The organism is Flaviaesturariibacter aridisoli, from assembly GCF_004343705.1.
GTDB classification, from domain to species: domain Bacteria; phylum Bacteroidota; class Bacteroidia; order Chitinophagales; family Chitinophagaceae; genus Flavisolibacter; species Flavisolibacter aridisoli.
Map to the genome: position 1 here is coordinate 1 of NZ_SKFH01000033.1, position 44,407 is coordinate 44,407.

A 44,407-nucleotide genomic window follows, 5' to 3' on the forward strand; every position below is an offset into this window, starting at 1 on the left:
TTTGCTTAGGGTCTAATCCCTTACGGGAAACAGTGCATGGTGGGTAGTTTGACTGGGGTGGTCGCCTCCTAAAAAGTAACGGAGGCTTGCAAAGGTTCCCTCAGTACGGTTGGTAATCGTACGTAGAGCGCATCAGTATAAGGGAGCTTGACTGTGAGACAGACGCGTCGAGCAGGGGCGAAAGCCGGCTGAAGTGATCCGGTGGTTTCCGTATGGAAGGGCCATCGCTCAAAGGATAAAAGGTACTCCGGGGATAACAGGCTGATCTCCCCCAAGAGCTCATATCGACGGGGAGGTTTGGCACCTCGATGTCGGTTCGTCACATCCTGGGGCTGGAGAAGGTCCCAAGGGTTCGGCTGTTCGCCGATTAAAGTGGCACGTGAACTGGGTTCAGAACGTCGCAAGACAGTTCGGTCCCTATCTGTGGTGGGCGCAAGTAAATTGAGAGGACATGACCTTAGTACGAGAGGACCGGGTCGTACGTACCGCTGGTGTATCAGTTGTGCCGCCAGGTGCAGCGCTGAGTAGCTATGTACGGACAGGATAAACGCTGAAAGCATCTAAGCGTGAAACCTTCCTCAAGATGAGTTTACTTTTAAGGGTCGTCAGAGACGATGACGTTGATAGGCTACAGATGTAAAGCTGGTGACAGCAAAGTCGAGTAGTACTAATTGCCCGTACGCTTTAATTTTTTTCTTATCTATTCTCGCTTGTTTAGCAACGATTCCAATATGTCACTTTATTGATGACTCGATCATCACCAATATTATGGTGGTTTTGCCGAGGGTGTTCACCTCTTCCCATCCCGAACAGAGAAGTTAAGCCCCTCATGGCCGATGGTACTGCACCAACATGCGGGAGAGTAGGTAGCCGCCATATCTCTTTAAAAGCCTCAGTGAAAACTGAGGCTTTTTCTTTTACCCCACCTCCCCCACAAAACTACACGGGGAAAAAGAGCCTATTAAAGAAGACAACGCCTCATAAAAAAGAGACCCCCCCGGGTCTCTTTTCCTTTTATCATCGTGCGACCCGGTACACCGGGTATTGCATATGGCCCGGCTTGAGGCCGGCCTGTTCGGTGGGCTCATCGGGCCCCGGGTGCTTACTATCCGCTCCGATGTATTTTTCTGCGAACACCGCGACCGCGACCTGTGCGCCGTGATGTCCGACTTTTCCATCGCGTCCACGGGGTGCCAGCGCCGCGTCGCTGCTCGCTGAAGCCATCTTGCCGAAAGGAGAAAAAGCAGAGATCCTGCGCCTATAGCTGGCTCGGTCACGCTAGCCTCGGCGTCTTGCTGCTCTGCGCCTTCTCGGGACAATACAACTTTCGCGGCACGCTGCAGCACGCGGTCGGGGCCGTTGTACCAGCGGCGGCGGCGGTGGCCGGCGATTGAGTTCCGGCAACCTCCACTCCTTTCGCTTACATTTGCGGCTCACCAACCTTCCTTATGGACCGCGAACGCTTGCTTTACGCTTACCGGCAGATGTACCGGGTGAAACAGATGGCCGAAACTTATGAAGCCAACCGGAGCATCACCAAGTACGTGCATTCCACTTCCCGCGGACACGAGTCGATCCAGCTGGCGACGGCACTGCAGTTGCTGCCCTGCGACTGGGTGAGCCCCTACTACCGCGACGAAAGCCTCCTCCTCGGATGCGGATGGGAGCCCTACGAGCTCATGCTGCAATTGCTGACAAAGGCAGACGACCCCTTTACCGGCGGCCGCTCCTATTATAGTCACCCCAACAGCCGGAACCCCGGGCGCCCGCAGATGATCCACCAGAGCAGCGCTACCGGCATGCAGACCATCCCCACCACCGGCGTGGCGCAGGGCCTGCACTACCTGGAGCAGATCGCTTCACCGCTGCTGCAGAAAGGCCCCGAAGGGGAAATGCCCGTGGTGATCTGCTCGCTCGGCGACGCATCGGTAACCGAAGGCGAAGTAAGCGAAGCGTTTCAGTTTGCCGTGTTGAAAGGACTGCCGATCATTTACCTGGTGCAGGACAACGAATGGGGGATATCCGTAACCGCCGCAGAAGGGCGGGCAATGGATGCCTATGAATATGCCGGCGGTTTTAAGGGCCTCAACCGCGTGCGCGTGGACGGCACTGACTTCGAAGCCTCGTTTGAACTGATGCGCAAAGTGGTGAACCATGTGCGTGCCGAGCGAAAGCCCTGGCTGGTGCACGCGAAAACCTGCCTGCTCAACCACCATACCAGCGGCGTGCGCAAAGAATTTTACCGCACCGAGGAAGACCTTGCAAAGCACGCCTGCACCGACCCCATCCTCCTCCTTCGCTCTAAGCTGGCCGGACAGATTGACCCCGCCGAACTGACCCGCATCGAAGAAGAAGTGACCCGCGAGGTAGCCGACGCTTTCGAACGGGCCGTGGCCGCACCCGAGCCGGCCGTCGCCGGAGTAAGCGAACATGTGTTCGCTCCCACACCGGTAACGGAGGAGCGCGGCGAGCGCAGTCCGGCCGGTAAGGATAAAGTGATCATGGTGGATGCGGCGCTGTTTGCCATCCGCGAGCTGATGGATCAGAACCCGGAATGTTTGCTCTACGGACAGGATGTGGGGAAGCGACTCGGTGGCGTATTCCGCGAGGCCGCTACGCTCGGCGAGCAGTTCGGCGACCACCGGGTGTTCAACACCGCCATCCAGGAAGCCTATATCATCGGATCCACCGTGGGCATGAGTGCTGTAGGCCTGAAGCCGATCGTGGAAGTGCAGTTTGCCGACTATATCTACCCCGGCTTCAACCAGTTGGTAACCGAGATTTCCAAAAGCTGCTACCTCTCCTGCGGCAAGTTTCCCGTATCGGCCATCATCCGCGTACCCATCGGCGCCTATGGCGGCGGCGGTCCCTACCACAGCGGCTCGGTGGAGTCGACGCTGCTCACCATCAAAGGGATCAAGATCGCATACCCGTCCAACGCCGCCGATATGAAGGGCCTGATGAAGGCAGCTTACCTCGATCCCAACCCGGTGGTGATGCTCGAGCACAAGGGGCTCTACTGGAGCAAGGTGCCCGGCACCGAGGAAGCCAAGACCGTGGAGCCGTCGGCCGACTACGTGCTGCCCTTCGGTAAGGGCGCTGTAGCGCTTGCCGCCGCCGACGAAGCGGTAGAAAACGGCGAGAGCTGCTGTGTGATCACCTACGGCATGGGGGTATATTGGGCCAAAGCGGCTGCGAAGAATTTTGCCGGCCGCGTGGAAGTGATCGATCTCCGCACGCTCTTTCCCCTCGATGAAGAACTGGTCTTTGCGACAGTGCAAAAGCATGGCAAGTGCCTGGTGCTCACCGAGGAACAACAGAATAATTCCTTTGCCGAAGCCCTGGCTGGCCGCATTTCCAAAGCCTGCTTCCGCTACCTCGATGCACCCGTAGAAGTACAGGGCGCGCTCAACCTGCCGGCGGTTCCACTCAACATGGGCCTGGAGGCGGCGATGCTGCCTTCGGCCGCGAAAGTGGCCGCAGCACTGGATGCATTGCTTCACTCATAGGTATGGGTCCCTTCATTCCTTAGGCTCAGGAATCTGGCGGCGAAACCGCTGGCTGATCTTTTTTATGGTGCCCGTCTGTGCATCGATTTGGTAATACACTTCATAGTAATGGCCGTGCCAGCGCACCAGTTTTGGAAGGGTTACGAACCAGACCGGCATTTCATTGCCTTTGCGTTTTGCCATTTCGAAACTCACCAGTGGCTCTTTCAGGTGCCTGGCACGGATGATGCGGCGGAGATCGTAATAGCCGACGGTAACTTCTCCTTTTAAAAGTAGAAGCAATGCCTTGCGCGAATGGCCGTCGAAGATGTCATCATCGCGCAGTAGGCGGCCGGAACTGTCCGCGCTTACCCAAAATGAACCAACGAGATGCGGGCCATAGTTCACATCGAACCGGAGGATGTAGGCAAGCGGATCCTCGTCCGGATCCAGGTCGTCCATGAGGGATTTATGATCTTTCAAAACGGCAATACTCCCCGCTTTGTTGAACCGGCAATGCGCCATAACCGTGTCGGGGTTTGCCGTTGCAAAGAGATTTGCAAGCGCGGCAAGAACTGCTTTTTGCAAACCGGGGCTGCGGAACCGATCCAGGGCGTTGGGCTGTGCCGCCAGAGAAAAGGGAAGCAGAAAGGCAAATAAAAGGACCAGGAAGACGCGCATGGACCTGCTTTTCAGTAAGGTGCGCCGGGGCCGGGAATCCATAAGAAGCCTGATTAATCCACCAGGTTGTTCTTCACCGCGAAGAACACGAGGCCCGCGGTATTCTTGGAGCCGAAGCGCTCCATGAGGCGGTCTTTGATCGCTTCCACGGTACGGTTGGAGATATCCATTTTCTCGGCGATTTCGGTGGCCGTGTATTCCATGCAGATGTACTTGAGCACGTCTTTCTCGCGGTCGTTGAGCACGATCTCGCTGTTGAGGGAGGGGATGGCCTTCTGGCGGCTGTGGGCTTTTTTGAGGAGGATGCGGTTGACGAAATTGTTGAGGTAGTAGCCTTTCTCGTGCACGTCAATGATGGCTTTGCGGATCTCCTGCGGCTCGGCGTTCTTGAGCAGGTAGCCCTGGGCGCCGTTTTCCATCATATGGCTCACGAAGCGCTCGTCTTCGTACATGCTCAGCACGATCACGTGGATGTGGGGATAGTCTTTCGATACCTGCTTGGTGGTTTCGATGCCGTCTTTAATGGGCATGCGCAGGTCCATCAGCACAACGTCGGGCTCGGAAAAGGGGAGGCCGGTGAGCAGCTCCTCGCCGTTTTCGGCTTCCTGCACAAATTTGATATTGGCGTATTGGCGGAGCGAGAGGATCACCCCTTTTCGGAAAATTTTGTGGTCGTCGGCAATCGCCACTTTAATAACATCAGACATACGTTAGCTACCTCACGGGGGTAAAGTTACGGGATTTGGATCAGGCCTCTTCGCGGGGCACCTCCAGCGTGACCTTGTAATAGGTCTGGGAGGCGTCTTTTTCGAAGTGGATCTTGCCGTGGGCCACGCGCAGGCGGCTGCTGATGTTTTTGAGACCGAGACCGGTCTTGCTTTTATTCAGCCGCTCGAAGTCGGCCTGCACGATGCCGCGGCCGTCGTGGTGGAGGCGGAGCACGAAGTGGTCGCCTTGCATATGCTGGGTGATGTGGATGAACGAGGAGTTGGAATGCTTCAGGATGTTGTTGACCAGCTCCTGGATCACACGGAATACGAGGAGCTCGGTGTCGGGGCGGAGGCGCTCCTTGTAGTCGTGGAAGCGGCTGGACACGTTGTACTGGCCCGAGCCGCCGATCTTCTGCACGAGGTCGTTCACGGCGCTCTCGAGGCCGAAGTTGCGCAGGGTGGGGGGCATCAGCTGGTGCGAGATGTTGCGGATCAACTGGATGGTGTCGTCGAGGATCTGGCGGGCCTGGAAGATGCTCTGGAGCTGCGCGGCCTTATCCAGGTTCACCAGGTTTTCGTTGAGGTACAGGCGGGCCGTGGCCAGCAGCGGGCCGGCGTCGTCGTGCAGGTCGGCGGCAATGCGGGAACGCTCTTCCTCCTGCAACTTCACCGAAGCATTGAGCAACACCTTCTGCTGCTCCTGCTCCATCGATTGCAGGGTGTTCTGGTACCGGATGACTTTGCGCTGGTGGAGGATGATGAAGAGGATGAGGCCGGCTACAAGCAGCAACATGCCAAGAGTCCCTAATAAAAGGGCAGTAGTGACATTTGATGTCGTGGTGGCCTGTAAAAGAAACATAGAGTTAAAAACTTAGCCTTGGCGCACGGGTCTGTCGGGCGCCAAGCTGATTTTGAAAGATTAAAATGCTTACCACGAAAAATATGCATTTCAGGGTCGCAAAAACATTTTGAAACATCCAGAATACGCTTCGGGTTCTAAAATCTACCTGGTTGGCAAAGAGATAGCAGAAGAAAGACCCGGATAAATACAGCATCAAGCCAGCAACGATCCAAAATGAGAACCTGTTATAGATAAATCCGTCATCTACTTTATCCATCTGTTCATATAAAAATCTAAACGAAAAGAGTAGGATCAAGATAGTTTCAACTCCAATTGGAATTGAGTCAAGAACACTATACCGGCCAAAAATCTTATAAACTATCCAGAATATATAGAAACCAATACTTGCGTATTTAAGGATCTTTTGCGAGAGCGTGTCTCGAATAAGCATAAAAAGGACATAGGCGAAAAAGCCGAATTCAACTGCCGTAAAAAACGAATACATGAGTTTGATTGACTTTGCCGACACCCAGAAGGTTGTAAAATTTACGGCGAACTCAGTAAGGCAGTAGGTAGTAATAACTAGTAGGATACGGTTTTTTGCTATGTGACCAGAAGAAAGGTAACAAGCCAAGAATATAGCAACCGGGAGGAGAGGGGAGTATGTTGCTATATAAATGAAAAGGCTTTCTATAGTTTCGGTCATCGACCAAATATAGAAAACCTTTTAATCTTTTAAGGATCGGAAGAGGTTGTTACCTTAAGCCATCTCCCACCAGTTCAGCAGATCGCCATCAGCAGGAGGCATGGAGCGGAGGTTTTTGTTAGTTTTCATACCAGTAGTTTTCGTTTTTAGGTGGTGTAAAACTGCGCCCCTTTACAATGGATGTAAATAAGTATAAACACCTACTAACTTCGCGTTTTCTGCGTGAAAGTCACTGCTAATGGGACTTACACGGTGAAGATGGTGGAAGTTTTACGAGTAAAAAAACGAAAAAATACTATTGAAAAATAGTAAAAATACTATTTGTATATGGGAACATTACGCGCGGAGGTGCGGCTTTTCAGATTCGAAAAGTGTTGAATTGGGTTTGAATTTCTTTCTTTTTAAGGATAGAATGGCACATTTTAATTGCGATAGCTAGTAAAAGCAAAACATGGTAGGACGTTACAAGTCTCCAATAGATATATTCATTGAGATAGATGTAACAGTATATAGAAAGAGGAAAAGTCAAAAATGAAATAACTGAGTAACTGAAAATAAGAAAGCACAATCCAGAATGTTTAGCCCAAATTATATTCTTCTTATACAAGGCAACGTAATAAAGTACACCTCCTACAGTTAACGTGAGAAAAGATAGAGCTGTTATTAGCTCTCCGTTATCAAGAATACTATTATAGGACGTGGCGTGAACTAGTTGTTTAATTGAAAAAAGCGAACTAATAAAAACTGTCAAAACTGATAGATTACGACCAAACCGAAGGGCTCTGCTATTGCAATCCAAATCAAAAATTGTGTAAAAGATATAAACTTCCAATATTTGAAAAACCTGAGTAATTATTTCATTTGAAATAAGATAGTCCGTATTATTAAAGTAATTCTTATACATTCCATTTACTGAAAAGCCAACATCGGTATATAAGAACAAAATCAAAACTGAAGAAAGGTAGATTACAGACAACTTTCTTATAGGCGACTTCCCCCTCTTTGAGAAAAAGATGCAGGCTAAGATGATGATGATGGTTAACTCAAGAAGGGGCGATGTGTAATACAAACTTGCCCAGATGTAGAATAAAGCTTCTAGAAAGTTTTCCATTGTCTTTTTTTTACCCGACCACCAACCCATGCTTCACCGCCAGCATCGCCAGCCCGACTCTGCTTTTCACGTCCAGCTTGAAAAACAAGGCGTCCCGCAGCACATCCACCGACCGGGGCGTGAGCTTCATCTCCATCGCGATCTCCTTATAGGTCCGGTCGGAGCAGACGAGCTCCAGGAAGCGCAGCTCCTGGGTCGTCAGGACCGTATGCTGGCCCGCCGGGCGGTCCTGGGCCTGTAGCCGGAACACATTGGCCAGCTTGCCCGCCGTTTGGGCCGAGTAGTAATACCCCGTGCCCATGACCGAGTCGATGGCGGAGCGCAGCTCGGAGGGCGGTGCATCCTTCTTGATAAAGCCTTTCACACCCAGCTGCAGCAGCCGGATCAGCGCCAGCTCGGAGTCGTACATGGTAAGCATCAGCGTGTTCACCTGCGGAAACTCAGCCTGCAGCGCGGCAGCCGTGTCGTAGCCGTTCATCTGCGGCATGTTGAGGTCGAGCAGCACCACGTCGGGCACTTTGCCGGCGCGGAGCTTTTCGAGCAACTCGGTACCGTCGCCCGACTCGTGGAGAACGCCACAGCCTTCGAAACCGCCGATAAGACGGGCCAGAGCATTACGGAGCAGGACGTGATCGTCGGCCAGCGCGATCTGGATGGTTTTGTTCTTTTTCATGCGTATCGCCAATTGGTAGTTCAAAAAGTAAACGGGTGCCTTCGCCCGGTGCCGACCAGACGGTGAAGGATCCGCACAGCAGCTCCACGCGGCTGCGCAGGGTATGCAGCCCGGTCGACTTACCGCGCTTGGCGGCCACTTCGTCGGGCGTGAAGCCCACGCCGTTGTCGGCCACTTCGATGCGGACGGCCTTGTCGGAGTATTCGAGGCACAGGCTGGCCTGCCTGGCCTGTGCATGCTTCAGGATGTTGTTGAAGCATTCCTGGACGGAGCGGAACACGAGCAGCTCCTGTTGCGCGGTGAGAAAGTCCGTGTCGCCCTGGATGCTGAACGCGATGCGGAGCTGCGACACCCGGTGGATGCGCTCGATCTCTGTTTTCAGTGCGTTGAACAGGCCCTGCTGGTGAATGATGTCGGCATTGAGGCCGCGGGAGATGGAGCTCAGGTCGTTGATCGCGCCGGTGATCAACTGCTGCGCGTATTCAGCCAGGTTGTGAACAGGGGCCAGCTCGGTCATCTGGTGAAGCGTCAGCTTGGCCAGGGTGAGCGATAGGTTGATGTTGTCGTGGATCTCCTGTGCAATATTCTTAAAGGTCAGCTCCTGAATCTCGATCTGCGATCGAAGCAGGTTCTGGGCATGCTCCGACTTCAGCGCAAGCAGCGAAGCCTGGAAGGCCAGGTGGCGTTTCTGGTTCATCAGCAGCAAGGTCATCAGCACGCCCAGCACCGCGGTGATCACGATGATGGTAGCAACCAGGAACACCGCAATATATCGGGGCGGCGTTATCGTGTGCATGAGTTTAAAGTTACAGGCCCCGGTTGGACTCCGTATGGGAAAAAAAACAGTTTTTGATGGGATTTTTCCCATGGCGGTTCAATTCCACCTCCCTATATGGTTTTCTGCCCGCCCCTGTTGTTTTTCTCCCCGCCGCGCCGGAAAAAAAGGGGCTGCCGTTGGGAAAACCAACAGGGAAGCGGCCCCCCGGCGCCGGTAGCTTTGTAACAGCCGTGTGATACCAGCCCGGCCCCGACACCATGCGCTCCCTGATGCTTGCCCTGCTCGCCCTGCTCCTGGCCCCCGCTTCGCCGGCGCAACTGGCGCGGCACGCCGTGTACGTCGATACGCTGCCGGCGGGAAGCGCCGCACTCCGGCCCGGGCTCCGCGCTTTTGCCGCCACCGCCGGCCTGCTCGATGCCGCCCTTACTTCGCTCAACTCGCTGCAGTCGCTGGTGAGTAAAGACAACTACCGAAATAGTGTCCAGGCGCTGAACAACCCCGCGTCGTCGGCGCTGGGCTTCAGCCTCGAAGGCGAGATCCAGTCGGCGCTGCAACCGGTGCTGGCCAAAACGAAGACCGTCAGTAAAACACGCTTCACGGATGTTGTTGGTGCACTCGTGCAGGCGCCCAGGCCGGGTAGCGCCATGTTGCTGTCTTCGCTGGCGGCCCTGGTGGGCAACCTGGCGGTGCAGGAAAAACGGGTGGAGCGCGCCGACGTGGATTCGTTCCTGCAGCGCGTGGGCCGCTACTTCGCGCCCTACGAGCAACTGAATAGCGTCAATGCGCGCTTCGAGCAACAGGTGGCGCGGATGAACGGCCGCCTCATCGAGTTGCAGTTCGACATCCGCGAGTACATGCTCGACATCGTGCTGCTGCTGCATCCCGGCGAATCGCGCGCGGCGCTGCGAACGCGGCCCATGGAAGAACTGCTGCTGCAGTACCTCGACGGACCGGTGCTCGAGAGCCTTGACACCGCGCGTCGCCTGCCGCCCTATCCCGGCGACGGCGTGAAGGGTGCAAAAGACATTTGCAGCAACGTGCAGAAAGTGTTTCGCGAATACCAGAAGCTGTACGGAGACAATTACAACGAGATCCGCGCCATCGTGCAGGCCGCCCGCGCGCTGGGGCGCAGCGGGAGCGGCGCCACGACCGACGCTACGCTCAAGTCGCTCGAAACACTCTACACCGAAAGCGCCCAGGCCGACGCCCTCAACCTGCGCCTGCGTACGCTCGAAGGAAGGCTGGCGGCGCTGGTGAGCAGCACGCAGGTGCTGGCCCGTTGAACGAGAAAGCCACGGCCGCATTCCATGGGCGCCTGAAGCTGGCGGGAAGAGGTTCTGTAAAAATGGGAAGTCGTCGTCGTTTGTCGAAGTGACTCCCAAACGTGAATCAATTCCAAATTTCGCCGGCCGGCGCAAAGCTCTGGCCGTTTGGCCAAATGCCCAATCGCAACCACTCTGAAATGCTGGTTCCCAATTCGGGAACATTTATTATTTTTGCTGAAATACCTTCAGTGCGGGTTATTGCTAAAAAGACATTACGCGACTTCTGGGCTAAATACCCTGATTGCGAGCAACAGCTTAAAGCCTGGTATCAGGAAGCAGATGTTGCGGCATGGAAGGGGCCTAAGGACATCAAGCGCGACTATCCCAGCGCCAGCATTCTTGCAGATAACCGGGTAGTGTTTAACATAAAGGGCAATCATTACCGTCTCATTGTGAAAATTAATTATCCTTACCAAATGGTTTGGATCCGGTTCGTGGGCACCCATAGCCAATACGACCGGATTGACGCCGCAACAATTTGACCTATGACGATCAAACCTATTAAGACCAAAAAAGACTACCAGGCAGCGATGGCGCGCCTCGGGGAAATTTTTGATGCGCGTCCGGGAACTGCGGAAGGAGACGAGCTGGAAGTGTTGAGCATCCTGGTGGAGAAGTACGAGGAAAAGCAATTTCCGATCGAGCTCCCTGATCCCATCGAAGCCATTCGTTTTCGTATGGAGCAGCTCGGATATAACCAGGCCGATCTTGCAAAGGTGGTTGGCTTGAAAAGTCGCGTCAGTGAAATATTGAACCGCAAACGAACGCTCACACTCGAGATGATCCGCCAGCTTCATGAAGCGCTGAACATCCCGACCGATGTCCTGATTCAGCGCTACTGACCAGGCCTATGTAAAGTGAAATGTTGCATGCGGAGCAGCACACCGGTGCGGCCGCGTTAGCACACAAAGAAGCCCCGGCGGGTACGCCGGGGCTTCTCTATAATATAGGTTACCGATACGATCGTGATAGCTTCGCGTTGTTCACAGGAGTCAGTCGAGGCTGGCGCCGTATTGGCGGAGGGCGCGGGCCTGTTCTTCTTCGGAGAGGTGGCAGTCGATCCAGCCGCTGTTGGCTTCGGGGTCGGCGTGCGCGGCCTGTACCTGGATGTCGTAAGCCAGTACGTACAGCTTGAATTGACGCAGCAGGGAAAGGTCGGTGAAGTGCATGCGCACCTGTTGTTTCGTAACGGTCATGGTGGATGTAAAGAAAAGGGTTTTGTGTAAAATAATAGCCTCATATTTGCGGAACCCTTACACAATCCTACCCCACTTGAAACTAGAACTGGTCCCTACCGAAGAATTACACCAGATGCTGGCGCGGCTCAAACAGGAGCTGGAAACCTCCGTTGCCGCCGGCGCTCCCTATGGTGCCCTGAATGTACTCTACAACGAATTCATCGAAGTGCGCAATGAGCGCAACCGCCGGCTGCGAACGGACGCCTCCGGCGACGCTAACAACTAATGGAGCTCCGGCTCGGCAGACGCCCGGTTCTCGTTTTCGGCGGGGCCCAGGCCGCCGCCCATCCGGATCTTCTTATGGAGCGCGATCTCCAGTTCGGTCACATCATACCGGTACTCCTGCAGGGTATTCCATTCCGTACCGTTCAGGAGGGCTTCCTTCAGTTTGGAAGCGGCACTGGCATACATATCTTTTAATGTATCCAGGTCCAGGTGCACAAGTTTTGTATGGTCCACGTTCGAGGCGATTAGGGTGTTTAGATTAGCGGCCTTCTGCACGCCGCAACGCACGTGCCGGCCGGCTAAGCCGGAGGGCAAAATAGAAGTTTTTGTGAATATTTAAACAGATGGGCTTAGCCGGATTAAGCATTCTAACGGGAATCTAAAAAAGCCCGCTAAGAAGAATTCCGTACCTGCAGGGGGCATAGAAAATCCCGGCGCGCGGGCCGGGACAATACTTTATTTTTTGGGCCCGTCGGGGCGCTGGCTGCTTATTGGTCCTGGGTCACGATGCCCGCCTTCACGGCGTACATCACGAGACCGGCCATCGACTTGGCGCCGGTCTTGACCTTGAGCTTGTCGCGGATGGCTTCCACGGTGCGCGGCGAAATGTCGACCATCTCGGCGATCTCCTTGGTGCTCTTCTCCTCGCACATCAGTTTCAGGATGGTTTTCTCCTTGTCGGTCAGGGGCGCTTCGAGGTCCATATCGCGGGGATCGTTGCGGGTGCGGAGCCGGTTGAGCAGGGCCTTGTTGGTGAGGTCGTTGAAGTAGAATTCGTCTTCGAAGCAGGTCTTTACAGCCTGGTAGATCGTTTCGGAATCGGACTCCTTCGTGAGGTAGGAGTTGGCGCCGAGCTCCATCATGCGGCTGATCATCGAGTGGTCGTTGTGCATGGAGAGCATGATCACCTTCACGTCGGGGTAGAGCTTCTTGATCTCGGGGAGCGTAGCCAGTCCGTCCATGATCGGCATCTGGATGTCGAGGAGCACCACGTCGGGGTGGATGTGGCGAAGCAGGTTGAGGAGCTGCATCCCGTTTTCTGCTTCCGCTACCATCTGGATGTCGCGGTAAGCGGAAAGGGAGGTGCGCACGCCGGTGCGGAACAGGTGATGGTCGTCGGCGATGGCGACTTTGATACGGTCTTCAGGATTTTTCATAAACAGCTATTGGTTGCGTAAAAAACCAAGGCAAAGGTACCGGCATCTTCCGATGCGATGCTGCGGGCAACTACGTTTTTTAACATCGTAAAATTACGACATGTGTCTGCGCCGTACAATAGGCGGTTCCCCTTAGCCGAATTTTTTTGCCACCACGTAGGCTACGGCGTCGCCGGGGCGGAAGGGGCGTCGGCGGGGCGTGCTCCACACGCCATCGAGCTGCAGGCCGGCGGCTTCGAAGAAGCCTTCGAGCTCGTTGAGGCTGTAGATGTAGTCTACCCCGCGGAGGGTATCCACGCCCTGCCCGCTTACGAGGGTATGCTCCGACTCGATGCGGCTGGGGCTGTGCAGCCAGCGGCTGGCCACGAGGTACTTGTAGCCTTCGAGCTCGTTCCACACGCGCTCCTGGTAATGGCGGAGGGCCACCTCGGCGATGGTCCAGCTGTTGAAGATAAAGCAGCCGCCGGGGCGCAGGGCGCGGCCGATGGCGGCACAGAGGCGGGCGGTGTCTGCGGGGGGGAAGAAGGCGAAGGAGTTGCCCATGCACAGCACGGCGTCGAAGGTGCCCGCGGCGGGCTGGTAGTCGAGGGCGGCCGCGCAGACCGCTTCCACGGGGAGGGCTTCTTCGGTGGCCTTGCCGCGGATCTCGTCGATGTAGGGCGCGGAGTTGTCTACGGCTGTTACGGGGTGTCCGCGGCGCGCGAGCTCGAGGGCATGGCGGCCATAGCCGCAGAGCAGGTCGAGCACGGGGGCGCCGGGCGCGAGCGGCGCGGATTGCTGAATGAAGTCGCACTCGGCCTCGGTGAGGCCGGCGGGAATGGTGCGGCGCCATACCTCGCGGTAGGGGCCGTCGAAAAAGCGGTCGTTGATATTGTCCAAGGAGCGGGGGGTTATTCGAGAAGGCGGTTGCGCATGGCGTACATCACCAGGCCGGCGATGGTCTTGGCGCCTACCTTGTCCTTCATCTTCTGGCGGATCGTTTCAATGGTGCGGGGGCTCAGGAATACTTCCTTGGAGATCTCCTCGGTGGTCTTGTCTTCGGCGATGCACTTGAGGATCTTCAGTTCCTTCTCCGTAAACTGCACCGTGTTGGGATAGTATTGCTTGACCTTTTTCTTGTACTGCAGCTTCAGCAGCACGGCTTTGTTCACGAGGTCGTTGAAGTAGAACTCGTCGTTCATCACCGTGAGGATGGCCTCGTAGATCTCGTCGGGGTCGGTGGTCTTGGTGAGGTAGGCATTGGCGCCCATCTCCATCATCTTGGTGATCATTTCCTGGTCGTCGTACATCGTGAGGACGATGATCTTGACCTCTTCGTACTCCTTGCGGAGCAGGGAGATGGCGTTGGCGCCGTCCATCTCGGGCATCCGGATGTCCATCAGCAGCACGTCGGGCTGCTTGATCTTCATCTTGTGCAGGAGGTCCTTGCCGTCTTCGGCTTCCCACAGGATCTTGAGGTAGTTGCGCCCGGAGAGGGCCATCTTGATCCCGTCGCGGAAAATCTTGTGGTCGTCGGCAATGGCCACCCGGATCTGCTGGTCGTTGACCGTCATGGTGGGGGTTTGGCTTTTTATAGTTTGAATCGTCCGAGGCTTGCGGGCAAATGTAGGGATTTCAGGTCCTTCCGGGCGCCCGCGCACAGCGGAGGATTGCGATTATACGAAATATATCCCGCTTTCGGGTCGGGAAACAGCCGGGCTGGTAGAAAGCATCGGCGGAGCGGCAACTGCTCCGGGCGCGGCAGGTGCCGCGGCGGCGGGCAGGAGCGGGGTGCTGAAGCTGCCGCCGCCTCCCGTATTTATACGGAGCGCAGTGGCGACTGTGCGTTGTCGAGCCGCCCGATGAGGGCTTCAATGGTTGCCTGCCAGGCGGCGAAGTCGCGTTCCTTCTCCGACCATTCGGCGCGCAGCTCCGACGCTTCGCCGAGCACGTTACGTAAGGCGGCCACGGCAGGGGCGCGGTAGGGGGCGAGGTCCACATCGGGGTTACGGTCGAAGAAGCTGTCGATCGGAAGGAGCTCCTCGTCGCCGGCTTCCGAGTAGCGGGTGCCGTTCAGCTGGCGGTCCACGTAGGCCGCTGCCACGATGGCGGCGCTGCCGGTGTCGGCGTCGAGGGATTCGCTGCCGGTCGCTTCGTCGAAGATGTCTTCGATCATATCCACCGGGTCATCGGTTTCCTCGATGTCGTCCATGTAGTCGAATGCCGCGTCGTTCTCGAAATAGTTATAGCCCCAGGTGCCCATACGTTTATTGTTGCGGGCTAAGATAGGAACGGGCCGCTCCGGTCAGCGACGGAGCGCCAAACGTCGCGACAGCTTGCGGCCGCACCCGCTGCGCCCTGGACGGGTGCCGGGGCACCTAGTGCGATCAATAAACGGAGGAGGAGTGAATTCCTGTTGCCCAGGCAAGGCACGAACGGTGGTCGCAGCGCTGCACGGCGGATGAACATCCGTTCTTATTTTGCAGCATGCCGCTTATTTGCCACAACGGTCGCTTTCTCGATGCCGCCACACCGGTGCTCGACGCCGCCAACCCCGCCTTCAGGTGGGGCGAAGGCCTTTTTGAAACGATGCGGATGCACAACGGGACCATCCCGCTCGCCGCCCGCCACTGGGCGCGCCTGCAGGACGGGCTGGAGCGACTGGGCCTCAACGCGGCCGCGCTGCAGCAGCCCGTGCTGGAAAACCTGCTGGAAGAGCTCGCCCGCCGCAACGACTGCAGCGCCGCCGCCCGCCTGCGGCTTGAGGTGTACCGCGATGGTAGCGGCCTTGGCTTCGTGGCCGAAGCGACCGCGCTCGATGCCGCCGACGCCGGCCTCAACGAACGCGGCTGGCAGGTGGAGGTCTTTCCCGATGCCCGCATCGCCGCCGATGCCTTTTCGTCGCTGAAGCGCAGCTGCTACCTGCCCTACCTGCTGGCGGCACGCCGCGCCGCCGATACGAGCATGGACGAATGCCTGCTGCTCAACGCCTGGGGGCGCGTGTGCGACGGCGCCCGTAGCAGCGTGTTCGTCGTACGGGGCAACGACATCGTAACGCCGCCGCTGTCCGAAGGCGCCATCGACGGTGTGCTGCGCCGCCACCTGATCGACACGCTGGCTGCCGAAGGCCGCCCCGTGCGCGAAGAAGCGCTGACGATGGAAGACCTCCTCGCCGCCGACGAGCTCTTTCTCACCAATGCGCTGAAGGGGATCCGCTGGGCCGCCCGGTTTCGCAGCCGCACCTACGGCAACACCCGCGCCCGCCCCCTTTATGAGCGCCTCGGTGAACCATTTGCGGCGCCGGCTGTTGCTTCGGAGTGACCACCCCGATAACCCTCTTCTGGTTTCGCCGCGACCTGCGCCTGCACGACAACCGCGGGCTTTACGAAGCGCTGCGCGCCGGCCGTCCCGTACTCCCCGTTTTTATTTTCGACCCACTCATCCTGCGGCAGCTGGAACCCGACGACCGGCGTATGCCCCTTATCCACGCAGCGCTCAGCGCCCTGCAGCAGCAGCTGACAGCGGCCGGCAGCACGCTCGACGTGCGGCATGCCGAGCCCATCGCCGCTTTTGCGGAGCTGACGGCCCGCTACCCGGTGGAAGCGGTGTATACCAACACCGACTATGAGCCCTACGCCCGCAGCCGTGATGCCGCCGTAGCCGGGTTCCTGGCTGAAAAAGGCATTGCCTTTCATGCATTCAAAGACGGCGTGCTGTACGAGCGCGACGAAGTGGTCAAGGACGACGGGAAGCCGTACCTCGTTTATACACCTTATTATAAGAAGTGGCGGGCGCGCCTGCGCGCCGACGACCTCCCGTATTTCCCTTCCGAAGAGGCGCTCCCGTATTTCTACCGGTCGCCCGAAATCCCGTTGCCGACGCTGGACACTCTCGGCTTTACCGGGGCACCGACCTTACTGCAGGTCGCCTGGCCCGGCGCCGGCTTGCTGGCTGCCTACCATGATACACGCGACCGCCCCGCCGTAGCCGGCACCTCGCGCCTCGGCCCGCACCTGCGCTTCGGTACGATCTCCGTCCGGCAGCTTGCCCGCGATGCGGTAACCCACAGCGAAACGTTTTTAAAGGAGTTGTGCTGGCGCGAGTTCTTTATGCAGCTGCTCTGGCACTACCCGAACCCGGGGCGGGCTTTCAAGCCCGAATACGACCGCATCCGCTGGCGCGACGACGAAGAAGGCTTCAGTCGCTGGTGCGCGGGGCGCACGGGCTACCCGCTGGTGGATGCCGGCATGCGCGAGCTGGCGGCCACCGGTTTTATGCACAACCGTGTACGCATGGTGGCGGCCTCCTTTCTCTGCAAGCACCTGCTCATCGACTGGCGGCTCGGCGAGGCCTGGTTCGCGCAACAGCTGCTCGACTTCGAGCTGGCTTCCAACAACGGCAACTGGCAATGGGTGGCGGGCTGCGGCTGCGACGCGGCGCCCTACTTCCGGGTATTCAACCCCGAGCTGCAGGCAAAGCGCTTCGACCCGCAGGAAGTTTATGTCAAACGCTGGGTGCCGGAATACGGAACGCCTGATTACCCCGCGCCGATCGTGGAGCACAAGCTGGCTACGGCCCGCTGTATCAAAGCGTACCAGCAGGCGCTGGGCCGGGCGCAACCCGAATTATTCCCATAGGCGCGGCGCCGGCTGGCCGAGTTGCTCCGTATAAATACGGGCGAAGGTGTCGATGGCCTGGCGGCCTTCTTCGCCGAACTCCATCGTGTAGTTGTTTACATACAGCTCGATGTGCTGGCGCATCACGGACTCTTCCATCGCCTGCGCGTGCTGCTTGACGTAGTCGCTGAGCGCAGGGTAGTGTTCGAAGGAATGAATAAGGCTTTCACGGATGGCCGTCTCAACCCGTTTTGCCACGTCCTCGCCGAGCGACCGCTTGATGGCGATACAGCCGAGCGGGATGGCGGCGTTGGTGTGGTGTTCCCACACTTCGCCGAGGTCGGCTACTTTCAATAATCCTTTCTGGTGATAGGTAAAACGGTTCTCGTGGATAATCACGCCCATGTCCACCTGCCCGTTGAGCACGGCGTCTTCGATCTCCGAAAACAACATCGGCACGCGTTGCTTTATGGTGGGAAAAGCATGGTGCAGCAGGAAGTTTGCCGTAGTGTTCTCGCCGGGGATGGCCACCGTGCAATGCTCGGGGCTGGGAAGGTCTACCAGGCGGCGGGCGATGAGCAGCGGGCCCACGCCCTTGCCGAGGGCCGCGCCCACGTTGAGGAGGCGGTAGCGGTCGCTGTTCTGGAACAGGGCCGGGAAGCTCAGTTTCGTCACGTCGAGCTTGTCCTGCGCCGCCCACTCGTTGAGCGTTTGCACGTCTTCAAGCACGGTCTCGAATTGCAGGTCGCTGCCCGCATTGCCGCCATTGACGAGGGCGTCGAAAATAAACGTATCGTTGGGGCAGGGCGAGAATCCGAGGGTCAGTGTCATAGTGAAAGGAGTTGAGGGATCAGTGTTTCGAGTTGGCGGTCGAGTGCGGCGATGCTTTCGCGGAGCTGCCAGCGGCTTTTGTCGCGCTCACCGATATAATTGGAAAAAGCCCGCACCTGCAGGAAGGGACGGCTCCATTTCCGTGCCGCAAAGTGAAAGGCGGCGCCTTCCATCGACTCGGCCACGGCGCCCCAGGCGCTGCGGTAGTGATCGATCGTGTCGGCATTGGTGGAGATCGTGCTGACGCTGACGGCATTCACCACCGGGAGTCCGCTCAGCGCGGGCAGCTCCGTGTCGTTCGGCAGCCGTCCGCCCTGCCAGGGTGCCGCATCGGGATCACCAAAGCCGAGATCGAAGGTGCTTTGGAAGCGGCCGCCCTCGCGCACGCCGAGGTCGCCGATGCCGTCGGAGCCGATGGCCACGACCGAAGCGAGGGGGCAGGCCTCATCGAGGCAGCCGGCAATCCCGGCCTGCAGCAGCAGTGGGGGGGCGCCTTCCGACAAGCGCGTTGCCAGGGCGAAGGCGGTCTCGAGCAGGCCCACGCCCGTGATCAGCACTTCCACGCGGCCGCCATACACACCGAGGCGGTCCCGCAAAGGCTGGATCTCGAAAGCGGTGGCGGAGCAGAGCAGGAGGTCGGGCATGGCGCAAAAGTAGGAGCCGGCCTGTTTCGCCTTTCCGGTTTTGGTTTCTGGCGGTCCCGGCGGCCGGGGTTCCTTAACCAGGTAACCGGAAACCGGAAACTGTCAACTCCCGGTTATCTTTGCGGAAATTTTCCGACCGATGGTATTTCTTACGCGTGTAGAGCATTTTAATGCGGCGCACAAGTTATATAACCCCAGCTGGACCGCCGAGCAGAACGACGCGGTATTCGGCAAATGCGCCAACACCAACTGGCACGGCCACAACTATGAGCTGTATGTGACGGTAAAGGGCAAGCCGAGTACCGACACCGGTTTCGTGATGGATGTGAAGAAGTTGAGCGAGCTGCTGAAGGTGCACGTGATCGAAAAGGTGGACCACCGCAACCTGAACCTCGACGTGGATTTTTTGGAAGGAAAGTTCTGCTCGACCGAGAACCTGGCCATCGGCATCTGGAACCAGATCCAGCCGCAGCTCCCCGACGGCGTGCAGCTGCATTGCGTGAAGCTGTACGAAACGCCGCGCATCTTCGTAGAGTATTTCGGCGACGTTTAACGAAGCCGGCGAACCATTCGCTACATTTATACGTTTAAGGTTTATTCATGGGAGAAAGAGTTTCCGTATACCGCCGCGAGCACTTCAACGCCGCCCACCGCCTGTTCAACCGGGAGTGGAGCGACGACCTCAACACGAAGGTCTTCGGCAAGTGCAGCCTGCCGCATTACCACGGCCACAACTACGAGCTCGAGATCAAGGTCACCGGCGACGTGGACCCGCGCACCGGCTTCGTGATGGACATGAAGGTGCTTTCCGAGCTCGTGCAGGAGCAGGTGGTGGAGCGCTTCGATCACAAGAACCTCAACCTCGACACGAAAGAATTCCGCGAGCTGAACCCGACGGCCGAGAACATCGCCATCGTCATCTACCGGCTGCTGCGCCCCTATATCGACAACCAGCTGGACCTGAAGCTGCGCCTGTATGAAACGCCGCGCAACTACGTGGAATACCCGGCGGAGTAATTTCAGATTCCGGATTTCAGATTCCGTTTACAGCAACCAAGCATTAGCGACCCCGAAACATGGCATATCACAAGAAAGAATATTACGACCAGGACGTAACCGAGGGCATGATGGACGCCTACCGACGCATCATTGAGCTGGCGGGCGAGGATACCGGGCGCGAAGGACTGGTGAAAACACCCGAGCGCGCCGCCAAGGCAATGCAGTTCAACACGCAGGGTTACACCCTCGACGCCGTGGCCATTCTCAACTCTGCGCGCTTCCGCGAAGACGTGAGCGAGATGGTGATCGTCAAGGACATCGAGCTCTACTCGATGTGCGAACACCACCTGCACCCCTTTTACGGAAAGGCACACATCGCCTACATTCCCAACGGCTACATCACCGGTCTCAGCAAGCTGGCACGCGTGGTGGACGTTTTCGCCCGACGCCTGCAGGTGCAGGAGCGCCTCACCACGCAGGTGCTCGACGCGCTGCGCGAAAGCCTCAACCCGCTCGGCGTAGCCGTCGTGATCGAAGCCAAGCACCTCTGCATGATGATGCGCGGCGTGCAAAAGCAAAACTCCGTCACCACCACCTCGGCCTTCTACGGCGAGTTCCTCGACAACCATGTTACCCGCAACGAATTCCTGAAGCTGATCGGCTCCAGCCTGTCGTAATTGGTCTAGTAGTCTATTGGTTTATTGGTAACTGAGCAGGCGATTTCCTGTTCGATACGTTCAGGGAAAAACACAGAATTCCATGAGGGTTTCCTCATGGAATTTTCGTTGGCAGGCGATACGTTCGCTCAAAAGATGTATTGTCTGGAAGAACTGGAAGTGTATGTGCTGGCACAGCAATTCGGAGAGAAAGTATGGGCGATCGTAGAACAATGGGAGTCGTTCCCCAAATGGCGCATCGGGAGTCAGCTGACCGAAGCGGCTGACTCCATCGGGTCAAACATTGCGGAAGGGTATGGCCGCTATTTTTTCAAACAACAGGTCGTGTTTTGCTTTTATGCCCGCGGTTCGTTGATGGAGTGCAGAAGCTGGCTGCTGAAAGCGAAGTGCCGGCAGTTGATCGATACCGAAAAATACGAGGAGCTGATTGCCGACCTTAAAATCATACACAGGAAGCTGAATGGCTACATTAAGAAGCTGAAGCGTTCCGCGGACAAGAAGACATAAGCCCAAACAGCCTACATTTGCCCTCTTGAAGCTGTCGCATTTTTAGACGCCCGATGTAAGCGCCAGTAGGTAACCAGTTACCAATAAACGAATCAACCAATAGACCAATAAACCTGTTTCATGAAACATGCTTTCGTTTTTCCCGGCCAAGGTGCGCAGTTTCCCGGTATGGGCAAGGCTCATTACGACAACAGCGCGTTTGCCAAGAAATTGTTCGAGCAGGCCAACGAGCAACTGGGCTTCCGCATTTCCGACGTGCTCTTCAACGGTAGCGAGGAAGACCTGAAGCAGACGAAGATCACGCAGCCTGCCATCTTCCTGCACTCGGTCATCGCCTACCGCGGCATCGAAGGGGCCCGCCCCGACATGGTGGCCGGTCACTCGCTCGGTGAGTTTTCGGCGCTAGTGGCCAACGGCACCCTCAGCTTTGAGGACGGCCTTCGCCTTGTAAGCCTGCGCGCACAGGCTATGCAGGCCGCCTGCGAGCAAACACCCTCCACCATGGCTGCCGTACTCGGCCTGGCCGACGAGCAGGTAGAGACCATCTGCGCCGAGGTGCAGCAGGAGAGCGGCGAAGTGGTGGTACCCGCCAACTACAACTGCCCCGGGCAGCTTGTGATCTCCGGTACCGTGAAAGGTGTGGAGATCGCGTGTGAGCGCCTCAAGGCCGCCGGCGCCAAGCGCGCCCTCGTGCTGCCCGTAGGCGGCGCTTTCCATTCGCCGCTGATGGCACCCGCCCGCGAGGAGCTGAAAAGCGCCATCGAATCGACCTATTTCAACACGCCTTCGTGTCCTGTGTACCAGAACGTGGCGGCGCGCGGCATCATCAATAAAGACGAGATCAAGCAAAACCTGATCGACCAGCTCACCGGCGCGGTGAAGTGGACGCAGTGCGTGCAGGCCATGATCCGCGACGGCGCATCCCGCTTTACGGAGTGCGGTCCGGGTAAAGTGCTGCAGGGACTGGTGGCTAAAATCGATAAGAGCATGCAGACCGACGGCTACCAATAAAATTTTAAGAATCTGTTTGCTTTTCGATTTTTTCTCTATTTTAGATGCCTAAACCTCTAACGCTTTATGAGAAAGATTATGTTCCTTTTCGTCGCCCTGCTGGCGATGGTTTCGTCCTTCGCTTCGGTTACGCCCACGGATGTTCCGAAGAACGCCAACAACATTATGATCCCCGTTGGTTCTACCGGTAAGGCGATCTCCCTGAAAGCCCTGTCCACGATCAGCATCAAGGAGTACGAGCAGATGTCCGGCCGTCACCTCGGCATGTTCGATCGCATGGGCTTCAAGAAAGCACAGAAGCAACTGCGTAAGAACATCGCTACCGACGGTACGCTGAAAGGTAAGCTGGCCAAGCGCACGGAAGGCGAAGGCTTCAGCATCGGCGGTTTCGCACTCGGTTTCTTCCTCGGCCTGATCGGCGTGCTGATCGCTTACGTTGCTTTCAGCGACGAAGGCAAGAGCAACCGTATCAAGTGGTCCTGGATCGGTCTCGGCGCCGCTGTGCTGCTGTCGATCATCCTGGTTGTTGCTGTATTCAGCAGCGTGAAGAACTCGGTTGACTAATCGAATCTGTTTTCACCTTTCGAAAAAGCCGGATGCCTCGCATCCGGCTTTTTCTTTGCCCTCGCCCGAGGGCTTTTGTGTATCCCGTACGCATTGTCGGGCGCCGAAAGCCGCGCCCCGGGCTGCTTTGAGGACTTTTACCTATTTTTTGACGTAGATCTACGATTTGTTCGTTTTGTTAACAAAAACAAAATATATTGGACATCCAACCCTTTTTCGAACACACACTTACACACACACAATGAAGAAACGTTTACTCGTTCTCGGCGCGCTGGCCCTCGGCCTCGCCGCCGGAGCGCAACAGCAGCGCCGTTGCGGCTCCTTCCAGCACTTCCAGCAACAGATGGCCCGTAACCCCGAGATGGCCCGCAACCAGCAGGCCATCGAGCAGTTTACGCAGGAAGCCGCGGCACGACCGCAGGCCAACAGCACCCTGCGCGGAACACCGGTGTACAACATCCCCGTTGTGGTGCACGTGCTCTGGAACACCTCGGCACAAAACATCTCCGACGCGCAGATCCTGAGCCAGATCGATGTGCTCAACAAAGACTACCAGCTCAATAACGCCGATACCGGCCTCGTGCCCGCAGCCTTCAAGAGCCTTGTAGCCGATTGCCGCGTGTCCTTCTGTATGGCACAACGCGACCCCGCCGGCAACGCCAGCACCGGCATCCTCCGCAAGCAAACCACCAAGACCTCCTTCAGCGCCGACACCGACGACGCCAAGTCGAACAGCACCGGCGGTGACAACGCCTGGGACCGCAACAGTTACCTCAACCTGTGGGTCGTTCCGTCGATCACCTCGGGCGGCCAGGGCGGCATCCTCGGTTACGCGCAATTCCCCGGCGGCGCTGCCGCCACCGACGGCGTGGTGATCGGCTACAACTACTTCGGTACCACGGGTGCCGTGTCGGCGCCCTTCAACAAGGGCCGCACCGCCACCCACGAAGTGGGCCACTGGCTCAACCTGCGCCACATCTGGGGCGATGAGGCGGCCTGTGCCGCCGACGACCTTGTGGGCGACACGCCGCTGCAGGGCGCCGAGAACTACGGCTGCCCCACCTTCCCGCACACCGATGCCTGCTCCGGCGGCAACGGCGTGATGTATATGAACTACATGGACTACGTGGACGATGCCTGCATGATGATGTTCAGCAACGGCCAGAAGACCCGCATGTACGGCGTGCTGCAAACCGGCGGCGCCCGCGCGTCGCTGGCTTCCTCGCTCGGTTGCCAGGCACCCTCGGGTGGCACCTGCGCCGCGCCCGCAGGCCTGACGGCATCTTCCATCACCACTACCAGCGCCACGATCAGCTGGGGCGCCGTGAGCGGTGCCGCTTCGTATGCCGTAGACTACAAGGCCACCAGCAGCGGTACCTGGATCGCCATTTCCACCGCGCAAACAACCACCTCCGCCTCCCTCAGCGGGCTGACGGCAGGCACCTCGTACGACTACCGCGTGCGCACGAACTGCTCGGCCTCCAACAGTGCTTATACGAGCGCACAGTTCACCACGACCTCCGGCGGTACGGGCTGCGGAACGGCCTATGAGCCCAATGAAAGCCTGGCGGCTGCCGCTGCCGTGGCCACGAATACGGCCCTCTCGGCTGCCATCACCACCACTACCGACCAGGACTGGTTCAAGGTGACGCTGGCTTCTGCCTCTAATTTCAACATTTCCCTCAGCGGCCTCGCCGGCGACTACGACCTCGTGCTGTATAACAGCGCCGGCACCCAGCTCGCCATTTCCCAGAACGGCGGCACCACCAGCGAGTCGATCACTACGTCGAACAGCGCAGCGGGCACCTACTATGTTAAGGTATTCGGCTACAACGGCGCCATGAGCGCTACCTGCTACAGCCTCAACATCGGCGCTACGGTAGTAACGGCGCCCACCTGCCCCGGCACGTACGACAACAGCACCAACGGCACCACCAGCGGCGCTGCGCAGATTCCCTTCAACACCGATGTGAAAGGAACGATCGGTAGTTCTACGGATGTGGACTACTACAAGTTCGTGATCACCACCGGCGGCAGCATCACCCTTACGCTGGGCACGCTCCCCGCCGACTACGACCTGCGCCTCTACAACAGCGCCGGCACCCAGCTGGCCGTATCGCAGAACGGAAGCACCACGAGCGAGTCGATCTCCTACACGGCCGCTGCGGGCACCTACTATGCCTACGTGTTCGGCTACAGCGGCGCCAACAACGCCACGACCTGCTACACGCTGAAAGTAGCGCTCGGCACGGCCACGCGCCAGGCCGACCCCGCCATCAGCGGTAAGGTGAAGCTCGATGTGTTCCCGAACCCCGTCGCCCAGACGCTCAACGTGTCGGCACAGGGCCTCGAAGGCCGCGCCCAGCTCCGCGTGATCGACATGAACGGCCGCCCCGTACTGCAGCAGGGCCTGCTGCGCAGCAGCACCACCATCGGTGTGCAGGCGCTCGCCCGCGGCGTGTACTCGGTGCAGGTGATCGGCGCCGACGGCACCGTGATCGGACAAACCCGTTTTGTAAAGCAATAAGAACGTGAACCGTGAGCCGTGAGGCGTGAGCGGTTGCACCCATCCTGTTTTCAACACCCATACACACACCAACACACACACAAGCGACAAGGCCGCCCTTTTGGGCGGCCTTTTATTTTCTTCATTCACGGCTCACGCTTCACGCTTCACGGCTCACGCTTCACGGCTCACGCTTCACGCCTCACGCCTCACGGCTCACGCTTCACGCCTCACGTCAATAGCGCAGTTGAACCATTCCCCGTCGAAGGTGGCGTTGTATTTCTTGTAGAAGTTGATGGCGGGCTCGTTCCACTGCAGCACCTGCCACACGATGCCCGCAAGGCCCTGGCGGGCCGCCTCGTCGATGAGGTTTTCGAAGAGGGCGCGGCCGAGACCATAGCGCCGCATTTCTTCCCGCACATAGAAATCTTCGAGGTACAGGCGCTGTCCCTTCCAGGTGCTGAAGCGGATGTACCAGAGCGCGAAGCCTTCCACGGTTCCGTCCACCTCGGCTACGAAGGCCCACCACACGGGGTTTGCGCCGAAGCCGCTCTCGGTGAAATGGGCTTCCGTTACGGTCACTTCTTCGGGGGCGCGCTCATAGAGGGCGAGCTCTTTGACGAGCTCCAGGATGCGGGGGCAGTCTTCACGGGTGGCGCGGCGTATGTTGATGTCCATAGAAATTGTCGTTAATTAGCGGACCCAAAAGTAGAACGAAACAACCATGAAGGAGCTGCTGCTTTCCTATGCACAATACAACGCCTGGGCCAACGAGGCCCTGCTGGGCGCCATCTGCGCGCTGCCGGCCGAACAGCAGGAGCGCGAGTTGGTCAGCTCTTTCCCTTCCCTTCGAAGAACCCTGTTGCACCTGCTCGACGCCGCCAGCATCTGGTGGCAGCGCGTGCAGCTGCAGGAAAAGGTCGTACGTCCCAGCGACAGCTTCGGCGGCGACGGCGATGCCCTGGCGCTCGCGCTCAAAAAGATCGACGCGCAGTGGCTCGAGTTTGTGCAAAAGGCCGGCGAGCACGTGCTGCAGCACGAATTCATCTACCTCGATAGCAAGCGCGTGCAGCACAAGTCGGTAACGGGCCACGTGCTGCAGCACCTGTTCAACCACGCTACCTACCACCGCGGCCAGCTGGTGACCATGTTGCGCCAGGTGGGCGCCCCCACGGTGTCGAATACCGATTACATCGCCTGGAGCTGGAAGAAGCATGCGTGACGAGCCCTGCGACATCCTGGCCGACCTCGATGGTCCCGAAAGCGCGCCGGCGCCTTCCTACAAGCGCCTGCTGGCCACGCTGATCGACTTCGCACTCGCCCTGGCGCTGCTGCTGGCGATCAACTGGTGGAGCTGGCCCGGGAGCTTGCCCGGGCTGCTGCGCTACCTCGTAGCGGGGCATACGCTGCTGGTCATCTTCATGCACCTCGCCCTGCGGCTCGTTACCCTGCTGTTGCTGGCGCATACGCCCGGCATGTGGGTGCTGCGCGTGGAACTGCTCGACGCCGACGGCCACCGCCCGACACGAATGGAGCGCCTGCTGGCAGGTTGCTTCGTGCTGTACCGCGGCGTCGATTATTACCCGGTCAACCGGTTGATCCGTTAACCGGTTCATCCATTAATGCGCGGCTTCGGTTACAGCTGGATCATCTGGCCGATGACGTCCTGCGGACTACCGGCCGTGCCCATCACATTCACCTGGTCGAAGTAGTTGTACCAGCCGGCGCCTTCCACCATCTTTTCAAAGCCTTGTGCGGCCTCGCTGTTCGGGAAGGTCCAGACGGCGAAGTAATCGTAGCCGGCCCGGTTAAAGGTGGCTGCTTCGTTGCGGCCCCAGCTTACGATCTGGACGCCGTTTTCCAGTAATTGCTGGATGGCGGGGCCGAGGGCATTCATGTAGTTGCCGCGTTCTTCCTGCGACAGGTCGAGCCAGGCTTGTTTGGCCTTCCATAATTCCACGTACGTGATCATCGGTTTAGTAGTTTGAATCAAACTTAGTCTTTCTTTCCTGGTTGGAGGCTGTTGTCTGTCGGGGAGGCTTGCCGGCCGCAGCGGGTCCGTGCTGCGCCTGAGGTTGCGGCGTCCGCAAAATGGGTGTACCTTAAAGAAGGCGTTCACCCGCGCCTCCCGTATATGAAGCTTGAGTTCCTGCGAGACATTACGGCCGGCGGCCTCTTCCCGCTGGCGGAGCCCCACAACCTGCTGCGGCTTTTCGACTTTACCCCGGCCGAGGCGGCGGCGCTGGCACTGGCGATCCAAACGAAGCTGGTGGGTGCCGACAGCCCGTTGCACCTGCACGCGCTGCCCTTCATCAACCCGGTGAACTGCACGCTCGACCTGGAGCCGTCGCCCAACAACCGGGGCATCGCCCTGCCCGACGACGGCCGCAGCTTTCATTGCTACCTCACGCGCAAGGCATACGACACCATGGCCCACCTGGTGGATCATTTCGCGAACCCCGGCCACCGCCTGTCGGGGTACCACTGGTTGTACGACGCGCAGCCCGACAAGATCGGGTTGCTGCTGTCGCGCAAGGGGACCTGGTGAGGCAGCGTCCGATAAGAGCGAAGCCCGTATTTCTACGGGCTTCTGTTTTTTTATGCGAAACGGGAACGTATCAGGGTTGGGTGGTTTCCGCCTGGGCGGCGGCGCGGCCCTGGCGTTGTGCGAGCTTGTGCATGAATTCTTCGGTGATCTGGTTCAGCGCGGCCACCATGCCCAGCCAGGGCTCGGCGCCGCCGGTATAGTTGTAGGCGCTGTCGATCTGCTTCATCAGCTCGCGGTAGGCCCGGGCCGAGTCGCGGCGCAGCACCACCATGCGGTTGGCCTCGGGCTTGGTCAGCTCGTCGTCCGACTGCGCTTCCATGAGCCGCTTGAATTCGAGGTTCGCCGCTTCGAGGGCCGTCAGCAGCGAGTCGAGGCCAAGGGTTTGCAGGGCGTCGCGCAGGTCGGCCCGGGCGCGGAGGTCGCGCACGAGGTTTTCGATCAGTTTGGTTTCCTTGTCGCCGTCGAATTTCGTCAGCTCCGCGGCGGTGCTATACGGCTTCAGCGCTTCCAGCAGGAGTGCGGCGGCTGCCCGGCGGCCGTCATGTTCACAGCGGGCAAACCCTTCGCAAAGCCAGAACAGGGAGGTAGTCAGTTCGTCGCGCCGGGCATCTCCGTTGGCGAGGTCGTCGGTGTAGCGGGAGCCGAGGGCCCGTTGCACCAGTACGTTGCGTTCGGAGGTAATACGGGTGAAGTCGTCCTTTGCCCGTTGCACCGGCGGGGGCAGCGGATCATTGGAAATGATGCGTTCAATCAGGCGTTCGGCATACAATACCGATTCCGCGTTCTGGAGATGCTGGAAGTACAGTGTCGTTACCATGTTGATGGGGTTTAGAACAGAAGGTAGACAACCTTTTACTCGTTTCCATGACCCCTCATCCGGAACTTTTGCACAGGATGTGCATTACCGGGCGGCAACGGCGGCCGTCTTTTTGCCAACCGGGGCACCTCTTTCGTAAAGTGCTCATTTCCAATGTGTGAAGGTGCCCGCGGAATCCGCGGGCACCTTCACAACTTTGAAACGGTGCGCGCGGATTCCGCGGAGACCTGTTCAGGTTTGTGAGCCGGTGCGCGGATTCCGGCGGCAGTTGTTCCACCTTGGGAAGGCCCGCGCGGATTCCGCGAGCACCTTCTCCAGGTTGGGCAGCTTTGGAAAAGGATGCGAAGTGCTGTGCGGAGGGCTGTCGCTTTGCAGCGGAGGACCCGGGTGCGGGAACGGATGGTGAACGGTTATCCCGATTTCGATAGCGGTGGAATGTCTGCGACTTGATGCTGCGTGTACTTGCGTATATCTTTGAGTTGTGCGCGACCTGTGAACACACTTCAAATTTGATAAAGCAGACGATGAGAATAAAAGGCAACCAAAAGTTTAATATCAAATATGTTTTGCCAGGACTTGCATTTGTATTGACACTTGTTGTTATATCGCAGACCTACATGACAACTTTGACTGAAAGTAATTTGGTTCCCGTATCAGGTAAAATCACATCAATTTATCAGGACAGGTACCGTCATTATAAATACACCGACGACAGAATTACAATTAAACTTGACAACTTTGTTGAACCATTATTTTTTTTTGACAACAGGTCTGATTTCTTTCCCACGGTAATTGGCAATCTGCATATCGGTGACACAGTGACTTTGCTTCACAGGACAAAAATTCAAGCTCGACTTGGGGGAGGCAGTGAATTTAAAATAATGAAAATTCAGAAGGGCTCAAATGTTTTGTACGGTTTTGACAAAGCAAAGGAGACTTTTAGCAATGTCGCTGGTTTCACTACATACGCAGCAATAGTAATTTGGCTTCTTTATTTTTTTCTAAGGCGGAAACTCAAAAGACAAGAAGGCCGCACGGTGGCCGCAATGCTATGAACACTCCTAAAGACCTAGAGGCAATCATTCGAAACCGGAAGTTTGTTCAACTATTCAGAAAGCTGGACGAATTCGAGGATAAGATAAATGGCTTCGTTTTGGCTGCATCAAACGATTTATTGCTGATGCAGACTTCAGAAGAATTCAACCTAACTGGCTTTTCGGTATTTCCTGTCGATATTGTCCAACGAATCTCAAGTAGCAAGACTAATCGATTCTTCAGGCACGTTTTAAAGCAAGAAGGATTGCTGGATCAAGTAGGTTGTAACGTACGGGTTGAGCTTGAGTCTTTCGGCAGGCTTTTTAAGTCTCTTAAATCTGCCAAGCTTTCCGTCATTGTCGAATGCGAGGCGCCGAATGTTGACAGCTTTTCGATCGGTACCATAAAATCGGTTGGGGTTGAAAGCGTTTCGATCAACTATTTTAATGCAGAAGGTTTTGTCGAGGAAAGATCTGATAAGATAATGTACAAAAACATCACCCGAGTAACCTTTGGCGACAGGTACAACCTAATGTTTGCGAAGTACGTGCGACCAGTCTCCTAAGCAATGCCGTCAACAGCGGCTTTGCGCTACGGCCTTCGAGCAGTCGTTATAATTTGTACCTTCCTCTCGGCCAAAGTGTAAAGCCTTGGTCTTTGGCCGCAAGCTACCGACCGGAAGTGATGATTCACAGTTTCGCGCATCACTTGAGCAATTTGGCAATGCCTTGAAAGTGGCCTGGCAGACTAATCTACATTTATTGTTCCCGGAAAGGGAAATGAAAGTCGAATTGTTTGAGTCCTACGGTATTAAACAAATTACTTTATATACAGGCAAAAGAGACACGAACACCTAAAGGATATCTCTACGATTCTTAGTTGGTTGGAACGCCCGAAGCTTGCCGTCTGCGCACAAGATTGTCTATTGCACTATGGCCTCCAAACATTCGAAAAGGTCGTACATTCAATCTCGGCCACGGCGCAAAGCCCTGGTCGTTGGGCGCTACCGGCGAACACTCCGCTACTTCGGTCTTATTGCGATTATTCGTAATTTTAGGCCATGGAACTCAAAGAGCTCATCACCGTGGATCCGGACATCTTATCGGGTACGCCTGTCTTTAAGGGAACTCGCGTTTCGATTGAGACGCTCTTTGACCATTTAGAGGCTGGCGATTCTTTGGAAGTCTTCCTTGACGATTTTCCGACCGTTTCCCGTGAGCAGGCCATTGCATTGCTGGAAGTTGCCAATCGTCTTCTTACCTCTAAGAACGTGTTGAAGCTCTATGAAGTTGCTGCTTGATGAGAATCTGCCCAAGCGACTGAAGCTTGACTTTCCCGATCACGAAACCTATACCGTCCGCGACAAGGGTTGGAACGGGATCAAGAATGGCCAGTTAATGCAACTGATGCTCGAAGATGGTTTCGATGCATTACTCACCTTTGACAAGAATCTGCAGCACCAGCAGAACTTCCAGAAGTACACCATTGCGGTATTTGTCCTTTCTCGCTTTAACAATACCTACTCTGAATTGACTAAGCTGTCACCAGTCGTTCACCGACATCTAAACAACCCGCCGTTGCCTGCTGGTCCTATTGTGGTAGTCTCCTCCTGATAGGCAGCGCCCAACATGAACGATGTCGATTCCTGATCTTTAGCTAGAATACAGAGATTGCAATTTCAAGCGACCATCGCGAATGGTTGATCCGGATGGTCAGGCATCTGCCAGGCCTGTTGCTGCAACACAAAGGATCCATCCCGGAAATACGCTTGCAGGCGCAAAAACGCTGTTGCCGGTCACCGGCATTCGGGCCTGGCGCCGGCAACAGCGTGGAGTAATCAATAAGCAGCAGTACATTTTCTTAATACTCTGTTTGCAGGCTGGTATACCAGATCTGGCCCCCGGAAAGGCTGTCATCAAATAGTTTATTGTACTCTTTCGCTTTGTCGGCCGGATACATTTTTCGCAACAGGGTCTCTATATCGTATTCGCCCTGGCGCACGACCGGGTCCATAATAAACAGGTAGCTGTACGTGCCATTGGCTTCTGCCTTCACCGGGAACAAAACCCGCGTTTTCCGGAACACCTCCTGGTCCTTTCCCTCCAGCTTATAGCCCATCGGCCAGAAGATATCTTTCAGAAAGTGCTCAAACTGTGCCCGCTTGTCGGCTTTCACCGGGTTGACAATGACCCATACCGTGTCGCCCTGCCGCGCAATGGTACGAACACCTGGCTTTTGCGCAGGATTGCTTGACGTTTGTGCATGCAGGCGGGCTGGTAACAGCATTCCGAAGGAGAGCAGGGCAAGCGTGAGTAGCTTTTTCATTTTATTTGGTTTAGGGTGAACAATCGAGTTCCGGGAAAGAGACCTGTGGCAGGAAGAACATAGGCACTTGTCCTCCATCGTTCCTGCTACCTTAAAAATAAAACGTTTTCAAAGTAAACGATGCTCATGCGAACGTATTTATCGGGAGCCTGCTCCTGCTTCAGGTGGACCGTATTTCTACAACGGGCTTCTTTCAGCCGGGCTTGAGCGGTGCCGCCATGGGTACGGCGGTGCTCCAGCACGGCATTGCCAGCCACGAAGCGTTCTGCGCGTACCGGAAAAAGCGGACCTTGCCGGGGTCGCCCGCAGCAGAAAGCCGGGCATCCGCCTACACAACCATGTTTACCGATCGAACCATTCCTGTCGACGCCACCCTCCTGTCTTTTGTTTACGAAAAGGCATCGGATTCCTGGCTGCTTACCTGCACCGGGTCGATCGCGATCACCGTCTACTCGGTGTGGCGCCTCCTGAAGGCACAGAAGGTCATCGCCGTTTCGCCCGACCACGGGCAGTGGTTTGGCCTGAGCAGTCCGCTAAACCTGGCGCAGGAGGTTTTCGGCCGGCTGCAGGCGCAACGGCTGCTGTCCATTGCCATCCAAAAAGATACGGGCGACCTGCACCTGCATTTCGACAACGATTACCTGCTCGAGGTGCTGATCACCTCCGCCAACTACGAATGCTATGACCTGGCCATCGGGGCGGAGCGCTACATCGCTACGGGCGGCGGCGCGTAATTGCGCCGGCCTGGAAGCAACGGTCTTTTTCAAGCCGACCGGGCGCGTCTGCTCAAGGCTGAGCCGTGAAAAAAATCTTCCATTCTAAATGATTGTGCTACAAGAGTTCCCGTATTTCTGCGGATAGCTCAGGCAGAACAGGCGCGTATTTTCTTCCTACCTTAAAAGGAAGGAAACCAAACCATACGTTATGAAACAAACCTACCGCGTCCTGACAGGGCTCCTGTTCGTGCTATTCGCTGCGCAGCCGGCGCCGGCACAGATCCTCAAAAGAATTGCCGACAAGGCCAAAGCCAAGACCGTGCAGCGCGTCGATAACCAGATTGACAAAGCCATCGACAAATCGCTCGACAGCGTGGAGCAAACCGTTGCCGGCAACCCCGACGGCGGCAGCGTGGCCACGCCGGCAGGCGCCCGCGCCGACGAGGCTACGGGGAGCACGCCCGAGAAGTCCGCGCCCCGGGGCAACAGCCTCAAGGCCTATTCGCGCTTCGACTTTGTGCCCGGCAGCAAGATCCTTTACGTGGAAGATTTCGCTGCCGAGTCGATCGGGGAAATGCCGGCCAAGTGGCGCACAAGCGGCAGCGGCGAGGTGATGACCATCGACGGCATCGCGGGCAAGTGGCTCAACCTGAAAGAGCGTACGTCGTATACGTCGTCGTTTCATACGGCGCTGCAGGAAAACTATACGCTTGAATTCGACCTGATCGCCCACTTCAAAGACGATCAGCGGGTGCCGATCGTACAGGTATGGCTCGTGCACCCGATCAGCCCCGTAAACGCCGCCGGCGTTGCCACTTATCAAAGCGGCATCGCCCTCGACCTGAAACCCAATATCGGTTCCAATACGACGCCCGACGGCGTGCTGCTGAACACCTACAACAGCAAGGGCTCCGTGTACTTCTCCGGCGATGGCGTGCGGCACTCCGTGTTCAACGATTTCAACAAGCAGGCAACGCCGGTGCACGTGGCGCTGTGGGTGCAGGGCACGCGCGTGCGTGCGTGGCTCAACCAGCAGAAAGTGTACGACAACCCCGGCGCGCTCGAAGCCGGCACCAGCCCCAGCCAGCTGCGCTTCGAGCTGGACTCCTACGGAGGGCCGCAGGAAAATTACCAGTACTATCTCTCCAACATCAAGATCGCGGCGGCGGCTGCCGACACCCGCAACAAGCTGCTCAGCACAGGCAGCTTCTCCACAACGGGTATCCTGTTCGATGTGAATTCGGATGCCATCAAGCCGGTATCGGCAGGCGTGCTCAAGGAAGTAGCCGCCGTGTTGAACGCCAACCCCGGGGTAAAAGTGAAGATCATCGGTCATACCGACAACGATGGCGATGCGGCCGCCAACCTGGACCTCTCGCGCCGCCGTGCGGCAGCCGTGAAGAACGCGCTGGTGAGCACCTTCAACGTCGATGCCGCCCGCATACAAACCGATGGACAAGGGGCCACCAAGCCCGTTGCCGACAACAAGACCGCGGAGGGCAAAGCGCAGAACCGGCGGGTGGAATTTGTGAAGTTGTGACCTAAACCAATAGCAAAGGCCCCCGCATCGCGGGGGCCTTTGCATCCCCCTCCCTCCCGGGGAGGGGTTAGGGGTGGGGTGAGGTCAGAAATCAAAGTTCCTTCTCCACGCATTCCACCGAATCCCGCCGCCCACGATGAACGTGCCCGAGCCGACCGTGTTGTTGTTCGGCCAGGGTTGCGTTGTGTGGCGATACGTGCCGTTGGCCTCGATAAAGAGGTTCGGCCGCAGCTGGTACGAAGCCGTGAGGCCCAGCTGCACCACGGTGGTCTTGTAGCCCGAGCCCACGTTGAAGCCGTAGTCGGTGGTACGGTGCGGGATGGCATTGGCCACTACGTTATTGGGATCGGGAATGGGGTTGGGCAGGAAGATGTTGCTGCCGTACGACACGAGGCCCGTATCGCGGCCCTGGAAGTAGGTCAGTGCTTTTGCAAACAGCGTCAGCTTGCGCAGCGGCTGGTAGCGGATCGTGCCGATCACTTCCTGGAAGTTGGCGCCGAGCGGGTGGGCGAGGGGCTGGTTGTAGTGCGTATAGTTGGCCACCGAGTCGTTGTGCGAGTAGGTGAAGGGACGCACGCGGTTGACTTCGAGCTGCAGGTCGAGGTTGCGGATGCCGAAGGCGTCCACGTACTTGGCGCCGAGCTGCCAGCCGAATTTATTGGCCCACCACCCGTTGCCGGCCTGGATCTCGGACAGCTTGAACTCGTCGAGGAGCACCTGCCCGTAAAACTGGAAACGGTGCGCCACGTTGGCCTTGAAGTCGAGACCGGCCACCGAGTTGTCGAAGGAGCCGTTGGCCTGCTCGATGGAGCGGTAAAAGATGACGGGGTTGAGGTATCCGAACTCGAAGTGGTTGGTACGGCCGAACACGATGCCTTCAAAAAGTCCTACGTTGAGCCACTTCGTAACGGCGAGGTCGAGGTGGTGCATCACGGCGTACTTTTTCGGCTGCAACTTGTCGGCATTGAGGCGGTTGGCCGAGTTGAGCTCCATGAACAGGTTCTGGTACTGGAACTTCCAGATGCGCGTGTTCAGCTTCAGGAATACGGTGGGGGCGGAGAAGTCGCTCAGGAACAGCGAGCGGTAGCCGGCGCCGATGAAGTTCTTGTCGTAACCGAACGCAATGTCGATGTACTTCGTGGCATTGAAGGTTACATAGCCCCGCGCGTCGAAGTAGTCCACGCCACCATTCCCTTTGAAGTCTTTGTAAAAGCCCGCGCCGGGAACGGCATTGCGCTCGGCGGTGAACTGCTGCACGTAGAGCGGGTCGCGCTCCTGGTTGTCGGTCACGTAAGCGGCGAAGCCGATCTTGTTGGCAATGCGGCCGCGCAGCGAAAAGCCACGCGTGTTGAGAAACAGGTGGCGGTCGTTGTCCTGCTCCTTCGACACCGTGTATTGAAACACGGGATTGACGGCGAGGAAGAAGTCGGGGCTGTGCACTTCGAAGAGCGTGCCTGCCGTGCGGTAGAAGTTTTTCAGAATGGGCTTGCGGCTCGCATAGTTCTCCCAGGGCTCGGCTACCCATTCCAGGTTGTTCACCTTGGCGAGATAGAGGTTATAGCGGTCCACCGGCGTCATCATCGTGGAGTCGAGGCGCTGCAGGGCGGGGATGAAGTGTTTGCGGCTGAGGGGCTTCGCGGTGGAGAAGTTGAGCACCGAATCGTGGCCCGCCTTGATCTCCATGCGCTCGAGGAGTGTGTTTTCGGGAGCGTCTTGCGGCAGGTAGGTGGTCTGGGCCGAAGAGAGGAACGGCAGCAGCACGAAGGCCGCACCGAGGCATTGTTTATATTGCATTACCAAGCTTTAATAAGGGACAATGCTACAAAAAAATTACCTGATCCGGAATATACAGGTGGTCAACGAAGGCCGCATCGTGACGCAGGACGTATGGATCCGCGGGGGGCGCATCGAAAAGATCGGCAGCGCGCTGAAAGTGGGCGACGTTGCCTGCGAAGAGATCGACGGCACGGGCAAGCACCTGCTCCCCGGCGCCATCGACGACCAGGTGCATTTCCGTGAGCCGGGTCTGACGCACAAAGCCACGATCTATACCGAAGCCAAGGCAGCAGTAGCCGGCGGCGTCACCTCCTTCATGGAGATGCCCAACACGGTGCCGCCGGTGTTTACGCAGGAGCTGCTTGAAGAAAAATATGCCATTGGCGCCCGCAGCTCGCTGGCCAACTACTCCTTTTATATGGGCACCTCCAACAGCAATGTAGACGAGGTGCTGCGTACCAACGATAAGAAACAGGATGTGTGCGGCGTCAAGATCTTCATGGGCGCCTCCACCGGCAACCTGCTGGTGGATAATTACCTCAGCATCGACCGGGTCTTTGCCGGCAGCGAGCTGCTCATTGCCACGCACTGCGAGGAAGAGCCGATTATCAAAGCCAACTACGAGCGGCTGAAGGCGGAGAAGGGCGAGCTTACGCCTTCCGATCACCCGCTGGTGCGCGACGAGGAGGCCTGCTTCGAGTCGTCGTTCAAGGCCGTGCAGCTGGCCAAGAAGCACGGCACGCGGCTGCACATCCTGCACATTACTACAGCGCGCGAACTGCAGCTGTTCGGCAACATGCTGCCACTTACCGAAAAGCGGATCACGGCGGAAGTGTGCGTGCACCACCTGCACTTTACCTCCGACGATTATGCGCAGCACGGCTACGACATCAAGTGCAATCCCGCCATCAAGGCGCCGCAGCACCGCGAGGCGCTCTGGGCGGCCCTCCTCGACGACCGCCTCGACGTCATCGCCACCGACCACGCGCCGCACCTGCGCTCGGAAAAGACGGGTCCCTACGAGCACGCCCACGCCGGCCTGCCGCTGGTGCAGCACCCGCTGCTCCTGATGCTGCACTATTATCAGGAGGGCCGCATTCCGCTGGAAACGGTAGTCCGCAAGATGAGCCATGCGGTGGCCGATTGCTTCGGAATCCAAGACCGCGGCTATATCCGCGAGGGCTATTGGGCCGACCTGGTGATCGTGGACCTCACCGCCCACACCGATGTGACGCCGGAGAGCCTGCACTATACCTGCGGTTGGAGCCCCTTCGAGGGGATGCGTTTCCCGGCACGGATCACCCATACTTTCGTAAACGGCCATAAAGTTTATGCAAACGGCCTGTGGAATGAATCTCAGATGGGGCAGCGGCTGCGCTTTGACCGGTAGCCCATCCCCGACCCTTCCCAAAGGGAAGGGAGTTTGAAACCGCCTCTGTTCCCCTTCCCTTCGGGAAGGGGTTAGGGGATGGGCTAAACAGAATCTATGCTTGTAGACCAAATAACGCTCAACGACCTGGCCATCTTTCACCCGGAAGAGGAGTACTCGATCTTTCACCGGCTCAACTTCACCCAGACGAACGTCGGGAAGGAGTGGCTGCGCCATTTTTTCAGCGAGCCGCTGTCCGATATTGAAAAGATCCGCGGTACCCAGCGCATCCTGCGCACACTGATGGAACGCGCGGCGGAGTGGCCGAAGGAGATCTCCAACGGCACGATGCACGTGATCGACCGCTTCTTCGACTACCAGCTTGGGTTTATCTCCAGCAGCCACAATAAGGTCAGCGCCCTTACGTACCGCCTTTTCAACAGCGGCGACTACTCGATGGTCCGGTACTCGGTGATGCACTTTGCCGATTTCTACCGCGGCCTGAAGGTGTTGCTGGGGTTGCTCCAGAATACCGAGCTGCCGCGGCAGCTCGCCGCGCACCTGGAACGCATCGATTCCCTGCTGCGCGAGAAGCCCCTGGCGGAACTGGCCGCGCTGGACCCGAAGCAAAAGCTCAGCATACAGGAGAACCTGTACTTCGCTTATTACCTGCGTGGGGCCTATAAAAGCCGCACGCTCGAGCTCATCGACATCTTCGGGCGCCTCGAGGCCTGGCATTCGATGGCGCTGGCCATGCAGCGCTTCGGTTTGCAGTTCCCCGAATTCGTGGCTGGCAGCCAGCCACAGCTGCACAGCAAGGGATTGTACCACGTGCTGCTGCGGCAGCCGGTGGCCTACGACCTGCTGATGGACCCGGCGCAGAACTTCGTTTTCCTTACCGGCGCCAACATGGCGGGCAAAAGTACCCTGATCAAGGCCACGGGCGCCGCGGTATACCTGGCCCACCTGGGTATGGGCGTACCGGCCGCGCACATGCGCCTCACCCTGTTCGACGGCCTGCTGTCGAACATCAATGTGACCGACAACATCGTCAAAGGCGAATCGTATTTCTACAATGAGGTGCAGCGCATCAAGAACACCATCGTCAAGATCAACGACGGGGGCAAATGGCTGGTGCTCATCGACGAGCTGTTCAAGGGCACCAACATGCAGGACGCGATGAAATGCTCGCTGACAGTGATTAAGGGGCTGGTGAAGATGCACAATTCGCTGTTCATCCTGTCGACCCACCTCTACGAGATCGGGGAGGATCTGAGAGGGTACCCCAACATCGCCTTCAAGTATTTCGAAACGACCGTGGAGAACGACCAGCTTTCTTTCTCCTACCAATTGCGCGAAGGCATCTCCAACGACCGGATCGGGTACGTTATCCTAAGGCGGGAGAAGGTCGTGGACCTTCTCGAGAGCCTCGGAGGGAATGTCTGATGTAGGATGTCGGATGTCTGGTTTGACGGGAACGATCTCCCTTTCCTTAGGGAAGGGGCGGGGATGGGTCGGATGTCAGATTTAAGGTTACCTTTCTGGTATGTTGAAGAAGCTTCTTTCGCTGTTGTTCTTGTTGCCCCTTCTGGTGACGGCGCAGGATATCGATGTGCAGCATTACGCGTTCGCGATCCGGCTGTTTGACAGCACCGACCGGATCGAAGGGGAGACGTACCTGGACATCCGCTTCCCCGGCGGCAACCGCTCCTTTGCTCTCGATCTCGTGGGCAAGAAAGCCAACGGCAAAGGCATGACGGTACAGCAGTTCAACGGCTATAACGTAGCTTCCTGGAAACAGGAAGGCGACCGCATCCTCGTGGAACTAAAAGAAGGCATCAACAACCAGGACGCCTACCGCTTCCAGGTCAGATACAGCGGCATACCCGCCGACGGCCTCATCATCTCGAAAAACAAATGGGGTGACCGAACGTTCTTCGCCGACAACTGGCCCAACCGCGCGCACCATTGGATCCCCTGCAACGACCGCCCCGACGATAAAGCCTCCTTCGAGTTCCGCGTGACCGTTCCGGCGCCCTACACCGTGATCTCCAATGGCGCCGCGGAGCAGGACAAGGATGCCGACGACCCGGAAAAATGGGCCGCGGGTCCGCGTCATTATTACTACGTGGAGCGTACGCCACAGCCTACCAAAGTGATGGTCATCGGCGCGGCGCGCTTCGCGGTGAAGACCTTTGAGGATAGTCCGCAGGGCATACCGGTGTCCGCCTGGGTGTACCCGCAGGACAGCAGCAAGGGCTTTTATGATTACGCCGTGGCGCCCTCCATTCTCAAATTCTTCAGCAGCTACATCGCGCCCTTCCCTTACAGCAAGCTCGCCAATGTGCAGTCGAAGACCATCTTCGGCGGCATGGAGAATGCTTCGGCCATCTTTTATGCCGAGGAAAGCGTTACCGGCGATCGCAAGTGGGAAGACGTCATTGCCCACGAGATCGCGCACCAGTGGTTCGGCGACATGGCTTCGGAGAAAAGCTTCGCGCACCTCTGGCTCAGCGAGGGCTTCGCAACGTATTTCACCAACCTGTACATCGAGCACAAATACGGCACCGACAGCATGCGGAAGCGGCTGCAGGACGACCGCCGGAAGATCATCGGTTTCGTAGCGGCCAATCCCACGCGTGCGGTGGTGGATTCGACGCAGAACCTGATGTCGCTGCTCAACGCCAACAGCTACGACAAAGGTGGCTGGGTGCTGCACATGCTGCGGCAGGAAGTGGGCGACACTGCGTTTCAAACGATCATCCGGAAATATTACGAAACTTATAAAGGGAGCAATGCCGAAACGCGCGACCTGCAACGGATCGCCTCCGAAGTGAGCGGCAAGCCGATGGATACCTTCTTCAACCAATGGCTCTACCGGGGGGGTATTCCTTCCTTGTATTTTAGTAAAAAGGTCAAGGAGGGGAAAGTGCTGATCGAGGTAGCGCAAAAAACGCGTGAGCCCTTTTCCTTTACGCTGGAAGTCGGCCTGCTGGACAATTCCGGCAAGCTCACGCTCCACAGGATCCCGGTGTCGGAGCGGCAAACCACTATTAAGCTGGAAACCGGTAACCGGTCCGGGATCAAAGTACTGGTCGATCCGAATACCTCACTGTTGTTCCAGGAGTCGGCAGAAAAAGGAAATTACTTCCGCGTGCGGAAAGGCGCCGGGCCGGGTAGCGTTAACTAACAAAAAGCCCCACGCTTTCGGTGTGGGGCTTTTTAATATCAGGCATCCGACGTCCTGCATCAGGCATCAAACCAGCATGGTCACCGGGTTCTCGAGGAACTTCTTAAAGGTTTGCAGGAAGGCGGCACCCACGGCTCCGTCCACCGAGCGGTGGTCGCAGGAGAGGGTCACTTTCATGACGTTGCTTACACCGAAGCCGTCGCCCTTGCGCACCACCACTTCCTTGATGCGGCCAACGGCCATGATGGCCGAGTCGGGCGGGTTGATGATAGCGGTGAACTCTTCGATATCCATCATGCCCAGGTTGGAGATGGTGAAGGTGTTGCCGGTGAATTCGTTCGGCTGCAGTTTCTTGTTGCGGGCCTTGCCGGCGAGCTCCTTCGATTCGGCGCCAATCTGCGACAGCGTCTTCTGGTCGGCGAAGCGGATGACGGGAACAATAAGGCCGTCTTCGATAGCCACGGCCACGCCGATGTGCACGTGCTGGTAGGTGCGGATAAAGTCGACCATCCAGCTGCTGTTCACGGCCGGGTGCTTGCGCAGGGCCATCGCGGCGGCTTTCACCACCATATCGTTGAAGGAGATCTTGACGTCGCTTACCTCGTTCATCTTCGCGCGGGCTTCCATCGCTCCGTCCATGTTGATCTCCATGGTGAGGTAGAAGTGCGGGGCGTTGAATTTCGATTCGCCGAGACGCTTGGCGATGACCTTGCGCATCTGCGATACGTTGGTATCGGCGTATCCTTCTTCACCTGCGACGAAAGAAGTTTGGGGTTTGTTTTTTGTGGTTTGTTGTTGGGCTGACGGCTGCTGTTGGCTTGCTTGCTGCGGCTTGAAATTGTCAACGTCGCTCTTCACGATGCGGCCACCGTCGCCGGAGCCGGCCACCTGGGAAAGGTCGATGCCTTTTTCTTTGGCGAGGGCCTTTGCGAGGGGAGAGGCTTTTACACGTCCATCCGAAGAGGCGCCGGTTTGGGCCGGGGCGGCTTCTGGTGCCTTTTCTTCCTTAGCCGGTGTTCCCGCCTGCGCCGAAGCTGCGGCGGGCGAGCCTTGTTCGTTATTCGCTGTTCCACCGCCGCCTTTGGCTGCGGCTACGATGGCATTCACGTCCACCTTGCCTTCTTCGCCAATGATGCACAGCAGGTCGTTTACGGCTACTTTCTCGCCGGGTTGCCCGCCCTGGTAGAGCAGGGTGCCGTTCTTGTAGGATTCGAGTTCCATCGTGGCCTTGTCGGTTTCGATGTCGGCCAGCACGTCGCCTTTTTTCACCGTGTCGCCCACTTTCTTGTGCCAGGAGGCAATGACGCCTTCGGTCATCGTATCGGAGAGGCGGGGCATGAGCACCACTTCTTCCATTTTGGAAACGTCTACAGTGGGAGTTGCGGTTGCCGCAGCGGCCGGAGCGGCTGCGGGAGCGTTGCCCTGCTGTTGCGCAGGGCCTTGTTCCCCTGCTGGTTGCGCGGCGGGCTGGTTCTGCGGTTGCCCGCCTTCGAGGCCGCTGATGTCTTCACCCGGCGCACCGATGATGCAGAGCAGGTCGTCTACCTGGATCTTTCCGCCCTTGTCGGCGCCGAGTTTCAGGATGGTGCCTTCCTTGTAGCTTTCGAGCTCCATGGTGGCTTTATCGGTTTCAATATCTGCCAGGATCTCCCCTTTCTTCACGGTGTCGCCGACCTTTTTGTGCCAGGCGGCGATCACGCCTTCGGTCATCGTGTCGCTCAGGCGGGGCATTTTGATCACTTCAGCCATCTTTATTCTTTGATTTTAGGGGCCGAAAATAAGCCAAAAACGAGGAAAACAGCGGGAAACCACGCAAACGATAGCGGAGAAGCAGGTTTTGAAGGTTTTGCTGGTTTTGCTGGTTGTGAAGGGTTGTAAGGCCGTACCGTAAGTGCTGGCAGGGAACAGGCTTTCCCAATAAACCAGTCGACTAATAAACCAGTAAACTAGGAGACGTACACAATGTACTTTTCCCGGAACCACTCCTCCTCGAAAAGGTCGCTGAGCTCGATCATCTTGGGACGGGTGCCGGTGGCGTTGATCTCTTCGGCGAGGTCGCCACCTTTGAGGCACACGAGGCCGGAGCGGTACACTGTTTCGCGGCCATCACCCTCTTTAACCGTAAACTGGCCCTTGCGCAGCAGCGGCTTGCTCCAGCGCAGCAGGTCACCCAAGGGGGCCACGGCGCGCGATACGGCGAAGTCGAACTTTCGGTTCGTCACCTCCTCGGCGCGGCTGTGCTGGGTGGTCAGGTTGTCGAGCCCGAGGGCCTCTTTAACGGCTTCGACGATCTTGAGCTTCTTGCCGATGGAATCCACGAGGTGGAATTTCACGTTCGGGAAGAAGATGGCCAGCGGCACACCCGGGAAGCCGCCGCCGGTGCCGATATCGATGATCTCCAGCCCGTCGGGGAACGGAAAGGCCGCCGCGATGGCGAGCGAGTGCAGGACATGCTTCTCGTAGAGGCTGTCGATATCCTTGCGGGAAATGACGTTGATCTTCGCGTTCCAGTCTTTATAAAGCTCGTCGAGGGCTCCGAATTGTTCGAGCTGCCGGGGCGTGAAGTCGGAGAAGTATTTTAATAAGATGTCCATGCGGAGCAAAGATAGGGCGGCCCGAGGCGCAATGACCGAAGCCCTTCGCCAAGCGAAGGGCTTCTGTTCTATTGCCTGCGTGATCTGCGTGCTACCAACTCATCTTCTTCGGCTTCTTCCACACCGCCGGCGCAAAAAGAATGTAGTAGAAAAACTGCCAGATGTCCCAGAAGATAAAGCCTGCGAAGAGGTCTTTTTCCCCGAGCTTCTTCATGCCTTTGCTCCAGACCACCCCGATGCTGATCCAGCGGAGGGCCAGCGGGATGAGCGGCCAGCGCCAGTCGAACAGGACGAGGGAGGCAGCGAGCAGCGGGTAGAACAGCACAAAGCTCAGGGTGTAGAGGCCGAGCAGCCACTTGATGGCGGGCTTGTAGTATTTGCCGGTGGAATAGTGCCGGTTCTTCTGGCGGCGCCATTCCTTCCAGCTTTGTTTCGGGCGCGACAGGGTAAAGGCCTCGGGGTCGATCACCACGGCGGTGTTGTCTTTCGTGGCCACCTTATTAATAAAGAGGTCGTCGTCGCCGGAGGGGATGTGGTTGATGCTGGAAAAGCCTTTGTGGCGGAAGAAAGTGCCCTTGCGGTAGGCCAGGTTGCGCCCGACACCCATGTAGGGGCGGCCTGCGAGGGCGTAGCCGAAGTATTGCAGCGCGGTGTGGAAGGTCTCGAAGCGGATGGCCTTGTTGAGAAAGCCCTTCTGGCGGTGGTAGGCGCCGTAGCCGAGTACGACCTCTATGCCGTCGTCGAAGGCGTCCTGCATCCGGTAGATCCAGTGCTCCGAGGCGGGCACGCAGTCGGCGTCGGTGAGGAGCAGCAGCTCGTGCTTCGCTTCCTTGATGCCCACCGACAGCGGGTATTTCTTCCCGGCGATGAGCTTTGCCTCCTGCTGCAGCTCCACGATGTGCAGGTCTTTATAGGTTTTCTGAAAATCTTCGAGCACATAGCGGGTGTCATCGAGCGAGTTGTCGTTGACTACCACCACCTCGCGCGTGGAGGGGTATTGCTGCAGCAGCACGCCGGGCAGGTGGCGCACGAGGTTTTCGTCCTCATCGCGGGCGCAGATGATGACGCTCACGGGGTGCTGCCGCGACACCTCGCGGTCGCGCGGCTTCCAGGTGCCGACACGGCGGAAGAAGTACAGGTAATAATACAGTTGGATCGCCGCAACCACACAAAAGGCGACGAAAAGGGCAAGGCCCCAGCTCATAAGCATGCCGCAAAGATACGCCCCCT

Annotated in this window: 47 protein-coding genes and 2 rRNA genes; 28 read left to right on the top strand and 21 right to left on the bottom strand. The window is 57.6% G+C overall.

Translation table 11 applies throughout. The features are described 5' to 3' along the window. The 3 genes from E0486_RS15155 to E0486_RS15165 all read left to right on the top strand — a co-directional run. Positions 1-692, top strand: a 23S ribosomal RNA gene (locus E0486_RS15155); the annotation flags it as partial. A gap of 75 nt (positions 693-767) precedes the next feature. Next, positions 768-879: ribosomal RNA gene (rrf, locus tag E0486_RS15160) — 5S ribosomal RNA — on the top strand. Positions 880-1,448: 569 nt separating this feature from the next. Continuing rightward, positions 1,449-3,509, top strand: a complete 2,061-nt coding sequence (locus E0486_RS15165) for an alpha-ketoacid dehydrogenase subunit alpha/beta (protein WP_131853291.1) — start codon at positions 1,449-1,451, stop codon at positions 3,507-3,509. Positions 3,510-3,521: 12 nt separating this feature from the next. On the opposite strand, the gene E0486_RS15170 is transcribed toward E0486_RS15165, so the two are convergent. From E0486_RS15170 to E0486_RS15190, 5 genes are all read right to left on the bottom strand, one after another. After that, a complete protein-coding gene (locus E0486_RS15170) occupies positions 3,522-4,169 on the bottom strand; it encodes a hypothetical protein (protein ID WP_131853293.1) in 648 nt (215 codons plus the stop codon). A gap of 53 nt (positions 4,170-4,222) precedes the next feature. Then, complete coding sequence (locus tag E0486_RS15175; RefSeq protein ID WP_131853295.1) at positions 4,223-4,876, bottom strand: response regulator transcription factor; 654 nt, start codon at positions 4,874-4,876, stop codon at positions 4,223-4,225. 40 nt (positions 4,877-4,916) lie between these two features. After that, positions 4,917-5,672 (bottom strand): sensor histidine kinase, encoded by a 756-nt coding sequence (locus E0486_RS15180; protein WP_243697458.1) that lies wholly within the window; start codon positions 5,670-5,672, stop codon positions 4,917-4,919. A gap of 1,875 nt (positions 5,673-7,547) precedes the next feature. After that, positions 7,548-8,210, bottom strand: a complete 663-nt coding sequence (locus E0486_RS15185; RefSeq protein ID WP_131853299.1) for a response regulator transcription factor — start codon at positions 8,208-8,210, stop codon at positions 7,548-7,550. Continuing rightward, on the bottom strand, positions 8,152-9,006 hold the full coding sequence (locus E0486_RS15190) for a sensor histidine kinase (RefSeq protein ID WP_165917361.1): 855 nt from the start codon (positions 9,004-9,006) through the stop codon (positions 8,152-8,154). Before E0486_RS15190 ends, E0486_RS15185 begins: the two co-directional genes overlap by 59 nt. 239 nt (positions 9,007-9,245) lie before the next feature. Here E0486_RS15190 and E0486_RS15195 point away from each other — a divergent pair, with 239 nt between their 5' ends. The 3 genes from E0486_RS15195 (at position 9,246) to E0486_RS15205 (ending at position 11,155) form a co-directional block, all read left to right on the top strand. Next, the gene (locus E0486_RS15195) at positions 9,246-10,271 is read left to right on the top strand and encodes a hypothetical protein (protein ID WP_131853303.1); all 1,026 of its coding nucleotides are present in this window, start codon (positions 9,246-9,248) and stop codon (positions 10,269-10,271) included. Positions 10,272-10,372: 101 nt separating this feature from the next. Further along, positions 10,373-10,795: a type II toxin-antitoxin system HigB family toxin gene (locus tag E0486_RS15200; protein ID WP_243697459.1), complete on the top strand. Its 423-nt coding sequence runs from the start codon at positions 10,373-10,375 to the stop codon at positions 10,793-10,795. 3 nt (positions 10,796-10,798) lie between these two features. Next, positions 10,799-11,155: a helix-turn-helix domain-containing protein gene (locus E0486_RS15205; protein ID WP_131853305.1), complete on the top strand. Its 357-nt coding sequence runs from the start codon at positions 10,799-10,801 to the stop codon at positions 11,153-11,155. A gap of 150 nt (positions 11,156-11,305) precedes the next feature. On the opposite strand, the gene E0486_RS15210 is transcribed toward E0486_RS15205, so the two are convergent. Beyond that, positions 11,306-11,509 carry a hypothetical protein gene (locus E0486_RS15210; RefSeq protein ID WP_131853307.1) on the bottom strand — a complete coding sequence of 68 codons (204 nt, stop codon included), beginning with the start codon at positions 11,507-11,509 and terminating at the stop codon, positions 11,306-11,308. A 76-nt stretch (positions 11,510-11,585) separates the two neighbouring features. Here E0486_RS15210 and E0486_RS15215 point away from each other — a divergent pair, with 76 nt between their 5' ends. Beyond that, positions 11,586-11,777 (top strand): hypothetical protein, encoded by a 192-nt coding sequence (locus E0486_RS15215; RefSeq protein WP_131853309.1) that lies wholly within the window; start codon positions 11,586-11,588, stop codon positions 11,775-11,777. Here the strand turns inward: E0486_RS15215 and E0486_RS15220 are convergent. From E0486_RS15220 to E0486_RS15240, 5 genes are all read right to left on the bottom strand, one after another. Further along, positions 11,774-12,091: a hypothetical protein gene (locus E0486_RS15220; protein WP_131853311.1), complete on the bottom strand. Its 318-nt coding sequence runs from the start codon at positions 12,089-12,091 to the stop codon at positions 11,774-11,776. The two genes, E0486_RS15215 and E0486_RS15220, sit on opposite strands and share 4 nt — an antisense overlap. A 173-nt stretch (positions 12,092-12,264) precedes the next feature. Continuing rightward, a complete protein-coding gene (locus tag E0486_RS15225) occupies positions 12,265-12,933 on the bottom strand; it encodes a response regulator transcription factor (RefSeq protein WP_131853313.1) in 669 nt (222 codons plus the stop codon). A 132-nt stretch (positions 12,934-13,065) separates the two neighbouring features. Continuing rightward, the gene (locus tag E0486_RS15230) at positions 13,066-13,812 is read right to left on the bottom strand and encodes a class I SAM-dependent methyltransferase (RefSeq protein ID WP_165917362.1); all 747 of its coding nucleotides are present in this window, start codon (positions 13,810-13,812) and stop codon (positions 13,066-13,068) included. Between the two features lie 11 nt (positions 13,813-13,823). Next, the gene (locus tag E0486_RS15235; protein WP_131853317.1) at positions 13,824-14,486 is read right to left on the bottom strand and encodes a response regulator transcription factor; all 663 of its coding nucleotides are present in this window, start codon (positions 14,484-14,486) and stop codon (positions 13,824-13,826) included. Positions 14,487-14,731: 245 nt separating this feature from the next. Further along, positions 14,732-15,175, bottom strand: a complete 444-nt coding sequence (locus E0486_RS15240; RefSeq protein WP_131853319.1) for a DUF4259 domain-containing protein — start codon at positions 15,173-15,175, stop codon at positions 14,732-14,734. A gap of 224 nt (positions 15,176-15,399) precedes the next feature. Here E0486_RS15240 and E0486_RS15245 point away from each other — a divergent pair, with 224 nt between their 5' ends. Further along, positions 15,400-16,233 (top strand): aminotransferase class IV, encoded by an 834-nt coding sequence (locus E0486_RS15245; RefSeq protein ID WP_131853321.1) that lies wholly within the window; start codon positions 15,400-15,402, stop codon positions 16,231-16,233. Further along, entirely contained in the window at positions 16,230-17,549 is a 1,320-nt protein-coding gene (locus E0486_RS15250) for a cryptochrome/photolyase family protein (RefSeq protein WP_131853322.1), read from the top strand. The genes E0486_RS15245 and E0486_RS15250 overlap by 4 nt, the downstream gene beginning before the upstream one ends. Here the strand turns inward: E0486_RS15250 and E0486_RS15255 are convergent. Further along, positions 17,538-18,359 (bottom strand): 1,4-dihydroxy-6-naphtoate synthase, encoded by an 822-nt coding sequence (locus E0486_RS15255; protein WP_131853324.1) that lies wholly within the window; start codon positions 18,357-18,359, stop codon positions 17,538-17,540. The genes E0486_RS15250 and E0486_RS15255 overlap by 12 nt on opposite strands. Next, positions 18,356-19,003 (bottom strand): futalosine hydrolase, encoded by a 648-nt coding sequence (gene mqnB, locus E0486_RS15260; protein WP_131853326.1) that lies wholly within the window; start codon positions 19,001-19,003, stop codon positions 18,356-18,358. Before mqnB ends, E0486_RS15255 begins: the two co-directional genes overlap by 4 nt. A 139-nt stretch (positions 19,004-19,142) precedes the next feature. On the opposite strand from mqnB, the gene E0486_RS15265 reads away from it, so the two are divergent. From E0486_RS15265 to E0486_RS19250, 7 genes are all read left to right on the top strand, one after another. Continuing rightward, positions 19,143-19,556, top strand: a complete 414-nt coding sequence (locus tag E0486_RS15265; RefSeq protein ID WP_131853328.1) for a 6-pyruvoyl trahydropterin synthase family protein — start codon at positions 19,143-19,145, stop codon at positions 19,554-19,556. 47 nt (positions 19,557-19,603) lie between these two features. Continuing rightward, a complete protein-coding gene (locus E0486_RS15270) occupies positions 19,604-20,020 on the top strand; it encodes a 6-pyruvoyl trahydropterin synthase family protein (protein ID WP_131853330.1) in 417 nt (138 codons plus the stop codon). Between the two features lie 59 nt (positions 20,021-20,079). Further along, positions 20,080-20,679, top strand: coding sequence for a GTP cyclohydrolase I FolE (gene folE / locus E0486_RS15275; RefSeq protein WP_131853332.1), 600 nt, complete (start codon positions 20,080-20,082; stop codon positions 20,677-20,679). Between the two features lie 96 nt (positions 20,680-20,775). Then, a complete protein-coding gene (locus E0486_RS15280) occupies positions 20,776-21,186 on the top strand; it encodes a four helix bundle protein (protein WP_131853334.1) in 411 nt (136 codons plus the stop codon). A gap of 120 nt (positions 21,187-21,306) precedes the next feature. After that, on the top strand, positions 21,307-22,197 hold the full coding sequence (fabD, locus tag E0486_RS15285) for an ACP S-malonyltransferase (RefSeq protein WP_131853336.1): 891 nt from the start codon (positions 21,307-21,309) through the stop codon (positions 22,195-22,197). A gap of 66 nt (positions 22,198-22,263) precedes the next feature. Further along, entirely contained in the window at positions 22,264-22,761 is a 498-nt protein-coding gene (locus E0486_RS15290) for a hypothetical protein (protein ID WP_131853338.1), read from the top strand. A gap of 241 nt (positions 22,762-23,002) precedes the next feature. Then, positions 23,003-25,288 (top strand): pre-peptidase C-terminal domain-containing protein, encoded by a 2,286-nt coding sequence (locus E0486_RS19250; RefSeq protein ID WP_131853340.1) that lies wholly within the window; start codon positions 23,003-23,005, stop codon positions 25,286-25,288. Positions 25,289-25,483: 195 nt separating this feature from the next. Here E0486_RS19250 and E0486_RS15300 read toward each other — a convergent pair whose 3' ends face one another. Further along, entirely contained in the window at positions 25,484-25,945 is a 462-nt protein-coding gene (locus tag E0486_RS15300; protein WP_131853342.1) for a GNAT family N-acetyltransferase, read from the bottom strand. 46 nt (positions 25,946-25,991) lie between these two features. On the opposite strand from E0486_RS15300, the gene E0486_RS15305 reads away from it, so the two are divergent. Both E0486_RS15305 and E0486_RS15310 read left to right on the top strand, forming a co-directional pair. Then, a complete protein-coding gene (locus tag E0486_RS15305; protein WP_131853344.1) occupies positions 25,992-26,489 on the top strand; it encodes a DinB family protein in 498 nt (165 codons plus the stop codon). After that, entirely contained in the window at positions 26,482-26,874 is a 393-nt protein-coding gene (locus E0486_RS15310) for an RDD family protein (RefSeq protein ID WP_131853346.1), read from the top strand. Before E0486_RS15305 ends, E0486_RS15310 begins: the two co-directional genes overlap by 8 nt. A 29-nt stretch (positions 26,875-26,903) precedes the next feature. On the opposite strand, the gene E0486_RS15315 is transcribed toward E0486_RS15310, so the two are convergent. Beyond that, the gene (locus E0486_RS15315; RefSeq protein WP_131853348.1) at positions 26,904-27,239 is read right to left on the bottom strand and encodes a DUF6616 family protein; all 336 of its coding nucleotides are present in this window, start codon (positions 27,237-27,239) and stop codon (positions 26,904-26,906) included. A 162-nt stretch (positions 27,240-27,401) separates the two neighbouring features. Between E0486_RS15315 and E0486_RS15320 the strand changes: the two genes are divergently transcribed. After that, complete coding sequence (locus E0486_RS15320; protein ID WP_131853350.1) at positions 27,402-27,815, top strand: hypothetical protein; 414 nt, start codon at positions 27,402-27,404, stop codon at positions 27,813-27,815. 70 nt (positions 27,816-27,885) lie between these two features. Here the strand turns inward: E0486_RS15320 and E0486_RS15325 are convergent, their stop codons facing one another. Further along, a complete protein-coding gene (locus E0486_RS15325; RefSeq protein WP_131853352.1) occupies positions 27,886-28,632 on the bottom strand; it encodes a DUF6261 family protein in 747 nt (248 codons plus the stop codon). 509 nt (positions 28,633-29,141) lie between these two features. On the opposite strand from E0486_RS15325, the gene E0486_RS15330 reads away from it, so the two are divergent. The 4 genes from E0486_RS15330 to E0486_RS15345 all read left to right on the top strand — a co-directional run bounded on the left by E0486_RS15330 (position 29,142) and on the right by E0486_RS15345 (position 31,280). Continuing rightward, positions 29,142-29,687, top strand: coding sequence for a hypothetical protein (locus E0486_RS15330; protein WP_131853354.1), 546 nt, complete (start codon positions 29,142-29,144; stop codon positions 29,685-29,687). Continuing rightward, positions 29,684-30,232: a hypothetical protein gene (locus E0486_RS15335; RefSeq protein ID WP_131853356.1), complete on the top strand. Its 549-nt coding sequence runs from the start codon at positions 29,684-29,686 to the stop codon at positions 30,230-30,232. Before E0486_RS15330 ends, E0486_RS15335 begins: the two co-directional genes overlap by 4 nt. 495 nt (positions 30,233-30,727) lie before the next feature. Continuing rightward, positions 30,728-30,967, top strand: coding sequence for a DUF433 domain-containing protein (locus tag E0486_RS15340; RefSeq protein ID WP_131853358.1), 240 nt, complete (start codon positions 30,728-30,730; stop codon positions 30,965-30,967). After that, complete coding sequence (locus tag E0486_RS15345) at positions 30,951-31,280, top strand: DUF5615 family PIN-like protein (protein ID WP_131853360.1); 330 nt, start codon at positions 30,951-30,953, stop codon at positions 31,278-31,280. Before E0486_RS15340 ends, E0486_RS15345 begins: the two co-directional genes overlap by 17 nt. Positions 31,281-31,527: 247 nt before the next feature. Here E0486_RS15345 and E0486_RS15350 read toward each other — a convergent pair whose 3' ends face one another. Beyond that, positions 31,528-31,992, bottom strand: coding sequence for a hypothetical protein (locus E0486_RS15350; RefSeq protein ID WP_131853362.1), 465 nt, complete (start codon positions 31,990-31,992; stop codon positions 31,528-31,530). Positions 31,993-32,156: 164 nt separating this feature from the next. Here E0486_RS15350 and E0486_RS15355 point away from each other — a divergent pair, with 164 nt between their 5' ends. Both E0486_RS15355 and E0486_RS15360 read left to right on the top strand, forming a co-directional pair. After that, positions 32,157-32,726 carry a hypothetical protein gene (locus E0486_RS15355; RefSeq protein ID WP_131853364.1) on the top strand — a complete coding sequence of 190 codons (570 nt, stop codon included), beginning with the start codon at positions 32,157-32,159 and terminating at the stop codon, positions 32,724-32,726. Between the two features lie 190 nt (positions 32,727-32,916). Then, positions 32,917-34,248 (top strand): OmpA family protein, encoded by a 1,332-nt coding sequence (locus E0486_RS15360; protein WP_131853366.1) that lies wholly within the window; start codon positions 32,917-32,919, stop codon positions 34,246-34,248. A gap of 84 nt (positions 34,249-34,332) precedes the next feature. On the opposite strand, the gene E0486_RS15365 is transcribed toward E0486_RS15360, so the two are convergent. Then, on the bottom strand, positions 34,333-36,042 hold the full coding sequence (locus tag E0486_RS15365; RefSeq protein WP_131853368.1) for a capsule assembly Wzi family protein: 1,710 nt from the start codon (positions 36,040-36,042) through the stop codon (positions 34,333-34,335). 22 nt (positions 36,043-36,064) lie between these two features. Here E0486_RS15365 and E0486_RS15370 point away from each other — a divergent pair, with 22 nt between their 5' ends. From E0486_RS15370 to E0486_RS15380, 3 genes are all read left to right on the top strand, one after another. Continuing rightward, complete coding sequence (locus tag E0486_RS15370; RefSeq protein ID WP_131853370.1) at positions 36,065-37,414, top strand: dihydroorotase; 1,350 nt, start codon at positions 36,065-36,067, stop codon at positions 37,412-37,414. Between the two features lie 96 nt (positions 37,415-37,510). Continuing rightward, the gene (locus tag E0486_RS15375) at positions 37,511-38,839 is read left to right on the top strand and encodes a MutS-related protein (protein WP_131853372.1); all 1,329 of its coding nucleotides are present in this window, start codon (positions 37,511-37,513) and stop codon (positions 38,837-38,839) included. A 100-nt stretch (positions 38,840-38,939) separates the two neighbouring features. Further along, the gene (locus E0486_RS15380; protein WP_131853374.1) at positions 38,940-40,583 is read left to right on the top strand and encodes a M1 family metallopeptidase; all 1,644 of its coding nucleotides are present in this window, start codon (positions 38,940-38,942) and stop codon (positions 40,581-40,583) included. 66 nt (positions 40,584-40,649) lie between these two features. Here the strand turns inward: E0486_RS15380 and E0486_RS15385 are convergent, their stop codons facing one another. The 3 genes from E0486_RS15385 to E0486_RS15395 form a co-directional block, all read right to left on the bottom strand. Then, positions 40,650-42,332: a pyruvate dehydrogenase complex dihydrolipoamide acetyltransferase gene (locus E0486_RS15385; RefSeq protein WP_131853376.1), complete on the bottom strand. Its 1,683-nt coding sequence runs from the start codon at positions 42,330-42,332 to the stop codon at positions 40,650-40,652. Positions 42,333-42,529: 197 nt separating this feature from the next. After that, positions 42,530-43,177 (bottom strand): 16S rRNA (guanine(527)-N(7))-methyltransferase RsmG, encoded by a 648-nt coding sequence (gene rsmG, locus E0486_RS15390; protein WP_131853378.1) that lies wholly within the window; start codon positions 43,175-43,177, stop codon positions 42,530-42,532. Positions 43,178-43,268: 91 nt separating this feature from the next. Continuing rightward, positions 43,269-44,407 (bottom strand): glycosyltransferase (locus E0486_RS15395; protein ID WP_317129424.1); only part of this gene is annotated, 1,139 nt, incomplete at its 5' end.

Excerpts from the sequence above, each read along its gene's own strand:
- E0486_RS15165 (WP_131853291.1), top strand. The coding sequence starts at position 1,449 with ATGGACCGCGAACGCTTGCTTTACGCTTACCGGCAGATGTACCGGGTG.
- E0486_RS15170 (WP_131853293.1), bottom strand. The coding sequence starts at position 4,169 with ATGCGCGTCTTCCTGGTCCTTTTATTTGCCTTTCTGCTTCCCTTTTCT.
- E0486_RS15175 (WP_131853295.1), bottom strand. The coding sequence starts at position 4,876 with ATGTCTGATGTTATTAAAGTGGCGATTGCCGACGACCACAAAATTTTC.
- E0486_RS15180 (WP_243697458.1), bottom strand. The coding sequence starts at position 5,672 with ATGTTGCTGCTTGTAGCCGGCCTCATCCTCTTCATCATCCTCCACCAG.
- E0486_RS15185 (WP_131853299.1), bottom strand. The coding sequence starts at position 8,210 with ATGAAAAAGAACAAAACCATCCAGATCGCGCTGGCCGACGATCACGTC.
- E0486_RS15190 (WP_165917361.1), bottom strand. The coding sequence starts at position 9,006 with ATGCACACGATAACGCCGCCCCGATATATTGCGGTGTTCCTGGTTGCT.
- E0486_RS15195 (WP_131853303.1), top strand. The coding sequence starts at position 9,246 with ATGCGCTCCCTGATGCTTGCCCTGCTCGCCCTGCTCCTGGCCCCCGCT.
- E0486_RS15205 (WP_131853305.1), top strand. The coding sequence starts at position 10,799 with ATGACGATCAAACCTATTAAGACCAAAAAAGACTACCAGGCAGCGATG.
- E0486_RS15210 (WP_131853307.1), bottom strand. The coding sequence starts at position 11,509 with ATGACCGTTACGAAACAACAGGTGCGCATGCACTTCACCGACCTTTCC.
- E0486_RS15225 (WP_131853313.1), bottom strand. The coding sequence starts at position 12,933 with ATGAAAAATCCTGAAGACCGTATCAAAGTCGCCATCGCCGACGACCAT.
- E0486_RS15235 (WP_131853317.1), bottom strand. The coding sequence starts at position 14,486 with ATGACGGTCAACGACCAGCAGATCCGGGTGGCCATTGCCGACGACCAC.
- E0486_RS15240 (WP_131853319.1), bottom strand. The coding sequence starts at position 15,175 with ATGGGCACCTGGGGCTATAACTATTTCGAGAACGACGCGGCATTCGAC.
- E0486_RS15245 (WP_131853321.1), top strand. The coding sequence starts at position 15,400 with ATGCCGCTTATTTGCCACAACGGTCGCTTTCTCGATGCCGCCACACCG.
- E0486_RS15255 (WP_131853324.1), bottom strand. The coding sequence starts at position 18,359 with ATGACACTGACCCTCGGATTCTCGCCCTGCCCCAACGATACGTTTATT.
- mqnB (WP_131853326.1), bottom strand. The coding sequence starts at position 19,003 with ATGCCCGACCTCCTGCTCTGCTCCGCCACCGCTTTCGAGATCCAGCCT.
- E0486_RS15265 (WP_131853328.1), top strand. The coding sequence starts at position 19,143 with ATGGTATTTCTTACGCGTGTAGAGCATTTTAATGCGGCGCACAAGTTA.
- E0486_RS15270 (WP_131853330.1), top strand. The coding sequence starts at position 19,604 with ATGGGAGAAAGAGTTTCCGTATACCGCCGCGAGCACTTCAACGCCGCC.
- folE (WP_131853332.1), top strand. The coding sequence starts at position 20,080 with ATGGCATATCACAAGAAAGAATATTACGACCAGGACGTAACCGAGGGC.
- E0486_RS15280 (WP_131853334.1), top strand. The coding sequence starts at position 20,776 with ATGGAATTTTCGTTGGCAGGCGATACGTTCGCTCAAAAGATGTATTGT.
- fabD (WP_131853336.1), top strand. The coding sequence starts at position 21,307 with ATGAAACATGCTTTCGTTTTTCCCGGCCAAGGTGCGCAGTTTCCCGGT.
- E0486_RS15290 (WP_131853338.1), top strand. The coding sequence starts at position 22,264 with ATGAGAAAGATTATGTTCCTTTTCGTCGCCCTGCTGGCGATGGTTTCG.
- E0486_RS19250 (WP_131853340.1), top strand. The coding sequence starts at position 23,003 with ATGAAGAAACGTTTACTCGTTCTCGGCGCGCTGGCCCTCGGCCTCGCC.
- E0486_RS15300 (WP_131853342.1), bottom strand. The coding sequence starts at position 25,945 with ATGGACATCAACATACGCCGCGCCACCCGTGAAGACTGCCCCCGCATC.
- E0486_RS15305 (WP_131853344.1), top strand. The coding sequence starts at position 25,992 with ATGAAGGAGCTGCTGCTTTCCTATGCACAATACAACGCCTGGGCCAAC.
- E0486_RS15310 (WP_131853346.1), top strand. The coding sequence starts at position 26,482 with ATGCGTGACGAGCCCTGCGACATCCTGGCCGACCTCGATGGTCCCGAA.
- E0486_RS15315 (WP_131853348.1), bottom strand. The coding sequence starts at position 27,239 with ATGATCACGTACGTGGAATTATGGAAGGCCAAACAAGCCTGGCTCGAC.
- E0486_RS15320 (WP_131853350.1), top strand. The coding sequence starts at position 27,402 with ATGAAGCTTGAGTTCCTGCGAGACATTACGGCCGGCGGCCTCTTCCCG.
- E0486_RS15325 (WP_131853352.1), bottom strand. The coding sequence starts at position 28,632 with ATGGTAACGACACTGTACTTCCAGCATCTCCAGAACGCGGAATCGGTA.
- E0486_RS15335 (WP_131853356.1), top strand. The coding sequence starts at position 29,684 with ATGAACACTCCTAAAGACCTAGAGGCAATCATTCGAAACCGGAAGTTT.
- E0486_RS15340 (WP_131853358.1), top strand. The coding sequence starts at position 30,728 with ATGGAACTCAAAGAGCTCATCACCGTGGATCCGGACATCTTATCGGGT.
- E0486_RS15345 (WP_131853360.1), top strand. The coding sequence starts at position 30,951 with ATGAAGTTGCTGCTTGATGAGAATCTGCCCAAGCGACTGAAGCTTGAC.
- E0486_RS15350 (WP_131853362.1), bottom strand. The coding sequence starts at position 31,992 with ATGAAAAAGCTACTCACGCTTGCCCTGCTCTCCTTCGGAATGCTGTTA.
- E0486_RS15360 (WP_131853366.1), top strand. The coding sequence starts at position 32,917 with ATGAAACAAACCTACCGCGTCCTGACAGGGCTCCTGTTCGTGCTATTC.
- E0486_RS15365 (WP_131853368.1), bottom strand. The coding sequence starts at position 36,042 with ATGCAATATAAACAATGCCTCGGTGCGGCCTTCGTGCTGCTGCCGTTC.
- E0486_RS15370 (WP_131853370.1), top strand. The coding sequence starts at position 36,065 with ATGCTACAAAAAAATTACCTGATCCGGAATATACAGGTGGTCAACGAA.
- E0486_RS15375 (WP_131853372.1), top strand. The coding sequence starts at position 37,511 with ATGCTTGTAGACCAAATAACGCTCAACGACCTGGCCATCTTTCACCCG.
- E0486_RS15380 (WP_131853374.1), top strand. The coding sequence starts at position 38,940 with ATGTTGAAGAAGCTTCTTTCGCTGTTGTTCTTGTTGCCCCTTCTGGTG.
- E0486_RS15385 (WP_131853376.1), bottom strand. The coding sequence starts at position 42,332 with ATGGCTGAAGTGATCAAAATGCCCCGCCTGAGCGACACGATGACCGAA.
- rsmG (WP_131853378.1), bottom strand. The coding sequence starts at position 43,177 with ATGGACATCTTATTAAAATACTTCTCCGACTTCACGCCCCGGCAGCTC.